General features: G+C 61.0%; 55 protein-coding genes, 2 pseudogenes and 1 riboswitch (1 of these 58 cut by a window edge). Of the genes and pseudogenes, 30 read left to right on the top strand and 27 right to left on the bottom strand.

What is annotated here, in order from left to right; translation table 11 throughout:
- The 4 genes from ABWQ00_RS03475 to ABWQ00_RS03460 all read right to left on the bottom strand — a co-directional run.
- Positions 1-139, bottom strand: the beginning of a protein-coding gene (locus tag ABWQ00_RS03475; RefSeq protein WP_353237276.1) for a hypothetical protein. Its footprint begins 140 nt before the window's first position; only the first 139 of its 279 coding nucleotides appear in the window; it begins with the start codon at positions 137-139; its stop codon lies beyond the left edge, outside the window.
- Between the two features lie 117 nt (positions 140-256).
- Entirely contained in the window at positions 257-526 is a 270-nt protein-coding gene (locus tag ABWQ00_RS03470; protein ID WP_353237275.1) for a type II toxin-antitoxin system RelE family toxin, read from the bottom strand.
- On the bottom strand, positions 510-722 hold the full coding sequence (gene relB, locus ABWQ00_RS03465; protein ID WP_019429236.1) for a type II toxin-antitoxin system RelB family antitoxin: 213 nt from the start codon (positions 720-722) through the stop codon (positions 510-512). The genes ABWQ00_RS03470 and relB overlap by 17 nt, the downstream gene beginning before the upstream one ends.
- A 305-nt stretch (positions 723-1,027) precedes the next feature.
- A complete protein-coding gene (locus ABWQ00_RS03460) occupies positions 1,028-2,038 on the bottom strand; it encodes a fumarylacetoacetate hydrolase family protein (RefSeq protein WP_353237274.1) in 1,011 nt (336 codons plus the stop codon).
- A gap of 136 nt (positions 2,039-2,174) precedes the next feature.
- On the opposite strand from ABWQ00_RS03460, the gene ABWQ00_RS03455 reads away from it, so the two are divergent.
- The 3 genes from ABWQ00_RS03455 to ABWQ00_RS03445 all read left to right on the top strand — a co-directional run bounded on the left by ABWQ00_RS03455 (position 2,175) and on the right by ABWQ00_RS03445 (position 4,618).
- Positions 2,175-3,002 carry an IclR family transcriptional regulator gene (locus ABWQ00_RS03455; protein ID WP_353237273.1) on the top strand — a complete coding sequence of 276 codons (828 nt, stop codon included), beginning with the start codon at positions 2,175-2,177 and terminating at the stop codon, positions 3,000-3,002.
- 41 nt (positions 3,003-3,043) lie between these two features.
- A complete protein-coding gene (locus tag ABWQ00_RS03450) occupies positions 3,044-4,249 on the top strand; it encodes a DUF3108 domain-containing protein (protein WP_353237272.1) in 1,206 nt (401 codons plus the stop codon).
- Between the two features lie 87 nt (positions 4,250-4,336).
- Entirely contained in the window at positions 4,337-4,618 is a 282-nt protein-coding gene (locus ABWQ00_RS03445) for a BTH_I0359 family protein (RefSeq protein ID WP_353237271.1), read from the top strand.
- 69 nt (positions 4,619-4,687) lie between these two features.
- Here ABWQ00_RS03445 and ABWQ00_RS03440 read toward each other — a convergent pair whose 3' ends face one another.
- Together ABWQ00_RS03440 and aptA are read right to left on the bottom strand one after the other, a co-directional pair.
- Positions 4,688-5,782, bottom strand: a complete 1,095-nt coding sequence (locus ABWQ00_RS03440) for an AbrB family transcriptional regulator (protein WP_353237270.1) — start codon at positions 5,780-5,782, stop codon at positions 4,688-4,690.
- Positions 5,775-7,109: an omega-aminotransferase AptA gene (gene aptA, locus ABWQ00_RS03435; RefSeq protein ID WP_353237269.1), complete on the bottom strand. Its 1,335-nt coding sequence runs from the start codon at positions 7,107-7,109 to the stop codon at positions 5,775-5,777. The genes ABWQ00_RS03440 and aptA overlap by 8 nt, the downstream gene beginning before the upstream one ends.
- A 183-nt stretch (positions 7,110-7,292) precedes the next feature.
- On the opposite strand from aptA, the gene purU reads away from it, so the two are divergent.
- From purU to ABWQ00_RS03405, 6 genes are all read left to right on the top strand, one after another.
- Positions 7,293-8,141, top strand: a complete 849-nt coding sequence (gene purU, locus ABWQ00_RS03430; RefSeq protein WP_353237268.1) for a formyltetrahydrofolate deformylase — start codon at positions 7,293-7,295, stop codon at positions 8,139-8,141.
- 47 nt (positions 8,142-8,188) lie between these two features.
- A complete protein-coding gene (locus tag ABWQ00_RS03425) occupies positions 8,189-9,064 on the top strand; it encodes a LysR substrate-binding domain-containing protein (RefSeq protein ID WP_353237267.1) in 876 nt (291 codons plus the stop codon).
- An 85-nt stretch (positions 9,065-9,149) separates the two neighbouring features.
- The gene (locus ABWQ00_RS03420) at positions 9,150-10,658 is read left to right on the top strand and encodes an FAD-linked oxidase C-terminal domain-containing protein (protein ID WP_353237266.1); all 1,509 of its coding nucleotides are present in this window, start codon (positions 9,150-9,152) and stop codon (positions 10,656-10,658) included.
- A gap of 106 nt (positions 10,659-10,764) precedes the next feature.
- Positions 10,765-11,313 (top strand): MarR family winged helix-turn-helix transcriptional regulator, encoded by a 549-nt coding sequence (locus ABWQ00_RS03415; RefSeq protein WP_353237265.1) that lies wholly within the window; start codon positions 10,765-10,767, stop codon positions 11,311-11,313.
- Between the two features lie 23 nt (positions 11,314-11,336).
- Positions 11,337-13,037: an FAD-dependent monooxygenase gene (locus tag ABWQ00_RS03410; RefSeq protein WP_353237264.1), complete on the top strand. Its 1,701-nt coding sequence runs from the start codon at positions 11,337-11,339 to the stop codon at positions 13,035-13,037.
- Between the two features lie 8 nt (positions 13,038-13,045).
- The gene (locus tag ABWQ00_RS03405; protein ID WP_353237263.1) at positions 13,046-13,234 is read left to right on the top strand and encodes a DUF2783 domain-containing protein; all 189 of its coding nucleotides are present in this window, start codon (positions 13,046-13,048) and stop codon (positions 13,232-13,234) included.
- A gap of 21 nt (positions 13,235-13,255) precedes the next feature.
- Here ABWQ00_RS03405 and ABWQ00_RS03400 read toward each other — a convergent pair.
- Positions 13,256-15,088 (bottom strand): annotated as a pseudogene (locus tag ABWQ00_RS03400) (carboxyl transferase domain-containing protein); the annotation flags it as partial.
- Positions 15,089-15,150: 62 nt separating this feature from the next.
- On the opposite strand from ABWQ00_RS03400, the gene ABWQ00_RS03395 reads away from it, so the two are divergent.
- Positions 15,151-16,158, top strand: a complete 1,008-nt coding sequence (locus ABWQ00_RS03395; protein WP_353237262.1) for an asparaginase — start codon at positions 15,151-15,153, stop codon at positions 16,156-16,158.
- A 26-nt stretch (positions 16,159-16,184) separates the two neighbouring features.
- On the opposite strand, the gene ABWQ00_RS03390 is transcribed toward ABWQ00_RS03395, so the two are convergent.
- Positions 16,185-16,868 carry a YggS family pyridoxal phosphate-dependent enzyme gene (locus ABWQ00_RS03390; protein ID WP_353237261.1) on the bottom strand — a complete coding sequence of 228 codons (684 nt, stop codon included), beginning with the start codon at positions 16,866-16,868 and terminating at the stop codon, positions 16,185-16,187.
- Positions 16,869-16,988: 120 nt separating this feature from the next.
- Here ABWQ00_RS03390 and ABWQ00_RS03385 point away from each other — a divergent pair, with 120 nt between their 5' ends.
- The gene (locus tag ABWQ00_RS03385; RefSeq protein WP_353237260.1) at positions 16,989-17,894 is read left to right on the top strand and encodes an NAD(P)-dependent oxidoreductase; all 906 of its coding nucleotides are present in this window, start codon (positions 16,989-16,991) and stop codon (positions 17,892-17,894) included.
- Between the two features lie 84 nt (positions 17,895-17,978).
- Here the strand turns inward: ABWQ00_RS03385 and ABWQ00_RS03380 are convergent, their stop codons facing one another.
- From ABWQ00_RS03380 to ABWQ00_RS03370, 3 genes are all read right to left on the bottom strand, one after another.
- Positions 17,979-18,605: a BON domain-containing protein gene (locus ABWQ00_RS03380; protein WP_353237259.1), complete on the bottom strand. Its 627-nt coding sequence runs from the start codon at positions 18,603-18,605 to the stop codon at positions 17,979-17,981.
- On the bottom strand, positions 18,606-19,190 hold the full coding sequence (locus tag ABWQ00_RS03375; RefSeq protein WP_353237258.1) for an SIS domain-containing protein: 585 nt from the start codon (positions 19,188-19,190) through the stop codon (positions 18,606-18,608). It lies immediately after the preceding gene.
- A 95-nt stretch (positions 19,191-19,285) separates the two neighbouring features.
- On the bottom strand, positions 19,286-19,672 hold the full coding sequence (locus tag ABWQ00_RS03370; protein WP_353237257.1) for a YraN family protein: 387 nt from the start codon (positions 19,670-19,672) through the stop codon (positions 19,286-19,288).
- Between the two features lie 14 nt (positions 19,673-19,686).
- On the opposite strand from ABWQ00_RS03370, the gene rsmI reads away from it, so the two are divergent.
- Positions 19,687-20,595, top strand: coding sequence for a 16S rRNA (cytidine(1402)-2'-O)-methyltransferase (rsmI, locus tag ABWQ00_RS03365; RefSeq protein WP_353237424.1), 909 nt, complete (start codon positions 19,687-19,689; stop codon positions 20,593-20,595).
- Positions 20,596-20,614: 19 nt separating this feature from the next.
- Here rsmI and ABWQ00_RS03360 read toward each other — a convergent pair whose 3' ends face one another.
- Positions 20,615-21,274, bottom strand: a complete 660-nt coding sequence (locus tag ABWQ00_RS03360) for a class II aldolase/adducin family protein (protein ID WP_353237256.1) — start codon at positions 21,272-21,274, stop codon at positions 20,615-20,617.
- Positions 21,271-22,032, bottom strand: a complete 762-nt coding sequence (locus ABWQ00_RS03355) for a tyrosine-protein phosphatase (RefSeq protein WP_502908062.1) — start codon at positions 22,030-22,032, stop codon at positions 21,271-21,273. Before ABWQ00_RS03355 ends, ABWQ00_RS03360 begins: the two co-directional genes overlap by 4 nt.
- Before the next feature lie 142 nt (positions 22,033-22,174).
- Between ABWQ00_RS03355 and ABWQ00_RS03350 the strand changes: the two genes are divergently transcribed.
- The 6 genes from ABWQ00_RS03350 (at position 22,175) to cynS (ending at position 27,987) form a co-directional block, all read left to right on the top strand.
- Entirely contained in the window at positions 22,175-23,428 is a 1,254-nt protein-coding gene (locus ABWQ00_RS03350; RefSeq protein WP_353237254.1) for a sensor histidine kinase, read from the top strand.
- A complete protein-coding gene (locus ABWQ00_RS03345) occupies positions 23,425-24,078 on the top strand; it encodes a response regulator (RefSeq protein ID WP_353237253.1) in 654 nt (217 codons plus the stop codon). The genes ABWQ00_RS03350 and ABWQ00_RS03345 overlap by 4 nt, the downstream gene beginning before the upstream one ends.
- 271 nt (positions 24,079-24,349) lie before the next feature.
- Positions 24,350-25,756: a CmpA/NrtA family ABC transporter substrate-binding protein gene (locus tag ABWQ00_RS03340; RefSeq protein WP_353237252.1), complete on the top strand. Its 1,407-nt coding sequence runs from the start codon at positions 24,350-24,352 to the stop codon at positions 25,754-25,756.
- Positions 25,757-25,762: 6 nt separating this feature from the next.
- The gene (gene ntrB, locus ABWQ00_RS03335; RefSeq protein WP_353237251.1) at positions 25,763-26,629 is read left to right on the top strand and encodes a nitrate ABC transporter permease; all 867 of its coding nucleotides are present in this window, start codon (positions 25,763-25,765) and stop codon (positions 26,627-26,629) included.
- Positions 26,619-27,494, top strand: coding sequence for an ABC transporter ATP-binding protein (locus ABWQ00_RS03330; protein ID WP_353237250.1), 876 nt, complete (start codon positions 26,619-26,621; stop codon positions 27,492-27,494). Before ntrB ends, ABWQ00_RS03330 begins: the two co-directional genes overlap by 11 nt.
- A 49-nt stretch (positions 27,495-27,543) precedes the next feature.
- Positions 27,544-27,987, top strand: a complete 444-nt coding sequence (gene cynS, locus ABWQ00_RS03325; RefSeq protein WP_353237249.1) for a cyanase — start codon at positions 27,544-27,546, stop codon at positions 27,985-27,987.
- 71 nt (positions 27,988-28,058) lie between these two features.
- On the opposite strand, the gene ABWQ00_RS03320 is transcribed toward cynS, so the two are convergent.
- From ABWQ00_RS03320 to ABWQ00_RS03305, 4 genes are all read right to left on the bottom strand, one after another.
- On the bottom strand, positions 28,059-29,363 hold the full coding sequence (locus tag ABWQ00_RS03320; RefSeq protein ID WP_353237248.1) for an FAD-dependent oxidoreductase: 1,305 nt from the start codon (positions 29,361-29,363) through the stop codon (positions 28,059-28,061).
- Complete coding sequence (locus tag ABWQ00_RS03315) at positions 29,360-30,502, bottom strand: acyl-CoA dehydrogenase family protein (protein ID WP_353237247.1); 1,143 nt, start codon at positions 30,500-30,502, stop codon at positions 29,360-29,362. Before ABWQ00_RS03315 ends, ABWQ00_RS03320 begins: the two co-directional genes overlap by 4 nt.
- 100 nt (positions 30,503-30,602) lie before the next feature.
- Positions 30,603-31,163 (bottom strand): OsmC family protein, encoded by a 561-nt coding sequence (locus ABWQ00_RS03310; protein ID WP_353237246.1) that lies wholly within the window; start codon positions 31,161-31,163, stop codon positions 30,603-30,605.
- 249 nt (positions 31,164-31,412) lie between these two features.
- The gene (locus tag ABWQ00_RS03305) at positions 31,413-33,077 is read right to left on the bottom strand and encodes a sigma-54-dependent Fis family transcriptional regulator (protein ID WP_353237245.1); all 1,665 of its coding nucleotides are present in this window, start codon (positions 33,075-33,077) and stop codon (positions 31,413-31,415) included.
- Between the two features lie 100 nt (positions 33,078-33,177).
- Positions 33,178-33,278: riboswitch (S-adenosyl-L-homocysteine riboswitch) on the top strand.
- Between the two features lie 55 nt (positions 33,279-33,333).
- Here ABWQ00_RS03305 and metH point away from each other — a divergent pair.
- The 4 genes from metH to ABWQ00_RS03285 are packed head-to-tail and all read left to right on the top strand — an operon-like array spanning position 33,334 to position 40,109.
- On the top strand, positions 33,334-36,039 hold the full coding sequence (metH, locus tag ABWQ00_RS03300) for a methionine synthase (RefSeq protein ID WP_353237244.1): 2,706 nt from the start codon (positions 33,334-33,336) through the stop codon (positions 36,037-36,039).
- 6 nt (positions 36,040-36,045) lie between these two features.
- On the top strand, positions 36,046-37,116 hold the full coding sequence (locus tag ABWQ00_RS03295; protein ID WP_353237243.1) for a DUF6352 family protein: 1,071 nt from the start codon (positions 36,046-36,048) through the stop codon (positions 37,114-37,116).
- A gap of 51 nt (positions 37,117-37,167) precedes the next feature.
- On the top strand, positions 37,168-39,354 hold the full coding sequence (locus ABWQ00_RS03290; RefSeq protein WP_353237242.1) for a dihydrolipoyl dehydrogenase family protein: 2,187 nt from the start codon (positions 37,168-37,170) through the stop codon (positions 39,352-39,354).
- The gene (locus ABWQ00_RS03285) at positions 39,351-40,109 is read left to right on the top strand and encodes a DUF3047 domain-containing protein (protein WP_353237241.1); all 759 of its coding nucleotides are present in this window, start codon (positions 39,351-39,353) and stop codon (positions 40,107-40,109) included. Before ABWQ00_RS03290 ends, ABWQ00_RS03285 begins: the two co-directional genes overlap by 4 nt.
- Positions 40,110-40,183: 74 nt before the next feature.
- Here ABWQ00_RS03285 and ABWQ00_RS03280 read toward each other — a convergent pair whose 3' ends face one another.
- Positions 40,184-41,218 (bottom strand): class I SAM-dependent methyltransferase, encoded by a 1,035-nt coding sequence (locus ABWQ00_RS03280; protein ID WP_353237240.1) that lies wholly within the window; start codon positions 41,216-41,218, stop codon positions 40,184-40,186.
- Positions 41,219-41,341: 123 nt separating this feature from the next.
- Here ABWQ00_RS03280 and ABWQ00_RS03270 point away from each other — a divergent pair.
- The 3 genes and pseudogenes from ABWQ00_RS03270 to ABWQ00_RS03260 form a co-directional block, all read left to right on the top strand.
- Positions 41,342-41,575, top strand: a pseudogene (locus tag ABWQ00_RS03270) (sodium-dependent bicarbonate transport family permease); the annotation flags it as partial.
- A 193-nt stretch (positions 41,576-41,768) separates the two neighbouring features.
- Positions 41,769-42,479 carry a 3-oxoacid CoA-transferase subunit A gene (locus ABWQ00_RS03265; RefSeq protein ID WP_353237239.1) on the top strand — a complete coding sequence of 237 codons (711 nt, stop codon included), beginning with the start codon at positions 41,769-41,771 and terminating at the stop codon, positions 42,477-42,479.
- On the top strand, positions 42,476-43,120 hold the full coding sequence (locus ABWQ00_RS03260; protein WP_353237238.1) for a 3-oxoacid CoA-transferase subunit B: 645 nt from the start codon (positions 42,476-42,478) through the stop codon (positions 43,118-43,120). The genes ABWQ00_RS03265 and ABWQ00_RS03260 overlap by 4 nt, the downstream gene beginning before the upstream one ends.
- 49 nt (positions 43,121-43,169) lie before the next feature.
- On the opposite strand, the gene ABWQ00_RS03255 is transcribed toward ABWQ00_RS03260, so the two are convergent.
- From ABWQ00_RS03255 to ABWQ00_RS03240, 4 genes are all read right to left on the bottom strand, one after another.
- Positions 43,170-43,679: a flavin reductase family protein gene (locus ABWQ00_RS03255; protein WP_353237237.1), complete on the bottom strand. Its 510-nt coding sequence runs from the start codon at positions 43,677-43,679 to the stop codon at positions 43,170-43,172.
- Entirely contained in the window at positions 43,676-44,818 is a 1,143-nt protein-coding gene (locus tag ABWQ00_RS03250; protein ID WP_353237236.1) for an LLM class flavin-dependent oxidoreductase, read from the bottom strand. Before ABWQ00_RS03250 ends, ABWQ00_RS03255 begins: the two co-directional genes overlap by 4 nt.
- A 34-nt stretch (positions 44,819-44,852) precedes the next feature.
- Positions 44,853-45,821 (bottom strand): Bug family tripartite tricarboxylate transporter substrate binding protein, encoded by a 969-nt coding sequence (locus ABWQ00_RS03245; RefSeq protein ID WP_353237235.1) that lies wholly within the window; start codon positions 45,819-45,821, stop codon positions 44,853-44,855.
- A gap of 147 nt (positions 45,822-45,968) precedes the next feature.
- Positions 45,969-46,811: an IclR family transcriptional regulator gene (locus tag ABWQ00_RS03240; protein WP_353237234.1), complete on the bottom strand. Its 843-nt coding sequence runs from the start codon at positions 46,809-46,811 to the stop codon at positions 45,969-45,971.
- A gap of 233 nt (positions 46,812-47,044) precedes the next feature.
- Here ABWQ00_RS03240 and ABWQ00_RS03235 point away from each other — a divergent pair, with 233 nt between their 5' ends.
- The 5 genes from ABWQ00_RS03235 to ABWQ00_RS03215 are packed head-to-tail and all read left to right on the top strand — an operon-like array spanning position 47,045 to position 51,734.
- Positions 47,045-48,028, top strand: coding sequence for a Bug family tripartite tricarboxylate transporter substrate binding protein (locus ABWQ00_RS03235; protein WP_353237233.1), 984 nt, complete (start codon positions 47,045-47,047; stop codon positions 48,026-48,028).
- Between the two features lie 2 nt (positions 48,029-48,030).
- Complete coding sequence (locus tag ABWQ00_RS03230; protein ID WP_353237232.1) at positions 48,031-48,924, top strand: polysaccharide deacetylase family protein; 894 nt, start codon at positions 48,031-48,033, stop codon at positions 48,922-48,924.
- Positions 48,925-48,927: 3 nt separating this feature from the next.
- Positions 48,928-50,364: an amidase gene (locus tag ABWQ00_RS03225; RefSeq protein ID WP_353237231.1), complete on the top strand. Its 1,437-nt coding sequence runs from the start codon at positions 48,928-48,930 to the stop codon at positions 50,362-50,364.
- A gap of 3 nt (positions 50,365-50,367) precedes the next feature.
- Positions 50,368-51,216 carry an alpha/beta fold hydrolase gene (locus tag ABWQ00_RS03220; protein WP_353237230.1) on the top strand — a complete coding sequence of 283 codons (849 nt, stop codon included), beginning with the start codon at positions 50,368-50,370 and terminating at the stop codon, positions 51,214-51,216.
- 23 nt (positions 51,217-51,239) lie between these two features.
- Positions 51,240-51,734 (top strand): cupin domain-containing protein, encoded by a 495-nt coding sequence (locus tag ABWQ00_RS03215; protein WP_353237229.1) that lies wholly within the window; start codon positions 51,240-51,242, stop codon positions 51,732-51,734.
- A 27-nt stretch (positions 51,735-51,761) separates the two neighbouring features.
- Here the strand turns inward: ABWQ00_RS03215 and ABWQ00_RS03210 are convergent, their stop codons facing one another.
- The 5 genes from ABWQ00_RS03210 to selD all read right to left on the bottom strand — a co-directional run.
- Positions 51,762-52,337 (bottom strand): carboxymuconolactone decarboxylase family protein, encoded by a 576-nt coding sequence (locus tag ABWQ00_RS03210; RefSeq protein ID WP_353237228.1) that lies wholly within the window; start codon positions 52,335-52,337, stop codon positions 51,762-51,764.
- 58 nt (positions 52,338-52,395) lie between these two features.
- Complete coding sequence (locus tag ABWQ00_RS03205; protein ID WP_502908068.1) at positions 52,396-53,142, bottom strand: ABC transporter substrate-binding protein; 747 nt, start codon at positions 53,140-53,142, stop codon at positions 52,396-52,398.
- 94 nt (positions 53,143-53,236) lie between these two features.
- Positions 53,237-53,941, bottom strand: a complete 705-nt coding sequence (locus ABWQ00_RS03200; protein WP_353237226.1) for a haloacid dehalogenase type II — start codon at positions 53,939-53,941, stop codon at positions 53,237-53,239.
- Positions 53,942-53,943: 2 nt separating this feature from the next.
- A complete protein-coding gene (locus tag ABWQ00_RS03195; RefSeq protein WP_353237225.1) occupies positions 53,944-54,636 on the bottom strand; it encodes a cupin domain-containing protein in 693 nt (230 codons plus the stop codon).
- Between the two features lie 14 nt (positions 54,637-54,650).
- On the bottom strand, positions 54,651-55,409 hold a 759-nt coding region (gene selD / locus ABWQ00_RS03190; protein ID WP_353237224.1), incomplete at its 5' end, for a selenide, water dikinase SelD.

Here is a 55,409-nt window from a genome sequence, read left to right as displayed (position 1 = left end):
CCAAGAGATCTAGCCGCAACTCCATCTGTGCAAAGTAAATAGCTTGCTGATTTTTGGCGCGTTGATATGCAATTTGTTTACTTGGCGAAAAAAGCAGTGGTCGACCATTCGCAGAGCCATTTTTAACCTGCTCGCGCACTTTTACGGGGCATTGGCCGCCACCTTGATGCTGTCGAGCAAGTGCTGGGGCAGTAGCAGCGAAATGGTTTTGGTCGGGGTCGCAAGTTGGGCGGCTTGACCTTTTGCGCTTGAGACCCTATCGGTAGACCTCACGCCGATTGCCGACCCGCAGCACGCGCACCAGAATTTTCTGATCCTGGATGTCGCAGATGATGCGCCAGTCGCCGACTCGGTACTTCCAATAACTGCCCAGGCGCTGACCCGAGAGGGCCTCACCGATGTCGCGTGGGTTGGTCAAACTGCTGACGCGTGTGCGCAAAAAACCCACCAGCCGGATCTGGATGGGCTTGTCGAGTTTGCGCAGGTCCTTAAGAGCATCCGGGTCAAACTCAATTTGCCAGGCCAAGCTCGCGCTCCACGTCTTCCAGCGAAATGGTGTTGCGGTTCTTTCGGGCGCGGGCCTCGGCGAGGAAATAGTCTTCGAGGTCGTCGATGTGCTCGAGTATGGCTTCGCGCACCAGCGCGGTCTTGGTCAACCCGGTCTCTTGGGCCAGTTGAGCCAAGCGGGTTTCGATGTTTTCGGGCAGGCGTATGGCGAGCATGGCTTCTTCCCTTTCAATGTTTGCTATACAAGTATAGCTGGCCCATCCATAGCAGCCAAATTTGACCGCATCAGTCGACTGAATGTCATTGAGGTCCGGGTCAATCTGCAACTTGGCCTGGTGTTGGCCCACGCGTCCCGACAGCCAGATGCGAATTAATATTTGTGCGCGCCTTCATGCACACGGAGATCGTCATGCCAGCCACCGATTCAGCCCCCGCCCCGCCTGGCCTGCGGGTTTTCAGCGCGTGTGCACGCCCTTCGAACCGGGGGCTCGCCCCCCACAGAGGCAAGGGCGTGCCGGTTTCAGCGCTTCAGCGGCACGATTTCCTGCTCAATCGCGCCAAACAAGCTCTCCCCGTTTTGGCCCTTCATCTCGATGCGGATCGTGTCGCCGTACTTCATGAACTCGGTCGAGGTCTTGCCGTCCAGGATGGTTTCGATGGCGCGCTTTTCAGCGATGCAGCTGTAGCCCTTGGGCCATTCAGGCTTGCCGTTGACGTCGACACTCTTGTTGCTCACGGTGCCACTGCCCACGATGGAGCCGGCTCGCACATTGCGGGTCTTGCAGACATGAGCGATCAACTGGCCGAAGTGGAAGGTCATCTCGGGGCCGGCTTCGCACATGCCCACCTTGCGCCCGTTCCAGGTGGACTGCAGCGTCAGGTGCACGCGCCCGCCTTGCCAGGCATCGCCCAGCTCGTCGGGCGTCACGGCCACGGGGCTGAAGGCGGTGGCGGGTTTGCTTTGGAAGAAGCCAAAGCCCTTGGCCAGTTCGTTGGGGATCAGGTTGCGCAGGCTGACGTCGTTGGCCAGCATGACCAGACGCACGCCTTCGATGGCATCGTCGGCGCTGGTCTGCATGGGCACATCGCCGGTGATGACAGCGATTTCGGCCTCGAAGTCGATGCCAAAGGCTTCGCTGGCACAGACCACCGGGTCGCAGGGGCCAATGAAGTCATCGCTGCCGCCTTGGTACATGAGCGGGTCGGTGTAAAAGCTGCTGGGCAATTCGGAGTTGCGCGCCGCACGGACCAGTTCCACATGGTTGATGTAGGCTGAACCATCGGCCCACTGGTAGGCGCGGGGCAGGGGTGCCATGCAGCGCTCTGGGTCAAATGGGAAGGCGTGCCGTGCTTTGCCTTGGTTGAGTGTGCTGTACAGGTCTTCGAGTTGGGGGGCCAGAAAGTTCCAGTCGTCCAGCACCTGTTGCAACTTGCTGGCGATGCCGGTCGCATAATGTGCAGTGCTCAGGTCACGCGAAACCACCACCAGTTGTCCGTCGCGTGAGCCGTCTTTGTAGGTCGCCAATTTCATGATGTGTGCCTGTTTTTACCGTGGTTCTATGCCGTGTGCATCAGGGCTGAACCACACGAGGAATGACGCATTCAATGCTGCGTAAATTACGCATTGTTAAACTCGTTTAACTAAACGAAACCTGATTCTAGAGCATATGGCCTATTCCAGCACCACCGAAATGAGCCCGGAAGGGGACAAAGAACGCGCAGGCATCCAGTCGGTAGAGGTGGGTTTTGCCCTGCTGGATGTGTTGGCCCAGGCATCTGGACCTTTGATGTTGCGCGACCTGGCCAGTGCGGCGGGCATGAGCGCGGCCAAGGCCCACCGTTACTTGGTGAGCTTTCAGCGCCTGAGTTTGGTGGTGCAGGATGCCAACACCCGCTACGAACTCGGTCCCGCCACTTTGCGCTTGGGCCTGGCCACGCTGTCCAGACTGGACGCGGTCAAACTGGCGCGTGAGCGCTTGCCCACATTGATGGACCAGACCGGCCACACCCTGGCTCTGGCGGTATGGGGCAACCGGGGACCGACCTTGGTGCACTGGCAAGAAGCCCCTTTGGCCATGCCCGTCAGCTTGCGCCTGGGCGATGTGATGCCTTTGTTGTCTTCGGCCACGGGTCGGTGTTTTGCAGCGTTCATGGGCCACGGCGGCGCGGCCGACAAGGCCCAGCCCATGATCGAGGCGGAGCTGGCCCTGGCCCGTAAGCTCGGGCGCAGCGATTTGCCCTCGACAGCAGCGCAAGTGCAGGCGATGAACACCGAAACCCGTGCCCAGGGTTTGGGCCGCGTGGTCAATGTTTTGCTGCCCGGTATTTCGGGCTTTTGTGCCCCCGTTTTTGATGCGGATGGACATTTGGCTATGGGCGTGGTGTCGCTGGGCTCGACCGCCACCTTGGACACCGATTGGGCGGGTCCTGTGGCGCAAGCGTTGAGGGGATTCGCGGCGCAGCTCTCATCCGATCTGGGCTGGACTTCGGTCTGAAGTGGGCCCAAGCCTGTCACGTCGCCAAAACCGCGCTTGACATGTCCATGCTTGCTGCCACACCTGCACAGCCTCCTCGCCCGGTCAGTGGCCCGGCTCCAGGGGCTTTGTGGTCTTGGATTTTGGTGGTTTTGGGCCTGCATCTGGCGGTGGGGATGGCGATGGTGGGCGCAAGGCTTTGGCAAATTCAAGGGCCTCAGTCCTTGCGGGTGGGCCCGGTGCAAACCCGGTGGTTGCCACCCGCGCCATCACCACCAGCCACTGTGCAACAGCCAAAGGCTAAGCAAGAGCGCCAAACGCGCTTGGCCACCGAGCCTTCGGTACCAACACCAAGGCCAGCGTCTGCGGCAGCACCTCCACCAGAGCCAGACGATGCCCGCGTGGCGACTGAACCCATGACAGAGCCCTCAAGCCCCCCGACATTATTGGGCGAGAGCGATCAGGCGGACAGGACACAAGCCGCAGCAGAGGCCAAGTTGGCAGCGACGAACGATGTGCACAGTGCGACCCTGGCATCAGCAGACAAGCCCGCTGCTTTGCCGGCAACACCCACAGGCTTGGCCGAGGTCAACATGGCTTTGCCGCAATTGGGTTTGGCTGCACTGCCGACATCAGCCCTGCTGAATTACCGGCTCAGCGGCCAAGAAAAGGGCATTCCCTACCAAGCCACAGGCGAGTTGCGTTGGCAGCGCAATGCGGGTGCCTACGCCATGGGTTTGTCGGTGCGGGCATTTTTGTTGGGAACCAGGGTATGGCGAAGTCAGGGCTTGATCACCGCACAAGGTCTGGCGCCGGTTCGATTTTCTGACAGCTGGCGCAGCGAAAGGGCCACGCATTTCGATGGAGAACAAAACCGCATCGTGTTCAGCAGCAACGCACCCTCTGTCCCATTGCAGCCCGGCGCACAAGATCAGATCAGCCTGTACCCACAGATGGCGGCCCTCATGGCGCAAGAGGGAGGACGTTTGCAGCCCGGTGCGCGCTTGCAGGTGCAAACCGCTACGGTGCGCGACGCTTTGCCATGGCTTTTGACCTTGGAACAAGAAGAGACGCTGCAGGTGGATGGGCAAAACCTGCAGGCGACCAAGTGGGTTTGCCAGCCGCGCAACCGTTTTGACGCCAAAGTGGAGTTCTGGGTCGCTGCCAAGCATGAATGGTTGCCTGTTCGCATCCGCATCACCCAAGTCAGCGGCAGCTTCATTGACTTGCTGTTGACGGGCCGAGCGGGCTTGCCCGACCTGCCTTGATCCTCGGCCCAGCGTAAAAACCACAGCCTCTTGAAGTCGTTGCAAACAGTCCCATGTGCAAACGACAAGATAAGGGAGAATGAGCGCATGAACCTGTTGTACGAATCCGATACTTTTGCTGTCATGCACGTCTTGGCCAATGCACCCAGCGAGGCGGCCCCCAACAGCAGTCAGCCTGTGCTGGAACGACATGGTTTTGAAATCGTGGACAAGCGTTCTGGCAAAGAGGTTTATCTGGATGGGTCTTGGGCAGAAATGTTCCAGCAACAGATCCAAGCTTGGCAGCAGCAGACCCCCACGCAAGAAGAAGTCGAAGACACGCTCGAGGGTTACACCGGCTTGGCCCAGCAGCCGGTGGTGGTGCACTGACGTGGTCAGTCCTCGTCGCCAGTCTGCCCAACGCTGACCATCAGCCGCCAGCACCTGTGGGGGCGTTTTTTAGGTGGCCTTTTTGTCTCTGCCGACCCACTTGAAAATCGGCCCAACCAAGATCAGCACGGCCACCAAGCGGCAAACCTGAAATGCCGTAACGACGGGCACGCCCAGCTGCAGCACTTTGGCCGTGATGGCCATTTCGGTGATGCCGCCAGGCGCCGTTCCCAAGATGAGGGTGGCCGGGTGCAATCCCGTGCCCCAGGCCAGCGCCAAGCCAAACAACACCGAGGCCCCCATCATCCACAAAGACCCCCAGGCCACCGAACCCAGCCAAAGGGGCGCCGTTTGGATGAACTCGCGCCTGAACCGGATGCCCAGGCTCACGCCGATCACCAGTTGGGCGGCGTTTGTCAGCACCGTGGGAACAGCCGAGCCTTCCCAGCCCGCCAAGGTCAAAGCCATGGCCACCAACAAAGAGCCCATGAACCACGGGTTGGTGCGGCCCAGCAGGGTCATCAAGACACTGCCTGCCGCAGTGGCCAGGCCCAACCAAAGCAAGCCCGGCCATTGCGCTTCGCGAGGCCCGGGCAACAAGGAGGCATCGACCGTCAAGCCCCATTGGTGTTGTGCCCACTGCATGCCAAAGGGCACAGCGATGACCACCAGCACCAAGCGCATGCTGTGCGCTGCGGCCACCAAGTCGGTGCGGGCGCCATAGCGTTCGGCCAACAAGGTCATTTCGGAAGCCCCGCCGATGGCGCCAGAAAAATACGTGGTGGCCAGCAAAGCTCGGGGCGACAAATGGGCCAATTCGGCCCCGTGCCTGCGTTGCAGCCAAAGGCCAAACAAGCCTCCCAATGCCAGCGCCCAAACCACGGCCAAGGCAATGGCCCACCATTGGGCCAGCACCAAGGCACTGACCTGGGGCGTGAAATACAACCCCAGTGCCGAACCAATCACCCACTGACCGCTGTTTCTCAAGAGGTTGGCGCTGTGTGTGGGGGCGCCCGCCATCGAGGCCAATGCCGTCACCATCAGGGGCCCCAGCATCCAGGGAATGGGCGTTCCTAGCCAAACGCACAACTCGGCGGCTGCCAGAGCCGCCAGCAAGGTGAGTGCAGTTCGGCTGCTTTGACCGGCAAGCTTCAGCTTAGGCATGCCGACGGATGCTGTCGGCCACCGTCTGCACGATCTGGTCAATGTGGGCGTCTTCCACGATGTAGGGTGGGCAAATGACGATGTTCTCGCCCGCCGGGCGCACCCAAACTCCGTGGTGGAAGCAGTCCATGAAGATGTCGTAAGCCCGCTTACCGGGTGTGCCCGGGATGCTGGCCAGCTCCACCGCCCCGGCCAAGCCCAGCGTGCGGATGCCGATCACATTGGGTAAGCCTTTGAGTGCACTGTGCATGGCGTCGCCCAGCACGCGGCCCTTTAGACCTGCACGGGCAAACAGGTTTTCTTCCTTCATCAAATCGAGCGTGGCAATGGCGGCGGCGCAAGCGACCGGATGGCCCGAATAGGTGTAGCCGTGGAAGAACTCGATCGCATGCTGCGGCGAGTTGGCGTTCATCATCGCGTCGTAGATGAAATCGCGGCAGATCACGCCACCCAGCGGAATCACACCATTGGTCACCGCCTTGGCAAAGTTCAGCATGTCGGGCACCACGCCATAAAAATCAGCGCCAAAGTTCACGCCCAGGCGGCCAAAGCCGGTGATGACCTCGTCAAAAATCAGCAAGATGCCGTGCTTGTCGCAAATTTCGCGCAGGCGCTTGACATAGCCTTTGGGCGGGAGGTACCAACCCGCGCTGCCCGAAATGGGCTCGACGATCACCGCCGCCACGTTGCTCGGGTCGTGCAGCACCAGGATGCGGTTTTCCAGCTCCAGCAGCGGGTCTTCGGCCCACACGGGTTCTTCGTGGTGGATGTAAGCGTGGTTCACCGGGTCGTGGATGAAGCGCATGTGGTCCACACGCGGCAGCAGCTGTGAGCCATACACCTTGCGGTTGGCCGGCAGGCCACCCACGCTCATGCCGCCGAAGTTGACGCCGTGGTAAGCCTTTTCGCGGCCAATGAACACATTGCGGTGGCCTTCGCCCCGGGCGCGGTGGTAGGCCAGCGCCACTTTCAGGGCCGTGTCGGCGGCTTCAGAACCGGAGTTGCAAAATAGCACCTTGTTCAGGTCGCCAGGTGCCATCTCGGCAATCATCTGCGCGGCCTTGAAGGCCTTGTCATTGCTGGCCTGAAAAGCCGTGGCGTAGTCCAGCGTGTCCAGTTGGTTTTTGATGGCTTCGTTGATCGGGCGGCGGTTGTGGCCTGCGCCCACACACCAGAGGCTGGAGATGCCATCGATGACTTTTTTGCCGTCGTGGGTGGTGAAGTGCATGCCTTCTGCGCCCACGAACACCCGGGGGTCTTGCTTGAATGCGCGGTTAGGCGTGAAGGGCAACCATTGGTTGTCCATGTTGAAGTCGGTGTGGGCCACGGTTCTTGCTCCTTTGTATCGGTGAACACAATCAGTTTAATGGGCAAATTCACTTGCACACGCACGGCTGTGACAGCTTGTCTGTGGCAAAAAAAGGGGTCTTTACAATAGACATGTGAACTACAACCCAGCGCGAGATGCTTGGTGCGCAGGCTGCAGACCTTGTTTTTCTGCTTTTTCTCCATGACCACCACCTACATCCTGACCCTTTCCTGCCCCGACCGCACCGGCATCGTGCATGCGGTGTCGGGCTTTTTGCTGGAGCGTGGGGGCAATATTGAAGAAGCGGCGCAATACAACGACCACGACACGGGTTTGTTTTTCATGCGGGTTCAGTTTGCGTGTGATCAGCTGGATGGCGAGACTTTGAACATTCAATGGGCTGCGTTTGCACAGAAATTTGACATGCAATGGGACCTGCACGCCACGTCCCAGCCCATGCGCACCGTCATCATGGTCAGCAAGGAGGGCCACTGCCTGAACGACCTGCTGTTTCGCTGGAAGAGCGGTTTGCTGCCTTTGGATATTCGCGCCATCGTCAGCAACCACCGCGAGTTCTACCAACTGGCGGCCAGTTACAACGTGCCGTTTCACCACATCCCGGTGACCAAGGACAACAAGGCACAAGCTGAAACCAAGCAGTACGAGATCATTCAGGCCGAAGGGGCCGAACTGGTCGTGTTGGCTCGCTACATGCAGATCCTCTCTGACGACCTGTGCCGCAAGCTGGCTGGTCGTGCCATCAACATCCACCACAGCTTTTTGCCCAGCTTCAAGGGGGCTAAGCCCTACTACCAGGCGCACGACCGGGGCGTGAAACTGATTGGTGCGACTGCACACTATGTGACCGCCGATCTGGACGAAGGCCCGATCATCGAGCAAGACGTGGCCCGCGTGGACCACAGCAAGACAGTCGATGACCTGACGGCCCAAGGCCGCGACACCGAAAGCCAAGTGCTGGCCCGCGCTGTCAAGTGGCACAGCGAACACCGCGTGCTGATCAACGGCCATAAGACGGTGATTTTTAAATGAACCTCTTTGCGGGACAGATCTTCAGCGCTGCTCCCAACTGATCCACCATGTCAGCCAACTCCCGCATCCCGCCCATCCAGTGTCTCTTGACCTTTGAGGCCTTGGCGCGCTTGCGCAGCGTGACGCAGGCGGCCGAAGAGCTGTGCGTGACGCCCAGCGCCGTGAGCCACCGGGTCAAGCAGTTGGAGCAAATCATTGGCACCAAACTGTTTGGGCGGGCTGATTTTTCGCTGACCACCGAAGGCAACGAATACCTGGCTCATGTGCGCGAGGGCTTGGTGTCCTTGCAGCGCTTTCCCAGCGCCAGCAACACCCCTGGCCGTCGCAAACTGCGCTTGGCGGTCACGCCCACTTTTGCGCGCTCGGTCTTGATGCCCAGGCTCAAGCACTTTTTGGACGCCTACCCCGAAATCGACATCACTTTGCAAGTGAGCATTCCTCTGCTGGACGTGGTGGCCGAGGACGCCGACTTGACCGTGCGCTTTGGCACTGGCCGTTATTCAGACGTGGAGCATGTGTGCCTGGCCAAGGACGATGTGACCCCCTTGGCATCGCCCGCTTGGTTGCGCGAGAACGGCCCCTTTGCCAGCGCCGAAGATCTGCAAGGGGTGGCACTGCTTCGCAGCCCCTTGGAGCCTTGGCGCACTTGGTTTGCGGCGCATGACCTGGATTGGCCCGAGCCCACCGATGGCTCGTCTTTCAACGACATAGGCCTCATGTGCGACGCTGCCGCCCAAGGCTTGGGCGTGGGCCTGATCCGCACCAAACTCGGTGCACCTTGGCTCGAGAGCGGCCAATTGGTGCGCCTGTTTGAACGCAGCGTGCCCAGCCCGCACGCCCATTACCTGTGCTGGCGTACCGGCACCATGGAGCGCTGGGAATGCGCCACCTTTGCCGACTGGCTCAAAAAAGCCTTGGCTTGATTTCACAAGCCTGTCAAAGATTCTTCAGCCCCACGGCTTGGGCTTGCGCTTACAGTTAAGGCCTAACTTGAAGGTTTTGAATGCCATGAGCGCCAACACCCCTGCCGAAACACAGCAACTGACCGCCACCGAACGTGCCGAGCGCCAACGCGCTGTGGTCCAAGCCTTGGGCCGCGTGCTGCCAGCCGACGCCATCCTCTTCACGCCCGAAGACACCACGCCTTACGAGTGCGACGGCCTGACCGCCTACCGCGAGCGGCCCTTGGTGGTGGCCTTGCCCGAGACCGAAGCGCAGGTGCAAGCTGTGCTCAAAGTCTGCCACGCCTTGGCGGTGCCGGTGGTGGCGCGAGGCGCGGGCACGGGCCTGTCGGGCGGCGCCATGCCGCACCGCATGGGCGTCACGCTGTCGATGGCGCGTTTTAACCAGATCAAAACCGTCGATCCGGTCAGCCGCACGGCGGTCGTGCAATGCGGCGTGCGCAACTTGGCCATCAGTGAGGCGGCTGCGCCCTACGGTCTGTATTACGCGCCCGATCCGTCCAGCCAGATCGCCTGCACGATTGGCGGCAACGTGGCCGAAAACTCAGGCGGGGTGCACTGTCTCAAATACGGCCTGACGGTGCACAACGTGCTCAAGGTCAAAGGCTTCACCATCGAGGGTGAACCCATCGAATTTGGCAGCGACGCGCTCGACACCTCGGGTTACGACCTGTTGGCCGTGCTGGTGGGCAGCGAAGGCATGCTGGCCGTGACCACCGAAGTCACCGTCAAGTTGGTGCCCAAGCCGCAGCTGGCGCGCTGCATCATGGCCAGCTTTGACGATGTGCGCAAAGCCGGTGACGCGGTCGCCGCCGTGATTGCGGCGGGCATCATCCCTGCGGGTCTGGAAATGATGGACGGTCCCATGACCATTGCTGTGGAAGATTTTGTGCATGCGGGCTACGACCTGAGTGCCGCGGCGATTTTGCTGTGCGAGAGCGACGGCACCCCTGAAGAGGTGGAAGAAGAAATTGGCCGCATGAGCGAGGTGCTGCGCGGCTGCGGCGCGACCGCCATCACGGTGAGCCGAGACGAAGCCCAGCGCCTCAAATTCTGGAGCGGCCGCAAAAATGCCTTCCCGGCATCGGGCCGCATTAGCCCCGACTACATGTGCATGGACTCGACCATCCCGCGCAAGCGCCTGGCCGACATCCTGCAAGCCATCTCGGAGATGGAGGAAAAGTACGCCCTGCGCTGCCTGAACGTGTTCCATGCGGGCGACGGCAACTTGCACCCGCTGATCCTGTTCGATGCGAACGACCCCGACCAGCTGCGCCGCTGCGAGCTGTTCGGTGCCGACATCCTGGAAACCAGTGTGGCCATGGGTGGCACCGTCACAGGCGAACACGGTGTGGGCATCGAGAAGGTCAACAGCATGTGCGTGCAATTCAGTCCAGAAGAAAACGAGCAGATGTTCGCCGTCAAACGGGCTTTTGACCCGCAAGGGCTGCTCAACCCCGGCAAGGTGATTCCGACGCTCAACCGCTGCGCCGAATACGGCCGCATGCTGGTGCGGGCAGGGGCGATTCAGCACCCGGATTTGCCACGGTTCTGAGCCCCACCACCCCCAAAAGCCTGAGCAAGCCTCAGGCTTTTTTATGTTTATTTGGTTGCGAGCGCAACCAGTTTTACCTACAATTCAGTCAAATCCCGTTTGACTCATGACCACATCACCCTCACCCACATCGCTAAAGGTGGGCAAATCTGTCGTGCCACTCGACCGCACGCTGACTTACCGCTTGCACCAGCTGCACAAGCTGACTGACATGGACAGCCAGTCGGTCTATCCGGAGCGTACGGGCTTGTCCATGAGCGACGGGCGGTGCCTGACAACCATTGGCACGTTTGAGCCCTTGTCGGTGAAAGAGCTGGCCGACAAGGCCAACCTGAACAAAGGCCAAGCCAGCCGCGCCGCCCAAGCGCTGGTCGATCAAGGGCTGGTGCTCAAAGCTGACCACCCCGGTGATGGCCGCGGCGTGGTGCTGACGCTGACGCCCGCCGGACGGGAAGTCTTTGGGCGCGCCATGGCCATGATCCACCAACGCAACCAAGAGATTTTTGGCTGCCTGACGGACCAGGACCAAAGCGCTTTGAGCACCCTCTTTGACCGCTTGATTGCCCATGCCAGACCGGGCGTTGTTACGGCCCCTTGCCCTGCCGATGCCATGGACGTCCGTGCAGCCCGCAAATTAAACAAGCGGCCCCGCTAAAGCCCATTCAAGGACATCACACCATGCATACCCCTACCCGCGAAGCCCGGCCCTCGATCTATTACCAGTACGAGGTTTTTAAACCTTGGCTGGCCTCTGTACACCCTTCGCAAGACCGAAAAAAAGTCGTGATCGTTGGCGCAGGGCCTGCCGGCATGGTCACGGCGCTGGAGCTGGCGCGCCATGGCGTGCCCAGCGTGGTGCTGTCGTCTGAACTGCAGTTTTCGCAGGGTAGCCGCGCGATCTGCTTCACGCGCCGCTCGATGGAAATCCTGCAACAAGTGGGCGTGGCCGACCGCATGACGGCAGGCGGTCTGCCCTGGCGTTTTGGCAACTCGTTTTACCGGGGCCAGCGCGTGTTTCGCATGGAAGCGCCGCACGACCCGGATGACCGGTTTTTTCCGATCATCAACGTGCAACAGCAGTTCATGGAGGAGTACCTGCACGACGCCTGCAAAGCCAACCCGCTGATCGATTTTCGCTGGGGTAACAAGCTGGATGGCATCGACCAGAAGGACGGCTACGCCGTGCTGGAAGTCGACACGCCTGAAGGGCCCTATGCGCTGGAGAGCGACTGGGTGGTGGCCGCTGACGGGGGACGCTCAGGTCTGCGCAGTGCCATGAACCTGCAGATGGAAGGCGCGTCTTACGAAGGTTTTTTCGTGATCGCTGACATCAAGATCGACTTGCCTTTCCCCACCGAGCGCCTGGCTTTTTTTGACCCTGAGTGGAACCCCGGCAACACCATCTTGATGCACCGCGAGCCTCATGGCATTTGGCGTGTGGATTACCAATTGCCTCCGGGAGAAACACCCGAAGAGGCGCTGCGCCCCGAATCGCTCAAGGCCCGCATCGACGCACAACTGGCCATGATCGGCCACGCGGGTCTGAAGTGGGAGATGGACTGGTCATCGGTCTATTCGGCCCGCACACTCACGCTGCCTGACTTTGTGCACGGCAGCGTGATCTTCACCGGTGACGCGGCGCACCTGCTGCCCATCTTTGGTGTGCGCGGGGCCAATACGGCTTTTCAAGATGCGCAGTCGCTGGGCTGGCACTTGGCCTTTGTGGTCAAAGGACTGGCGGGCCCACAGCTGCTGGCCAATCACAGTACCGAGCGGGTGGGCGCGGCGCGCGAGATCATCACCGAGGCGGGCAAAAGCACCCGTTTCATGGCCCCGCCCAGCCCCGGCTTTCGGTTGTTGCGCGACGCGGTGCTGTCGCTTTCCCTCACGCAAGAGTTCGTGCGACCGCTCTACCACTGGCGCACTTCGCGGCCCCATGAATACACCCACTCCATGCTCAACTGCAGGGACGACGACAACGCCCTGTTCAATAATGGCCCGGCGCACGGCGCGCCGCCGCAAAACGTGCGCTTGGGTGCCAGCGTTGGCGAGGGAGACTTCTTGCTCGACCACCTGGGGGGTGGTTTTGACCTGCTGTATTTCACCGCCAACGACCTGCCAGAAGCACTGCAAGAGGTGATTGGCGCTGCGCGCGCCAAAGGCATGCCCTTGAAAGTGATCGCGGTCGGTGCGGCCCAGCTTGTGGCGGGAGCAGACAAACACTTGCCTGACGTCGACGGTCACCTGCGTGCGCGCTACGGCGTTCCGGCCCATGGTGGCGCGTATTTGCTGCGCCCCGACCAGCACGTTTGTGCGCGTTGGCTGACGCTCGACGCCACGCGTCTGCAAGCCGCGCTTGTCACCGCGCTACCGCAATAAGGAACACCATGAGCGACCAGCAACTCACCATCGGCGGGCTTGAAACCGTCTACGACGCACTGGCCACCGCCATTGACCAAGCAGGCGCAGACAAGGCCCAGTTGTTCCTTGTCAAACTTGCGCTGCTCAATGCCAAAGCCTTGGCTGACGAGAACCTGTTTCAGCAACAGATCAGTGTGGCTCTGCAAGACCTCTGAGTGTGGCGGGGCAGAGCCCCTTCACCAGGTGTCAATCGCCAACGCGCCATCAGCAGGTCGCACCCGCCCCGCCGCCAAGCCCGCCACCAGCCAGTCGCGGGTGCTGGCCGGATCGATCACCGCATCAATCTCCAGCGTGGCCGCCATGTTCATGGCGCTGCCGTTGTCGTATTGCTGCGCCAGCAACTGCTCAAACAAGGCTTCCCGCTCGGGGCCTTCGGGCAAGGCTTCCAGTTCTTTGCGGTAACCCAAGCGCACCGCGCCTTCAAGGCCCATGCCGCCAAACTCGCCGGTGGGCCAGGCCACCATGCTCAAGGTCTCGTGAAAGCCGCCGCCGGTCATGGCCATCGCGCCCAGGCCATAGCCCTTGCGCAGCACCACGCTGAGCAGTGGCACCCGCAGGTGCGCGGCCGCCACAAACATGCGCGAGACGTGGCGCACCTGCGCCGTGGCTTCGGTGTCGGGGCCGACCATGAAGCCGGGCGTGTCCACCAAGCTCACGATGGGCAACCCATGCGCGTTACACAGTTGCATGAAACGCGCCGCTTTGTCCGCGGCATCGGCGTCGATCGCGCCACCCAGGTGCAGCGGGTTGTTGGCCAGCACGCCTACCGGTCGACCCGCAATGCGGGCGAGTGCCGTGTGAATGCCCAAACCAAAGCCGGTGCGCAAAGGCAACAGACTGCCCTCGTCGGCGATGCCCTGCATGGCCGTGCGGGTGTCGTACACGCGCAAACGGTTTTCGGGCACCACATGGCGCAGGGCCTCGGCTGGAGGCGCTTGCCAGGTCTGGGTGAGCCCCTGGAAAAACGACAGGTATTGCCGCGCCGCAGCGACGGCCTGCGCTTCGTCATCGACCAAAACGTCGATCACGCCGTTGCCGTGCTGGACGTCGCTTGGGCCAATCTGCTCGGGCTTGAACACGCCCAAGCCCCCACCTTCGACCATGGCCGGTCCGCCCATGCCGATGTTGCTGCCGACAGTGGCGATGATGACGTCACAGCAGCCCAGCAAAGCGGCATTGCCTGCAAAGCAGCGCCCCGCCACCACGCCCACCACCGGTACCTGCCCATTGAGGCGGGCAAACGTGGCAAAGGTGGCCAGGTTCAGGCCCGCGACGATGGCGACATCGACATCTCCAGGGCGGCCGCCGCCGCCTTCGGCGAACAGCACCACGGGCAGCTTGTTTTGCAAGGCCACGCCCAGCATGCGGTCGGTCTTTTGGTGGTTGCGCATGCCTTGTGTGCCCGCCAGCACCGTGAAGTCATAGGCCATGACCACCACGCGTTGGCCATTCACGCAGCCAATACCGGTGACCATGCCGTCGGCCGGTGTGTTGCGCATGAGGTCGTCGGCACTGCGGCGGCGGCTTTGCGCCGCCACGGCCAAAGCGCCGTACTCGGCAAATGATCCCGCATCGCACAGGTCGGCAATGTTTTCGCGGGCGGTTCTCAACCCCAAGGCGTGGCGCTTGGCCACGGCTTCGGGGCGTGCCGCGTCGTGGGTGAAGGCCAGACGAGTCTGTAGTTTTTTCAGGTCAGCGCGGTCCTTAGAAAGGGGGGCAGTAGCCGAGCTGGCGGCAAAGGCCTCGGTCTGGGGGGCAGCCTCGGCCAAGGGCATGAGCACACCCAGCACCTCGCCTTCTGCCACTGCCTCGCCTGCCTGAAAGTAAAGCTCGCCCACACGCCCGGCCTGGTTGGCGCGGATTTCGTGTTCCATCTTCATGGCTTCCAGAATCACCAACACGTCGCCAGCGGCCACGTCTGCACCGGGGGCCACCAACCATTGAACCAGTTGCGCCTGTAAAGGAGAAAGGATGTTTTGCATCCATTCATTGTGCGGGGCTGCCCGTGCGACAGGGGGTCAAGTTCGGGACAATTTAGACTGGGCCATTTTGAACTTCTGAAACCCCCGCCATGAACTTTGAACCCCTGATCGAGCTGACCCGCAACGGTATCCAGGAATGCGTGCACATGGGCGCACTGGCCGTGACCGACACCGAAGGTCGCGTGCTGGCTCAGGCGGGCAACCCGCACTGGCTGTGCTTCACCCGCTCCACCCTCAAGGCCATGCAAGCCTTGCCGCTGGTGCATTCGGGCGGCGTGGTGCATTTTGGTTTTACAACGCAGGAGCTGGCCATGATGTGTGCCAGCCACAACGGCGAAGAGATGCACGTTGAGCAGGTCACCTCCATCCTGCGCAAAAGTGGCAGCAGCACGCGGCAGATGCACTGCGGTTGCCATGTGCCTTACCGGTTCACCTTTTTCGACCGCCCCGTGCCCGAAGGCCTGGCCTACGACGAGCGGCACCACAACTGCAGCGGCAAGCACAGCGGTTTTCTGGCCTATTGCGTCCAACACGGACTGCCCACCGACAGCTACACCGAGATGGACCACCCCTTGCAGCAAAGCATCCGTCAGGCCGTGGCGCATCTGGCCGGTTTGAGGGAAGAGGAACTGGCACTGGGCATCGATGGCTGCTCGGCCCCCAACTACGCCATGCCTTTGTCACGCTTGGCACGCAGTTATGCCCGGCTGGCGAAGCCTGAGTCGGACAGCTTGTATGGCGAGAGCCTGCAACAGCTGGGCCAAGCCATGAGCGCACACCCTGAGCTGGTCTCGGGCACCGGGCGCAACGATGCCGATTTCATGCGGGCTGGCCGTGGCGATTGGGTGACCAAGGTGGGCGCGGACGGCGTGCAGGTGGTGGGCAGCCGTTCGCGTGGTCAGGCCCTGGCCATCAAAATCATGGACGGCAATAAGGCGGCTCTGTTTGCCGCCACCGTGGAGGCGCTGGACCAGTTGGGTTGGCTGGACGATGCGCAGCGCCAAGCACTGGCACCCTGGCGTGCGCAGGTGCTGCTGAATGTGGCGGGTGTGCCGGTAGGTGAGCGCCGCAGCGTGTTCCGCTTGCACATGAGCTAAGGGGCCTGAAAACCGGTCTCGCGTGGTCAGCGTTGGCCAAAAATTGCCGTGCCCACCCGCACCAGGGTGCTGCCTTCGGCAATGGCCGCCGCCATGTCGGCGCTCATGCCCATCGACAAGGTGTCCAGCGGCAGGCCTTGAGCGCGCAACTGTTCGAACAGGTCTTTGGCCTGGCGGTGCACGGTGCGCATCTGCGCCTCGGTCTCGGCAGGTTCAGGGATGGTCATGAGGCCGCGCAACTGCAAGCGCGGCAAGGTGGCCACGGCCTGCGCCAGCGCGGGCAGGTCTGGTGGGCTCACGCCCGACTTGGTCTCGCCCCCGTCCACATTCACCTGAATGCACACCTGCAAAGGCGGCAGGTGCTCGGGGCGTTGTTCGGACAGGCGCTGGGCGATTTTGAGGCGGTCGATGCTGTGCACCCAGTCAAAGTGCTCGGCCACCAAGCGCGTCTTGTTGCTCTGGATCGGGCCGATGCAATGCCAAACCAGTGGCAAATCCCGCAAGGTGGTGATCTTGTCCACCGCTTCCTGGATGTAGTTTTCGCCAAAAGCGGTTTGCCCTGCCGCATGGGCCTGGCGCACCGCATCGGCGCTCCAGGTCTTGGACACGGCCAACAGCTGCACACTGCCCGGGTCGCGGCCGTTGGATTGGCAAGCGGCAGCCATTTGTGCCCGGACCCGTGAGATGTTGTCGGCAATCGAAGTGTTCATGGCCTCGAGCGTACCAAACCCCCCGTGTCGCCCATCGGTCAGCCTAAAGCACCCGTTGCGCGCCAGAACACCGACACACTGCTAAATTAGCCGTTTTATTCACTTCCAAAAGAGACCACCATGAGCCAGATTGCCGCCAAAACCTACGAAGCCAGCCCCGCCCGAAAAGTGGCCTTTTTGGGCTTGGGCGTGATGGGCTACCCCATGGCGGGCCATTTGGCCCGTGCTGGCCACCATGTCACCGTGTACAACCGCAGCGCCGCCAAAGCAGCCGCCTGGGCTGCCGAGTGCCCTGGCAACGCCACAGCGCCAACTCCGCGCGAAGCCGCTGCGGGTGCCGACATCGTGTTCGCCTGCGTGGGCAACGACGCCGACCTGCGCAGCGTGGTGTTGGGCCCAGACGGTGCTTTTGCCGGCATGAAGCCTGGCGCGATTTTTGTGGACCACACCACCGCCTCTGCCGAAGTGGCCCGCGAGCTGTATGCCCAGGCCCAAAAGCTGGGCTTGCACTTTGTCGACGCCCCGGTCTCTGGCGGCCAAGCGGGCGCGCAAAACGGCATGCTCACCGTGATGTGCGGTGGCGATGCTGCGGCGTTTGACCAAGTCAAGCCTGCGGCCATGGCGTTTTCGAGGGCCTTCACCCTGCTCGGTGCTTCGGGTGCGGGTCAGTTGGCCAAGATGGTCAACCAGATCTGCATCGCGGGCTTGGTGCAAGGCTTGTCCGAAGCCATTGCCTTCGGCCAGCAAGCGGGTCTGGACATGCACCAGGTGCTGGACGTGATCGGCAAAGGTGCTGCTCAAAGCTGGCAACTCGACAACCGGGGCAAGACCATGGCCGACGATAAATTTGAGTTTGGTTTCGCGGTGGACTGGATGCGCAAAGATCTGGGTTTGGTGCTGGACGAAGCCAAGCGCAATGGTGCCCGTTTGCCCGTCACCGCATTGGTCGATCAGTTCTACGCCGATGTACAAAAAATGGGTGGCGGCCGCTGGGACACCTCCAGCTTGATCCGCCGTTTGCGCTGAGCGGTTTTGGCACCCATACCGATCCTGTCGGTCTGGGCACAAAAAAACGACCCGAGGGTCGTTTTTTTGATGGGATTCAGCGCCTCAGCGCGAGGTGGTGGGCTGGCTCAAACGCTTGAGTTCTTCTTCCGAGATTTCGTCAAACACCCGCACCACTTTCACCACCCCACCCATGCCCCGCACAATGTCGGTGGCCCGTTTGGCTTCGCGGCTGGTGACACGGCCCATCAGGTACACGATGCCGCGCTCGGTGACCACTTTGACGGCATTGGCCTGCAGGTCTTTGGCATCAATGAAGGCAGCCTTGACCCTGCTGGTCATCACCGTGTCTTTGGAGCGTTGGGTCAAGGAGCTGGCTGGCATCTGTGCCAAATCGTTGACCACCGACAGCACGTTCTCCTGGCTCTGTGCAATTTTTTCGATGCGCTCTTTTTCGGCCGCAGTGGTGACCTCGCCGGTCAGCAGCACTTTGCGGTTGAAACTGGTCACGTTCAAATGGACGCGATCGCCCAACTCTTGGCGCACGGCGGAGGCAATTTTGATCTCAATCGCCTGATCTTCTACCTGTGCACCCGAGGTGCGGCGGTCGGTGACCATGATGCCCGTGGCGACTGCCCCGCCCAAGAGCAAGGGTGCACAGCCTGACAAGCCCGTCACAGCCACAGCCAAAACGGCACCCGAAAACACCAGAGATTGAAGATTGCGTTTCATTTAAAGAGGCTCCTGTTCGCCCAACAATTGGGTATCGATTCCATCACACAGACAGTGCAGCACCAAGTGCTGCACTTCACAAATTCGTGCCGCCCGCTCATGGGGCACACACACATGCACATCGGTTTCGCGCAGTTGGCGCCCCAAAGCGCCGCCTTGGTGACCGGTCAAGGCCAGCACGCTCATCTCTCGCTCATGGGCCGCTTGCACGGCTTGGACCAGTGCTGCTTCGCTGCCGTCGATGCTGATCAGCACCAACACGTCGCCCGTCTGGCCCAGCGCCAAGATTTGTTTGGCCAAGGCTTGACCATCGCTCCAGCGGGTGGCCATCAGGGCGTCAGAAGACAAGCACACAGCGGCCAGACCTGGACGGTCCCGTTCAAAACCACCCACCAACAGGTTCACCAGGTATTGGGCCAAGGCGCTGGACGATCCCATACCGCCCACCAAGACCTTGCCGCCACCGGTGACCGATGCCAAAACCGCTTGCACGGCCGCATCCACCGGTTTGGCCAAAGTTTCGGCCACCTGGTAGTGCAAATCTGCGCTGTCAATGAAGTGTTGTTGGATTCGAAGGTCGAGCATGCGCTGGCGATGATAACCCCGAGACCCAGGCCGTTTCTCGCGAGAGCGGTCAAATCCCATTACAAGTAGGTGTGTTGGCGGCCAAGAGAGGTGCTTCAGCTGGCGTCAAAAGCCGCCTTGAGCCACAGCGGGCCTGCCGTCTCAATGGCGACCACATCAAATCGGACCGCAGGCAAGCGACGCCAGCGCAGCAGGTAATGCTGGGCCGCCAAAATAATGCGCCGCTGCTTCACGTGGCCAATGCTCGCGGCCGCGCCGCCGTGGTCATTGCGGCTCCTCTTGCGCACCTCGACAAACACCACGGTGCCGTCGCTTGCCTGCATGATCAGGTCGATTTCACCGCCGCCTCGGCCGGGCGTCCGATAATTGCGCTGCAGTAAGCGCAAGCCGTGCCCCTGCAAATAGGCCAGCGCCTCGTCTTCGCCCGCATCGCCTCGGGCTTTGGTGGTCTGTCCCACCGCGTCTTTTTTGAGGAATTGCATTGACTCCGTCTCCCTTGTCTGCTTCGTTCGCCAAAGCCCTGGAGGCTGCGCACGACGCTGCCGGATCGCAAAATCACCCGGCCAGCACACTGTATGTCGTGGCCACCCCCATTGGCAACCTGGCTGACATCAGCCTGCGCGCGCTCCATGTGTTGGCCAAAGTCGATGTGGTGGCCTGCGAAGACACCCGTCACACCCAGCAGCTGCTGCGTGCCTATGGCCTGGACCGCCCGGGCTCACAGCTCTTGGCGGTGCACCAGCACAACGAAGCCGAGGCCGCGCAAAATGTCCTGCTTCGCCTGGCCCAGGGCGAGCGGGTGGCCTATGTGAGCGATGCGGGTACACCCGCCATCAGCGATCCCGGTGCCCGCTTGGTGGCGGCGGTGCGGCAAGCGGGATACCGGGTGCTGCCCTTGCCGGGTGCCAGCAGCGTGACCGCAGCCCTCAGTGCTTCGGGCATGACAGGGGATGAAGGTTTTGTCTTCAGGGGCTTTTTGTCCAGCAAATCGACCGAGCGGCAGCAGGCGGTGCAAGCTTTGGCGCAAGAAAGCCGCGCGGTGGTGCTGCTGGAGGCACCGCACCGAATCGAAGCCTTGGCCCAAGCCCTGTCGGTGCTGGGCGAACGCCGCATCACCGTGGGGCGCGAATTGACCAAGCAGTTCGAGCAAATCGACACCTTGGCCGCGCAAGACTTACCCGCTTGGTTGGCCGAAAAACCCGACCGTCAGCGCGGTGAGTTTGTCTTGGTGTTGCACGACGCGCCCGTGGCGGCAACACAGGGTGAAGGACTTCGGGTTTTGCAGGTGCTGTTGGCCGAGCTGCCTTTGAAAACCGCCGTCAAACTGGCGGCAGAGATCACGGGCGAATCGAAAAACCAGCTTTACGACTTGGCTTTGAGTCTGAAAAAGAACGAAGCGCCCTGAGCTGGCCTTGTGGGCAGGTTTACCAATGCGCCCCGAAGGTATCCCGCAATTTTTGCAGTTCGTGTTCAGCCAGCGCGGGGGTTTGGGGCTGCAACACCATCAAACGCGCCGTTTCTTCCAGTTCTTCCAGCGTGGCCATGGCCGCCCCAGGCGTGTCGTGCCACACATTGGGCCCCAGACGCGGCAGCATCACGGCCCGAATCGGCGTTCCTTGTGCCTCGTAATGGGCAATCAGGTTGGCCACTTCTTGCGCCGCCGCAGGGCTGCCGGGGTGGTGATAGGCGGTAAGTGGCACATGACCGACCTTCATCACGAAATAAGGGGTGATGGGCGGCAGCAATTCAGGTCCGGTGGCATTCAGGCTGAGCGCCACGCCATGCGTGCTGTGGGTGTGGATGACGCAGCGCGTGGAGGGTGCATGCAGACAGGCTGCAGCGTAAATCTGACGGTGCAAGGTCATGGTTTTGCTGGCCTTGTCACCGCTGATCTGCTGGCCTTGAAGGTCCAGCTTGGCCAACCGGGCCGGGTCCAACCAACCCAAGCAGGCGTCGGTGGGCGTGATCAAAAAGCCATCGTCCAGCCGCACGCTGATGTTGCCGGCGGTGGCGTGCACATAGCCTCGGGCAAACAGGCTTTGCCCGACGCGGCATATTTCTTCACGGGCTTGGGATTCGTTCATGCGGTGGCTCCGGCGTGTCCATCTTCCAGCATCAACTGCTGCAAGGCTTTGGTTTCTTGGGGGCTCAGACCGACGGCCCCGTGCAGGTAGTCGCGCATGCCGCCGTGCTGCGCATCGACCGCATCAAAAGCCGCCTGCAAAAACTCGGGCTGCACCTGCCACAGCACCTTCATCACATGCGGGTGGCCTTGGCCTTCCATGCGAGCGTCGCGTTTGTAGAGCTGGTTGGTGAGCAGGTAGTCGTGTTCGATGGTGGCGCGGTCCACGCCCAAAGCGGACAACAGCAGCGCCGCTGCAAAACCCGTGCGGTCCTTGCCTGCGGTGCAGTGAAACACCTGCGGTGTGGGCTGCTCCAGCAGGTGCTTCAAAAACCGGCCAAAGGTGGTGGCGTTGTGGTTCACAAAATCGCGGTAGGTCTCGCGCATCAGGTCCACGGTTTCCTCGGTGGTGGGCACGATGCCTTGCGCCACCAGGGACTGCATGCGGGCGATCACGGTGGGCTCGATGGTCAGCGCCACGCGCTGCACACCCGGTATGGCATAGGGCGTGGCTGTGTACTCGGCCGCTCCTCGAAAATCCAGACTGTGCCCGATGCCCAGCGATTGCAGGCGCACCAGGTCTTCGTCCGTCAATCCCGCCAGATGGTCTGAGCGGAACACGTGGCCACGCCGCACGCGGCGGCCATCGGCATTGCGGTAGCCACCGACATCGCGGAAGTTCGAGGCGCCTTGCAGCAGGGCAATGGGTACGGGGGTCATGCGCATCCGATCAACAATCCATTCACAGCCATAAAGCGCTATTGTCGTGTGCCGGCAAAAGGGCACCCGTTGCCTTAGGCGACAAGACCCCAGGCGCCTTGAGCGATCGCTGTCAGGGCTGAGCCAAGCCAAAGACCCACAGATGGCACACGGCTTGCTTGTCATGGCCATGCACCTTGAATTGACGCCTGCCTTGACCGCCACACCCAGCAACCCCGCTCACATGCCCGTCACCGACGCTTGGCGCGACCCTTTGGGCCTGATGCTCGAATCCACAGGCGAAGGGGTTTTTGGGGTGGATTTGGAGGGGCTGTGCGTCTTCATCAACCCCGCTGGCGCCCGTCTGCTGGGTTGGACGCAGCAGCAGGTGTTGGGGCAGAACATGCATGTGCTGACGCACCACGCCCATGCCGATGGCACGCATTACCCCTTGGACGATTGCCCGATTTACAACGCGTTTCGCAAGGGCGAGCCTTGCCGCATCGACACCGAAGTGTTTTGGCGCGCAGACGGCAGCAGCTTTCCGGTGGCCTATTCCAGCTACCCGGTGTTTGACCAGGGCCAAGTCCGTGGCGCTGTGGTGACTTTTGCAGACATCACCGAGCGCAAGCGGGCGGAAGCTGCTTTGCACCAAGCCAAAAACGAGTTGGAGCAGCGCGTGGCCGAGCGCACACAAGCGCTGGAAACCGCTTTGCAGCAAGTGCGCGAGCTGGCGGCTTGGTCGGACGCGGTGCGCGAAGAAGAGCGCACCCGCATTGCCCGCGAGGTGCACGATGAACTGGGCAGCTTGCTGGTGGCCTTGAAGATGGATGTGGGTTGGCTGGACAAGCGTTTGTCCGAACAAGAGCAGCGCTCAGCCCTTGAGGCGCAAAGCATGCGCGAAAAGATGCGGGGCAAGTGTCAGAACATGGGCCGCTTGATCGAAAACGCGGTGGTCAATGTGGGCCGCATCATCACCGACCTGCGCCCCAGCATCTTGGATCACCAAGGGCTTTGGGGTGCGCTGGAGTGGCAAGCGCAAGAGTTTGTACAGTCGGCCGAGCAAGAACTCAAATGGTGCATGGAGGTGAACGAGCAACGCGTGTTGCCCGAACCCATGGCCATGGCGGTGTTCCGTATTTTTCAGGAGATGCTGAGCAACGTGGGCCGACACGCGCAGGCCCGGACGGTGGACGTGGACATCGTCGAGCGCGAGGACTGGCTGCACCTGTCGGTCGAAGACGACGGTTGCGGCGCCGAGGCGCGGGCGTTTGAATCGGCGCAGGCGTATGGCGTCATGGGCATGCGTGAGCGGGCGCGCCATTTCGGTGGGGCGATCGACATCGACAGCCAGCTTGGGCGGGGCACCCGCATGCGGCTGTCCATGCCCTTGCCAAGTTGGGAGGGCGCGCCATGAGTGCCGCCGTGCGCGTGCTGCTGGGCGACGACCACAAGATCGTGCGCGAGGGACTGAAGATGGTGCTGGCCGATGACGCGGGTCTGCAGGTGGTGGCTGAGGCCGACACGGGCCCCGGTGTGCTGGACGCGGTGCAAGCCTTGCAAGGCCCGCAAGGGCTGGACGTGGTGCTGCTGGACATTGCCATGCCCGGCATGGACGGGCTGGATGTGTTGCAAATCTTGCGGCGCGACTGGCCAGGGCTGCCCGTGCTCATGCTCAGCACCTACCCCGAAAAACAATACGCGGTGCGCTGCATTCAGCTGGGGGCATCGGGTTATTTGAACAAAAGCACCGACCCGGACGACTTGATCGCTGCTTTGCGCCGCGTTGCAGCGGGGGGCATGCACGTTTCGCCAGCCACCGCCGAGGCCTTGGCCAGTCTGGTCAGCAAGGGCCGCACCAAAAGCGGGATTGAGTTGCTCTCGCACCGCGAGCACCAGGTCTATCTTTTGTTGACGCAAGGCTACAGCGTGAGCGAAATTGGTGCACAACTGAGCCTGGCCCCCAATACCGTGAGCACTTACCGTGCACGCATCCTGGAAAAGACCGGCACCAAGAACGATGTGGAGCTGGCTTTGTATGCGCAAAGCTTGAGCGGGGCTTGTTGATCGATCCAGTGAGCGCTTGCACCACTGTTGGCGTCTTTTTGTAGGTCGGAGCTTCAGCTCCGACGCGGTTGAGCAGGCATGGGTTCATGTCGGGGCTGAAGCCGCCGACCTACTACAAGGCAATTGCGCCGTGGCATTTGTAGGGGCCGCCCTACAAGGCTTCGACAAGCCCCTCACGAAATGAAGCCGTGCCCCACCGATGGCACGCATTCAACGATTTCTGGCCCGCAGCTTGCATAGACCTGAGCATCTTCAACAAAGCGAGGTTGCCATGTCTGAATTCTTTGATCCGTACAACGCCGACCGCCCCCTGATGCTCAAGTGCAGCTGCGGTCGGGACCATTCGCCTGCCGACCACCATGCAGCAGTGGCTGCTGATGCCGCTGCCGCCCAGTTGCGTGCGCGCTCGGAAACGGCCGGGTTCGAGGCTTACAGCCAGGAGTTCATCGAAGCGACCTTGGTCAAGGCCTTGTTTCCGCAAGACGAGGAGCGTCGCATGTTCTTGCGCGCTGTGGGCAAAAAGACCGCCATGGCCGCCATTGCCAGTGTGCTGCCCATGGCCAGCCTGCAAGCCATGGCACAGGAAAAAGGCCCGCTGGAAAAAACCAATTTGAAGATTGGCTTCATCCCGATCACCTGTGCCACTCCGCTGATCATGGCGCATCCCTTGGGCTTTTACAGCAAGCAAGGCCTGAATGTTGAAGTCACCAAGACCGCAGGTTGGGCCCTCGTGCGTGACAAGATGATCAACAAGGAATACGACGCTTCGCATTTCCTCTCGCCCATGCCCCTGGCCATCAGCATGGGGCTGGGCGCCAACGCCACGCCCATGAACGTGGCCACCATCCAGAATATCAACGGGCAGGCCATCACCATGAGCCTGCGCCACAAGGACAACCGCGATCCCAAGAACTGGAAGGGCTTCAAGTTCGGCGTGCCCTTTGACTACTCGATGCACAACTTCCTGTTGCGCTACTACTTGGCTGAAAGCGGCCTGAACCCCGACACCGATGTGCAGATCCGCGTGATCCCGCCCGCCGAGATGGTGGCCAATTTGCGTGCCGGCAACATCGACGGTTTCCTTGGACCTGATCCTTTTAATCAACGTGCGGTGTTCGACGAAGTCGGCTTCATCCATGTGCTGACCAAGGACTTGTGGAACGGTCACCCTTGCTGCGCTTTTGGCACCAGCACCGAGTTCATCCAGAAGAACCCCAACACCTTTGCTGCGCTTTACCGTGCCGTGCTCACCGCTGCAGCCATGGCGCGACAGCCGGGCAACCGCGAGCTGATCGCCAAAGTCATCTCGCCTGCCCAGTACCTGAACCAGCCTGAAGCCGTGCTCAGCCAGGTGCTGACCGGCAAATTTGCCGACGGCCTGGGCAAGGTCGTGAACGTGCCCGACCGCGCTGACTTTGACCCCATGCCTTGGCAAAGCATGGCCGTGTGGATGCTCACGCAGATGAAGCGCTGGGGCTACATCAAGGGCCAAGTGGACTACAAACAGATCGCCGAAAAGGTGTTCCTGATCACCGATGCACGCAAGCACATGAAAGAGCTGGGTCAGAGTTTTGCGGCGACCACGCCCTACCCCAAGCACAAGATCATGGGCAAAGAGTTTGACTCGGCCAAACCCGAGGAATACCTCAAGACCTTTGCGATTCACAAGATGGGTTGAAGCACCATGAAAACCACGCACCTCAATTTGCGGGCCGCCATGGTCTCGCTGCTCATGTTCTTGGTGTTTCTGGGGGCGTGGCAGCTGTCGGCCACCGCGCCAACCGTGGCCGGTGCCGCCAAGTCAGGCATGACGGCCGAAGAGATCGAGTACCAGAAGATGATGGGCAAGGACCCTGGCGCTGTCAAAAGCACCGGCTTTCCGCCACCTCTGGAAGTGGGCAAGGCCATGCTGGGCCACCTGGCCGATCCTTTTTATGACAAAGGCCCCAACGACAAAGGCATCGGCATCCAGCTGGCGCATTCTTTGGGTCGGGTAGCGCTGGGCTTTTTCTTGGCCGTACTGGTGGCGCTGCCGGTGGGCTTCATGATCGGCATGTCGCCCCTCATGCGCAAGGCGTTTGACCCCTTCATCCAGGTGCTCAAGCCCATCAGCCCGCTGGCTTGGATGCCGCTGGCGCTGTACACGCTGAAAGACTCGGATGTGAGCGGCATCTTCGTCATCTTCATCTGCTCGGTCTGGCCCATGTTGATCAACACCGCCTTTGGCGTGGCCTCCGTCAAGCGTGAATGGCTCAACGTCGCCAGTACGCTGGAAGTCACACCGTTGCGCAAAGCCTTCAGGGTCATCTTGCCTGCCGCAGCGCCCACCATCGTCACCGGCATGCGCATCAGCATGGGCATTGCCTGGCTGGTGATTGTGGCCGCCGAGATGCTGGTCGGTGGCACAGGTGTGGGTTATTTCGTATGGAACGAGTGGAACAACCTCTCGCTGGTGAACGTGATCTTTGCAGTCTTGGTGATCGGCCTGGTGGGCATGCTGCTGGACCTGGCGTTTGCGCAATTGCAAAAGGCGGTGACCTATGTGGAGTGACACCAGCGACCGCGAGCTGATCGCGCCTTTGCCCGCAGAAATTTTTGCACCTCAACCCAAGGCCCAAGCCATGAACGCTTTCCTCAAGATCGAAAAACTGGGCAAGGCCTATCAAAGCGACAAGCCGGTGTTTTCCGACGTGTCCTTCAACATCGACAAGGGCGAGTTTGTCTGCATCATCGGCCATTCGGGCTGCGGCAAGACCACCATCTTGAACGTGCTCGCTGGCTTGGACACTGCCACAGAAGGCCATGCCTTCATGGACGGCCGCGAGATCGCGGGCCCCAGCCTGGAGCGCGGCGTGGTGTTCCAAAGCCATGCGCTCATGCCCTGGCTCACCGTGCGGCAAAACATCGCGTTTGCTGTTCGGTCAAAGTGGCCCGATTGGAAAACGCCTCAGGTCAATCTGCATGTGGAAAAGCACGTCGGCATGGTCGGCTTGTTGCACGCCATCGACAAAAAACCCAGCCAGCTCTCGGGCGGCATGAAGCAGCGCGTGGGCATTGCCCGTGCCTTTGCCATTCAGCCCAAGATGCTCTTGCTCGACGAGCCCTTTGGCGCGCTCGATGCGCTCACGCGCGGGACCATTCAGGACGAACTGATGACCATCGTGCGCCAGACGCAGCAAACCGTTTTCATGATCACACACGACGTGGACGAGGCCATTTTGTTGTCCGACCGCATCTTGCTCATGAGCAATGGCAACGAGTCGGGTGGCAGCTATGTGCCCGGCGGCTTGGCCGAAGTGGTGGTCAACCCGTTGCCGCGCGAACGCACCCGCGCCCAGCTGCACCACCTGCCTGGCTACTACGACATGCGCAACCACATCGTCGACTTTTTGGTGTCCCGCGCCAAAGCCCATTGATTCTTTCTTTTGTCCAGATTTATCTTCAACTCCCCTCAAGAGGTCTTTCATGAACCGTTTAGAAGTCACCGAAAAAATCATCTCCACCAAAGTGGCCAAAGGCATCAAGTGGAGCGACGTCGCCGACAAAGTCGGCCTGTCCAAAGAATGGGTCACCGCCGGGTGCCTGGGCCAAATGACGTTTGACGCCAAGCAAGCCAAAATCATCGGCAAGATCTTTGGCTTGAGCGCCGACGAGATCAAGTGGCTGCAAGTGGTGCCCTACAAAGGCTCCTTGCCCAGCCAGGTACCGACCGACCCGCTGATCTACCGCTGGTACGAAATCGTGAGCGTCTACGGCACCACCATCAAAGAACTGATCCACGAAGAGTTTGGCGACGGCATCATGAGCGCCATCGACTTCAGCATGGACATCGTGCGTCAACCCGACCCCAAGGGTGACCGGGTGAATGTGGTGTTGTCGGGCAAGTTTCTGCCTTACAAACAGTACTGAGCTGCTGTGCCCTGCGGGGCATCCCAAAGCCGTGGTGAACGCTGTCACCACGGCTTTTTGTTGTGGACCGATCAGTGCAAGGACAAAGGCAGTGAAGTGGTTTTGACCCGGACTACCGCATCGCGCACAACGTAAGGCTGGACGCAGGGCTGCACGGTGCTGTCGCGCATATCCGCCTGGCGCTGGACAGCGCAGACCAGGGCTGCGGTCAGCGTCTGGGCCTGACGCAAGATGGGTTCAATGAAGCGGCTGGACTGGCCGTTCACACTGATGCAGTCGCCCAGGGCGTAGATCTGCGGCACGCTGGTTTGCAGGGTTTGTGCATCCACGGCGATGCCGTTTTGCCAAACCAAGTCCGCGCTGCGCGCCAGGCGTGTGGGCGTGACCAGGCCGGTGGCGGCAACCACCTGATCGGCCATCACGGTTTGTCCATCGCTGGTGGTCAGCCGGTACTGGTCGCCCTGACGCTGCATATCTTGCAGTTGCACCGTGCCCATGAAGTGGATGGGCAAACCAGACCATGCGGCCAGCAAAGGTTCTCCTGCCTGGTCAGCTGTCCAGCGCGCCAAGGGCCGCGCTTGGGTGTCGATGAGTGTCACGCGGTGTCCGCCCAGGGCCAGGTCATTGGCCAGTTCGCTGCCAATCAATCCAGCTCCCACGATGGCCACATGCCGGGGCGTGTGGCCCAGCGCAGCCTGAAAGCGCTGGTAGGCCTGTAGGTGGTTGATGCGCCAGCACAGGTCGGCGCGCAAGGGCGCAGGCAAAGCAGCCTCGGCACCGTGAGCCAGCACCAGATGGGCGTAGCGCAGGGGCCCTTGGGTGGTGCGCAGTGTGCGGCTTTCGGGGCAGATGTGCAGCGCTTGGGTGTGCGCCAACAGGCGCACTTGCCAGCGCGCTGCGGCTTCGCTGCCGGTTTCCTTGACCAGCGCCTGGGGTTGGATCTGGCGGGCCATGGCGACCGACAGCAGGGGTTTGTCGTAGACATCGCCAGCGCAAGCAGTGACCAGCGTGATCGGTGTGTCGGGCAATTGGCTGCGCAGGTTTTGCACCAGTTGCCAGCCCGCTTTGCCCGCCCCCACCACCACGATGCCGGGCGCCGAGCGTTGGGTAGCCAAGTGGGCGCCCGCCATGCTGGCCGAACTGTTTTGAAGGGCGCTCAGGTTTGGCGCAACATACAGCTCGAAGTCCGACTTGGTCACGCCGCACAAAGGGCATGCCCAGTCTTCGGGGATATCGGCAAAGCGCGTGCCCGCCAACAGGCCGCTGTCGGGGTCGCCATCTTGCTCGTTGTAAATGTAGCCGCAGGCGTGGCAAATGTAGAGCTGCCAGGCGCCATCGGCTGGTGCGAGGCTGGCGCTTGGGGTGGTGACACTCATGCGGGCATCTCCTGGGCACTCAGGCGGGCCATTTCCTTGCGCAGGTGCTTGATGGCGGGCGTGACGATCGCGACAAACTGCGCTTCGCGCACGCGGCGCTGTACGTCCGATTGCATCAGGTAGCCGCGTGCGCCTTGGTGCATGAGGGCCGAGTTGGCGGCGCGCAGGGACAGCTCGGCACAGTGGCTGCGGGCGTCCAGCACGTTGATGAAGTAGTCGGTCGAGGCGTCGAACGGGGTTTCGGCCAGCTTCATGATGCGGGCAAGCAGCGCATCGAATTCGGCTTGCAGATCGGCAGGCCGGTCTTCGAGATACTGGTTGACATGGCCGAGCTGGCCTTCGACGGCCCACATGCTGGCGATGGCACCCTGGATGATGCCGGCCGCCATGCCACACTGCAGCAGCACAAAGCCGCCGCGAATGCGCGCTATGAAGGGCTTGGCCGGGTCGGCAACCAGATCGTCTTTGCCGACAAACAGGTCTTTGCAATGCACACTGAAGGTGCCAGTGCCTTCCATCCCTGAAAATTCCGGGCAGGCTTTGAGCGTCACGCCTGGCGCATCGCAGCGCAGCATGAACATGATCTCGCGGCTGGCGCTTTCGTCTGCCGTGCTGACCGCAGCAATCGCACCAAAGTAGTGGTCTGCCGCCAGGTTGCTGACCCAGGGCAAAGTGCCGTTGATGCGGTAACCGCCCTCCACCGGCGTGGCCTTGAGCAGCAAGGCTTCGATTTTCGCGAAGCTTTTCATCGGGTTGGACAGGCCGGTGCCGCCCAGTGACTCGCCGCGCACATGGCGAGCCAGCCGTTCGCCAGCCAGTGCCGGATTGCCCGAAGCCTGCATGTAAAGCCCGGCCACGGATTGGCACCACATCATGAAGCCGGTGGCCCCGCACACTCTGGACGCTTCGGCCATGGCCGCAATGGCCAGACCAAAGTCGCCGGGGGTGCCGTCGGCTTGGGGCAAATGCGCACCCATTGCGCCTGCCGCCGCCAACTGTTTCAGGACAGCTTCTGGGTAAGCACCGCGATCGATCGCGTGTGCCTGCTGGGCCAATGGGCCTTGGGCAATGGCGCGCACGGCCTCAATGAGCGGCTTGGGCCGGGCGGCAAGTTCGGGGGGCAGGTCGGCGGGGTTCATGAAAGCTCCAGAATGAAGGTGAGCCCTGCACAGGCCGCAGGGTTAAAGACAAGAATCAACGGGCGGGTGCGACAGAGCCGGACCTGCCGTTGTGGACGCCTCAGGCCATCGAGATCTCAAAGGGGATCGGGTTGCGCATGCTGTTGGCCACGGGTGAGTAAAAGTTGGCGTGTTGCACGATCTCGTCCAGCACTTCGCGCGGGGCATCACCTTCCACCAACACCTTCACGCGGATGGCCTGAAAGCCCATTTGGGGTGGCGTCATCTCCAAAGCGCCGCCTGCACCCCAGGCGGCAGGGTTGCCAATGTCGCCCTCCAGAAAGACTTCGAGCTTGCTGAGCTTGACGCGTTTCCAGGTGGCCACGGCGGTGACGCCCACGGCGATGCAGCCGCCCAGACCCGAGAGCACGATCTCGCCGGGTGCCGGTGCGGTGTCTTCGCCAAACAGGTGCAGTGGCTCGTCGACCACCACGGTGTGCTTGTCGCCCACCGAAGACAAGGAGCGGTATTGGCCCTCCATGACGGTGTGGACCTTGTTGGTGCCGCGCCGCGCTGGGTTGGCTTTGCCGCCGGCGGCAAATGTGGCCAGGCCCTGGGCGTCGATGGGGCGCAAATAGGCTTTGACGGTGGTGGGGTTGTCGAGGGTGGCGGCGTCGGTCATGTCAAATCCTTGGGCATTGAGGGTTGTAAAACAGGGCATGCAGCGATGCCTGTGACCTTGATTTTGCAAAGGCCGTGCCAGGGCTGCGTGCCAGCGGCCCTGGTGCAGCCTTGAAGCACGCAAGTGCTTCATTGACAAGGGATTTTGGCTTTCAAGAGGCTTGCAGCTTGGTGCAGCGGTGGCAGCACCGGGCTGGCATGGGCCGAGGGCTTGAACATTGTGTTGACAATGTGTCAACACAATGTCCGATCAGCGCAAACCGGCTTTGCGCAGCCGGTAGGCAAACTGGCGCAAAGTCAGCCCCAGGCTTTGGGCGGCGCGGGATTGGTTGCCCTGATGCTGGTCCAGGGCTTGCTGCAACACCTGCACCGTGTGCGATTGCGCGCTTTCGTAAGGCCGCACGCCCAGCCCCGCCGAGCCAGGTCGCTCAGGTGCCGGAGGCTGAGTCGTGGTGGGCCCTAGAGCGTCTGCCATGGCAACTGCGGACTTTGCAACAGTGCTCGTGAGGACTGGCGTGGCCGAAGCTTGAGGCAAAAAAGGCTTCAACTGCCCGGGGGTGAGCAAAGTTTGATCGGCCAGCAACACCACGCGTTCGATGCAATTGCCCAGCTCGCGGATGTTGCCGGGCCAGGGCTGCTGCGTCAGGGTGTCCAGTGCCTCGGGGCTGAGGTAGACGTTTTTCTGGTGCGTCTGGTTGGCCCGGTTGACAAAGTGCAGGGCCAGTTCGCGGATGTCGCCGAGGCGCTCGGCCAGTGACGGCAGCCGGATCGGGATCACGTTCAGGCGGTAATACAGGTCTTGCCGAAATAGCCCGACCTGCACCTGGGTGGCCAAGTCGCGGTTGGTGGCGGCCACCAGGCGCACATTCACCTTGACTTCGCGCTGGCTGCCCAGCCGAACCACCGCGCCCTCTTGCAAGGTGCGCAGAAGTTTTGACTGCAGGGGCAAAGGCAGCTCGCCGATTTCATCCAGAAAGATGGTGCCGCCATGCGCCTGCTCGAACCAGCCGGGTCGCGCCTGGTGCGCCCCGGTGAAAGCGCCACGTTCGTGGCCAAACAGCTCTGACTCGAACAGCGTGTCAGGAATCGCTGAGCAGTTCACCTTGATGAAGGGCTGGGTCGAGCGCGGGCTGGCCAGGTGCACCGCTCTGGCAAACAGCTCCTTGCCCGTGCCGGATTCGCCCAGCAAGAGCACGGTGGCTTGCGACTGCGACACCCGTTCCAGCTCGGACAAGGCCTGCAACAAAGCGGGAGAGCTGCCGATCAGCCCATAGCGTGCTGCGTGTGTGCTCAGCGCCTGCGACAAGGCCGCATTGCGGGCCCGCAGATGGCGGGTTTGCTCGTTGACCAGTTGCTCCATGTGCAGCACTTGCCCTGCCAAGGTGGCCAGCACCTTGAGCACGGCCAGGTCGTCGTTCAAATGGCGCTGGCGGCTGCGAATGCGGTGGCAGCCCAGCACACCCACGGTGGTATTGCCCAGGGTGATGGGCAAGGCCAGGTAGGCCACCGTCTCGGCAGGAAACTGCTCTGCGGCCACGGAGCGGAACAAAAACAAGGGCTCGTGGGCAATGTCCTGAACAATCGCGGGCAAACCGCTTTGCAGCGCCCGCCCCGTGATGCCTTCGCCCTCGGCATACACCCCCCGGCGCATCTCCATGCCCGTCAGGCCATAGGCGTGGCGGATCGAAGCGGTGGCTGGGCCTTGGGTGGCGCCCACAGCCGGTGTGTCGCGCAGCACAATGCGCCCCCGGTTCAGGCCCAGCAACTCGCTCATCAAATGCAGCATCTCCCGCAACACCTCGTCCGAGGCCAGGCTGCGGCCCACCCATTTCATGACCTCGCGCATGAGCAAGAGTTCTTGCTCGCGCCAATGGGCCTCGGAAGGTGTGGGGTCTGGAATGGTGGTGGTGCGCATGCTTTTGGGACAAGCAAGCTTTGGACCATGCTGATGGCGGTCTGGCCATTTGACGACCTGATGGTTGGGATGGAGACCTCACCCGGTTAAAATCCAGCCAACCCCCAAGGAGCGTTGCAGCCCGCCACCGTCTAGGTGCAGCAGGTCAGGCTTGGGGCCGTTCAATGTCTGAATGATTTTGCACAACGACGCTCACCTGAATGCCTAAGGTGAGCCCGTGTCCGTTGTCGCGTCTGAAACCGTTTCTGTTCCCCCCATGAAGCTGTCCGGTCTGGAGCCTGTCTCCATCGGCACCGCTTCGCTGTTTGTCAACGTCGGTGAGCGCACCAACGTGACCGGCTCCAAGGCTTTTGCCCGCATGATCTTGAACGGCGAGTACGAGCAGGCCTTGGCCGTGGCGCGTCAGCAGGTCGAAAACGGCGCGCAGGTGATCGACGTGAACATGGACGAAGCCATGCTCGACAGCCAGGCGGCCATGGTGCTTTTCTTGAACCTGATGGCCGGAGAGCCCGACATCGCCCGTGTGCCGGTGATGGTGGACTCGTCCAAATGGTCGGTGATCGAAGCTGGGCTGCGATGTATTCAGGGCAAGGGCATCGTCAACTCGATCAGCATGAAAGAGGGCTTGGACGAGTTCAAACGTCAAGCCAAGTTGGTCAAGCGCTATGGCGCAGCGGCCGTGGTCATGGCGTTTGACGAAAAAGGCCAAGCCGACACCTACGCACGCAAGATCGAGATTTGCGAACGCGCTTACCGCGTGCTGGTCGATGAGGTGGGCTTCCCGCCCGAAGACATCATTTTTGACCCGAACATTTTTGCCATCGCCACCGGCATCGAAGAGCACGACAACTACGCCGTGGACTTCATCGAAGCCACGCGCTGGATCAAGGCCAATCTGCCCGGCGCCAAGGTCAGCGGCGGCGTGTCCAACGTGTCTTTCAGCTTCCGCGGCAACGACCCGGTGCGCGAAGCCATCCACACCGTGTTCCTGTACCACGCCATCCAAGCGGGCATGGACATGGGCATCGTCAACGCGGGCATGGTCGGTGTGTACGACGACCTCGAGCCGGTGCTGCGCGAACGCGTGGAAGACGTGGTGCTGAATCGCAGGCCCGATGCGGGCGAGCGTTTGATCGAAGTGGCCGACAGTGCCAAAGGCGCAGCCAAAGACGAGACCACCAAGCTGGCCTGGCGTGGCACGCCCGATGCACCCGTGCGTGTGGCGCAGCGCTTGAGTCACTCGCTGGTGCATGGCATCACCGACTTCATCAGCGACGACACCGAAGAGGCCTACCAAGAAATTCTGGCCAAGGGCGGTCGCCCGCTGCATGTGATCGAAGGCCCGCTCATGGACGGCATGAACGTGGTGGGCGATTTGTTCGGTCAAGGCAAGATGTTCTTGCCGCAAGTGGTGAAAAGCGCCCGCGTGATGAAGCAGGCCGTGGCGCATTTGCTGCCCTACATCGAAGCCGAAAAACTTGCTAAGGAAGCTGCCGGCGAAGACGTCAAAGCCAAGGGCAAGATCGTGATCGCCACCGTCAAGGGCGATGTTCACGACATCGGCAAGAACATCGTTACCGTGGTTTTGCAGTGCAACAACTTCGAAGTGGTGAACATGGGCGTGATGGTGCCCTGCCACGAAATATTGGCCAAGGCCAAGGAAGAAAACGCCGACATCATTGGCTTGTCTGGCCTGATCACGCCCAGCCTCGAAGAGATGCAGTACGTGGCTGCAGAGATGGAAAAAGACCCCTACTTCCGCGAACGTCAAATGCCGCTGCTCATTGGCGGCGCGACCTGCAGCCGTGTGCACACCGCCGTCAAGATCGCACCCCACTACTCTGGCCCCGTGGTCTACGTGCCCGACGCTTCGCGCAGCGTGGGTGTGGCACAGGGCTTGTTGTCTGAGCAAGCGGCCAAATTCATCGCCGAATTGAACGCAGACTACGACAAGGTGCGCGAGCAGCACGCCAACAAAAAACAAACCCCGATGTGGACGCTGGCGCAGGCCCGCGCCAACAAGACGCCGATCGATTGGTCACAAGGCGTGCCCGCTGCGCCCAAGTTCATTGGCCGCCGTGTGTTCAAGAACTACGACTTGGCCGAAATCGCGCAGTACATCGACTGGGGCCCGTTCTTTCAGACTTGGGACTTGGCCGGCCCATTCCCCGCCATCCTCGACGATGAAGTGGTGGGCGAGCAGGCGCGCAAGGTGTATGCCGATGGCCAGGCCATGCTGAAGAAAATCATCGAAGGCCGCTGGGTCACGGCGAATGCTGTGCTGGGCTTGTACCCCGCCAACAGCGTGAATGACGACGACATCGCGCTCTACACCGACGCCTCGCGCAGCCAAGTGGCCATGACCTGGCGCGGCTTGCGTCAACAAACCGAGAAACAAGCCATTGATGGCGTGGTGCGTCCGAGCCGCTGCTTGGCCGACTTCGTCGCGCCCACAGGTCAAGACCATGTGGGCGTGTTCGCCGTCACCGCGGGCATCGGCGCCGACAAGCGCGCCGAGGCCTTTGAAGCCGCGCACGACGACTACAGCGCCATCCTACTCAAGTCACTGGCCGACCGTTTGGCTGAAGCCTTGGCCGAGTGCCTGCACAAAAAGGTGCGCACCGACCTGTGGGGCTACGCCGCTGGCGAGACGCTGAGCAACGACGATCTGATTGCCGAAAAATACCAAGGCATCCGCCCTGCACCAGGTTACCCTGCCTGCCCCGACCACAGCGCCAAACAAGCCATGTTCGAGCTGCTGCAATGCGAAGACATCGGCATGGGCCTGACCGAGAGCTTGGCCATGACACCGGCAGCCAGTGTGAGCGGCTTCTACATTGCCCACCCCGATGCGCAGTACTTCAACGTGGGCAAAGTGGGCGACGACCAGGTGCAGGATCTTGCTCAGCGCAGTGGCGTGCAGGTCAAAGACCTGCAGCGCTTGTTGGCCCCCAACCTTTAAAGCCCCATGCAAAATTTCTGGACAGCCTGTGGTCACCAGCACCTGACGCGCAACGAGCGTGGCTGGATGAGCGCCACGCCCGACTATTGGCGTTTGTGGTTGGAGCGCCCAGAGTTGGCTTTGGTGGAGGAGTCTTGTAAAGCCGAAAAGCGCTTGCACCAGGCGCTGTTGGACGCGCCTTTGATGGCGGTGACACCCGCGCAACTCAAGGCCTTCAAGGACGACGATGCGCGCGAAAACTATGAGCTGTTTTTGCGTTTTCGAGACGAGGTGGAGAGTGCTGGTTCGCTCGAAGCGGCCTATATGGTTTGGCAAAAATCCGGTAACATCCAAATGCCGCCGCTCTTCATTGACGTGGTGGTCCAGGCCATTGTGTGCAACGTGCTGGCCGATGTGCAAGACGCGTGGGTTTGGCGGGCGGCCGAGTTGCTGTTTCGCCGCCAACGCATCACCATCGAAGGTGGCCGTGTGCTGTCGGGCGACAGTGACACCCTAGACAGCCTCAAAGCCACTGGCGGTTTGGGTGAGATGGGCCGCTTGTTGATGGAAGGTGGTGCCACGCTCAAGGCGGTGGACGTCAAGGTGCTGCACCCGGACAACACGGATCGTTACTTTGCTCAGCGCGAAGGCTTGGGCCGTTATGCGTTTTTGCTCGACATGACGCACGAGCTCCAAAACGAATTGCCGCACGGATTGATCTTGAGCATGGTCAACGCCCGCTCAGGGCTGAAGGCCTTGTCGGTGGTGTTGGCCCGCTGGGTGCAGCACTTTTTGGGGGTTGCCGTCAGCATCGAGCCGGTGCAAAAGGTGGACGATCCCGCCTGGCGTTGGCATGTGGGGCTGGACGTGACCGCCACGGCTTTGCTCAATGACCTTTACCAAGGCGTCGAGCTGGATGCCAAACGTCAGCAACAACTCATCAGCTTGTTCAAGCTGCGTTTTGCCAACCCGGATGACATGCGCGCCGATGTGCGCGGCAAAACGGTTTATTTGGGCCTGGCCATGAACGAGCAGGGCTTGCTCAAGCTCAAGCCGCAAAACCTCTTGCTGAATTTGCCGCTGGTGCAAGAAGTTTGACCTGACCCTGGTGGGCGACATTTTTCAACCGAAGGTACCTGGGGTCCATCCATGCGTTTCCGCCAAAACCTTGTCTGGCTGTTGTTGGTGCTGGCCCTCGGTGCTTTTGTGGCCCTGGATCTGGGGCGTTACCTCAGCTTTGAACAACTCAAAGCCAGTCAGGCCATTTTTTCGCAGCTGCACGCCGAGCAGCCGTTCACGGTGGCCGCGGTGTATTTTGGGGTGTACGTGCTGGCCACGGCTTTGTCGATTCCGGGCGCGGTCATCATCACTTTGGCGGGTGGCGCGGTGTTTGGCCTGTGGCAAGGCTTGCTGCTGGTGTCGTTTGCTTCTACGCTCGGTGCCACTTTGGCTTTTCTGGCTTCACGCTTTCTGCTTCGCGAGTGGGTCGAAGCGCGCTTTGGTCAGCGCTTGGCCGACATCAACGCTGGCGTAGACAAAGAGGGCGCGTTTTACCTTTTCACCTTGCGCCTGATCCCGGTCGTGCCGTTTTTCCTGATCAACCTGCTCATGGGCCTGACGCGCATGAAGACATGGACTTTTTACTGGGTGAGCCAGTTGGGCATGCTCGCGGGCACAGCGGTGTATGTGAATGCGGGCACGCAGCTGGCGCAACTCGAATCCCTGCAGGGCATCTTGAGCCCCGCGCTCTTGGGCAGCTTTGTGTTGTTGGGTGTGTTCCCTCTGATCGCGCGTCGCATCGTGGCCGCGATTCAAAAGCGCAAGGTCTACGCCCGCTGGGCCGATCAGCACCCCAAGTCCTTTGACCGCAACCTGATCGTGATTGGCGGCGGCGCGGGTGGTTTGGTCAGCGCTTACATCGCCGCTGCTGTCAAAGCCAAGGTCACGCTGATCGAGGCGCACAAGATGGGCGGCGACTGCTTGAATTACGGCTGTGTGCCGAGCAAGGCCTTGATCAAGAGTGCCAAGCTGGCCCACCAGATGCGCCATGCTTCCAAGTACGGCCTGAGCGATGCGACCCCAAGTTTCAGCTTCAAGGCGGTGATGCAGCGCGTGCACGATGTGATCAAAGCCATCGAGCCGCACGACAGCATCGAGCGGTACACCGGTTTGGGTGTGGAGGTGCTGCAGGGTTACGGCAGATTGGTGAACCCGTGGACGGTGGAGGTGGCGTTGAACGACGGCACCACCGGGCAGGATGGCACGCCCAAGGTCGTGAGACTCACTGCCCGCAGCATCGTGATCGCCGCTGGTGCGCGCCCCTTTATACCGTCACTGCCCGGTTTGGACGATGTGGGTTATGTGACCAGCGACACGCTGTGGGACGCATTTGCCCTGCTCGACGAAGTGCCCCAACGTCTGGTGGTGCTGGGCGGCGGGTCGATTGGTTGCGAGTTGGCGCAAAGCTTTGCCCGACTGGGCTCGCACGTCACCCAAGTGGAAATGGGCGAGCGCCTCATGGTGCGCGAAGACGTAGAGGTGAGTGAATTGGCCAAGGCATCACTCGAAGCTGACGGCGTGCAAGTGCTCACCGGCCACCAAGCGCTGCGCTGCGAGTTGGTTGACGGCGAAAAGACCTTGGTGGTGGAACACAACGGCGCTGAAAAGCGCATTGTGTTTGACCAACTGCTGTGTGCCGTGGGCCGCGTGGCGCGTTTGCAGGGTTATGGCTTGGAAGACTTGGGTATCCCCACGCACTGCACTGTGGACACCAACGAGTACCTGCAAACCATTTACCCGAACATCTACGCTGCGGGCGATGTGGCGGGTCCGTTCCAGTTCACCCACACTGCGGCGCACCAAGCCTGGTACGCCGCCGTCAACGCTTTGTTTGGCGAGTGGAAGCTGTTCAAGGCCGACTATTCGGTCATCCCTTGGGCCACCTTCATCGACCCCGAGGTGGCGCGTGTGGGCTTGAACGAGCAAGAGGCCCAAGAGAAAAACATTGCCTTTGAAGTCACGAAGTACGGCATCGACGATCTGGACCGCGCCATTGCAGACAGCGAAGCGCACGGCTTTGTGAAGGTGCTCACCGTGCCGGGCAAAGACAAAATTTTGGGCGTGACCATCGTGGGCGCACACGCGGCAGACTTGCTGGCCGAATACGTGCTGGCCATGAAACATGGTTTGGGCCTGAACAAAATCCTGGGCACCATCCACACCTACCCCACGATGTCGGAAGCCAACAAGTACGCCGCCGGTGAGTGGAAGCGGGCACACGCGCCGCAACGCTTGCTCGCCTGGGTGAAGAAGTACCACGATTGGCGACGCGGATGACCCCGGCTTGGAAACCGGCCTCGGTGCTGTTGGCCATGGCCTGCGCCACATCACCCGCCCTTGCGCAAAGCCTCTCGCCTTTGGTGCCGCCCGAAGGCACTCCGGTCAGCAATTGGCGTTTTGTGGGCTTTCCCAAGTCCAAGGCCGATATTCCCGCCACCCGCTTCGAACTGGCTGAGGTGCAAGGTGAGCGGGCCCTGAAGGTCAGTACCCGCGCGTCCTATGGCACCTGGGTGCACGACCTGCCCAAAACCGATCCGGGCCGCCTGCAATGGCGCTGGCGTCTGGACCAGCCGCTGACCGCTGACAAGGACGGCAAAGTCGTCGCCGACATCCTGACCAAAGCCGGTGACGACGCGGCGCTCAAAGTGTGTGTGATGTTCGACCACCCGCTGGACCGCGTGCCCTTTGCCCAGCGCACGCTGCTGCACATTGCCCGCAGCATCAGTGGTGAAGACTTGCCCTCTGCCACGCTGTGCTACGTGTGGGACAGCGTGTACCCCGCTGGCCTGCAAGGTGCCAATCCCTACACCCCGCGCGTGCGCTTCATCACGCTGCAAGGCAAGGGGGCAACCTTGGCCCAATGGCAAACCGAAACCCGCGACGTGTCGGCCGACTTTGCGAAGTTGTTTGCCGATGAGCTGCCTGCAGGGGCCGCCGTGCCCAAAGTGCGTGCGGTGCTGGTGGGGGCTGACAGCGACAACACGGGTGCTGAAAGTGTGGGCTGGGTGAAGGCCCTCAACTGGACACGTTAAAGGTTGGGTTCTTTTGAAAGGATCGAGGGTTTTGCCGGGTTGATGGGTCTGCATCCGAAAGGATGCGTCCAGTCTCAGGCGGCTTTTTTGCCGTACAGGTCATCCAGCAGCGCCAAGCCGTTCGCGTATTGGGCTGCACTGCGCTTTTCCTCTTGGCGGGTTCGCCATTTGCGCATCGGTTGGCCATCTTGCAATTGCTGAACCAAATAGGGCAGCCAGCGGCGCGCCTGATGGGCCTTCACCAAGCTGTGGCTCGTGTCTGTGCTTGCCTTGGCGGCTGATTCAGCACGGTCAACGCCGACAAATTGCGCCACCACACTCAAGTTGTCCGAACTGTCAGGGCTTTGAGCCATCAACTTGAAGCCTGCGGTCTCCAACAATTTGCGCAAGGTGGGCCCCGTGAAATAAAGCGTGTGTGCCCTGAAAAACATGTAGTCCGGCGAGCACAAGCGTGTGGCGTTGGGCACTTCGATGTACAACAAACCACCGGGCTTGAGTTTTTCACCCATGGTGCGCAAGGCCGCGACGGGTTCGGCCAAATGCTCCAGCACGTGGAACATCGAAATCAAATCCAATGAACCCGCGGCTTCGCTGGCCAAGCCTTGTTGCAAGGTGCTGTTGTTGACGTGAATGCCCAACATGTTTTGGGCATAGGTGGCATAGCCCGCGTGCGGCTCGATGCCCTTGGCCATAAACCCAAGTGTTTGCAAAAGATAAACAAACTCACCACTGCTCGAACCGATGTCCAGGCTGCGTTGGGATGTGAGGTCGGTGTTGGACCAGCGTGCATCCGTGTTTTGACACAACCACTGCCAGCGCCACTGCGCATTGCGTCCAGCACGCAAAACATGCCGCAAGGCTGGCTGAACAGCTGATTTGTAGGCCTGTCGGTATTGGGTGGCGTACCAGTCGGCCAGTTCCTGATCGCTGGGCAGAGGGTCAATCCGGCCCAAGCCGCAACCGTTGCAAGACACGGTGAGCAAGGCACCGCCTGTTTTGCCATCCTTGTTGGCAATGACTTGTGCTGAACGCTCACCGCAGCAAGGGCAGACTGTGTGCGCGTTCAAAGGGGTGCCTGTGGCGGTGCTTGCTGGGGCAGAAGTGTTCATTGAGACATTTTAAATTTCATCAATGCCCCTCTTTTTAAGGGTATTCATCAGGTCGATGGCCGATGTTTGCGAAGGGGCTGAACCATTCGACAAAAACCATGATCACCCCCCAAAAAATCACGGTCGATTGCCAAATTTTTGTCTTTGTAGCTGCTGATGGCTCTGGGCTTGAAGGGTGGCTTTGCATTGGCCATGGCATTTGTGGTGCCAAGGCTGGGCTACGCCTTGTTGAAAAATCGGATCGCGCGGTTTGATGCAGCGGCTGTGGCGGCGGCTTACGGCTCGGTGAGTGCAGTGACGTTTGTGACAGCGACCCAAATCCTGGAAGCCAGTGGCTTGAGTTTCGGAGGGCATATGACGGTGGATACCGGTGTACATTGACTTCGCCAAGCGGGTGCTGGGGTGACACTTGTGGGTCTGGCCACAGCAGCAACATAGAACACGCTTGGCGCAGGCTTTAGTCACGCAGGTGTCTTACAAGGCGCTTGTTGGCTTTCAATCCCGGCTCAGGAAGGCTAAGCTCGATTGGCTGAAATGAGGCACACAAGACATGATCAACAAGTTCGTTTCGTCGGTCGCCGAGGCCTTGGCCGACACCCCCGATGGGGCCACCGTCATGATCGGGGGCTTTGGCACGGCCGGCATTCCGGACGAGCTGATTGAAGGTTTGCTGGCGCAAGGTGCACGCGACCTCACCTTGGTGAACAACAACGCGGGCAATGCCGAGCAGGGCTTGGCCGCTTTGCTCAAGGCGGGCCGGGTGCGCAAGATCATTTGCAGCTTTCCCCGGCAAGCTGACTCGTATGTTTTTGATGGTCTGTACCTATCGGGCCAGCTCGAGCTGGAGTTGGTACCGCAGGGCAATTTGGCCGAGCGCATCCGGGCGGCTGGCGCGGGCATTGGCGGGTTTTTCACGCCCACGGGTTATGGCACCGATTTGGCCAAGCATGCCGATGGCTCGCCCAAAGAGACCCGCGAAATCGATGGCCGCATGTACGTGTACGAAACGCCCATCCACGCCGACTTGGCGCTCATCAAAGCCGAGCGCGGCGACCGCTGGGGCAACCTGACCTACCGCAAGGCGGCGCGCAACTTTGGCCCCATCATGGCCATGGCGGCGCGCAAAACCGTGGCCACGGTGCACGAGCAAGTGGCTTTGGGCGAGCTGGACCCCGAGACCGTGGTCACGCCCGGCATTTTTGTTCAAGCGGTGGTCAAGATCGACCGTGTGGCCACGCAGGCCGGAGGCATCAAGGCATGAGCTACACCCGACGCAGCAAAGACGAATTGGCCGCCCGCGTGGCGCAAGACATCCCCGAGGGCGCCACGGTGAACTTAGGGATTGGCCAGCCCACCCTGGTGGCCAACCACATCCCTGCCAGCCGCGAAGTGCTCTTGCACAGCGAAAACGGCATCTTGGGCATGGGCCCGGCACCGGTCAAAGGCCAAGAAGACTACGACCTGATCAACGCAGGTAAACAGCCGGTGACTTTGTTGCCTGGAGGCGCGTATTTTCACCATGCCGACAGCTTTGCCATGATGCGCGGCGGGCATTTGGACATCTGCGTGTTGGGGGCGTTTCAAGTCAGCGCCACAGGCGACCTGGCCAACTGGCACACGGGCGAGCCAGACGCCATTCCGGCCGTGGGTGGTGCCATGGACTTGGCCATCGGGGCCAAGCAAACCTGGGTCATGATGGACCTGCTGACCAAGCAAGGCCAAAGCAAATTGGTGCAAGCTTGCAGCTACCCTTTGACCGGCATTGGCTGTGTCAAACGCGTCTACACCGACTTGGCCACGCTGGCTTGCACGCCACAAGGGCTTGTGGTCATTGACATGGTCGAGGGCTTGGGGCTGGATGAGTTGTCAGCGCTGATCGGCTTGCCGCTTAAAGCGGCTTGATGGCCGGGGCCAAAAAGCCCGACGCGTGCTTTGAGCCAGGGGTGGTGCTTCAACGCTCCAGTGGCACCATCAGCAGGTCATCGCTGGTGGTGACCCATTGGCCATCGCGGTACAACAAGGGTAAGGCGGCGTCCTTGTAACGGCCAGAGATGACTTCGCCCACCATGAGGCAATGTGTGCTCTCTTGCACCTGCCGAATCAGACGGCACTCCAGACTCATGACGGCACCGTGCAGGCAAGGTGAACCTGAATCAAATCCCCCCCATTGCTGAGCATCAAAGCGCTCATCGCCAAACAATGGGACTTGGCCGGCAAACAGTTTGGCCAGCTCGATGTGCTCGACCGCCAGCGTGTTGACACTGAACACCTGGTTATCCGTCATGTGGGTGTAGGTAAAGGCGTTGCGGTTGATGGCGCACACCACGGTGGGCGGCTCCACGCCCAATGACATGAAGGCCGAGACCGTCATGCCTGTGCGGTGAGGTGCTTGGCCCGTGGCGATGATGTTCACCGCCGCCGGGTGCAAGCGCATCAACTGTCTGAAAGCTTGAGGGGTCATGCCGTGGCAGTTTCCAGGGGTGCGTCCACGTTGATTGCCGAGCCCAGGCCCAGCGCTTGGTTGACACGAGGCATGACTTCGTTGGCCATCAGTTCCATTGAGCGGCGTCCCAACTGGGGGTCGACCAAGTCCATGCCCGCGTAAACGATTTCGCCAAAGGGGCCCGCCTTTTCACGCAAAGCCAGAATTTTGTCGGTCACCTCATTGACGGTGCCGGTGATCACCAACTCATCGAGCAGGCGGTCCAGGGTGACATGGCTGTCATCCTCGTCGGCGTGCTTTTTGAAGATGACGTGCCGCTTGGACATCATCATCTTGGTCAGCATCTGGCGGTAGTAATAACGGTAAGGGCTGTTGGCATCCGCGCGGCCATATCGGTTGGCTGTTGCGGCATCGTCGCTCACGAAAATGGTGCGAGCCACGCGCCAGTCGGCTGGGTTGGCCACTTCATTGACGGAGGTTTTACCTTCGCAGTAATTGTCCCAATGGCTGGCCAGCCAATGGTCCATCAAGAAGTTGGCCGACATGGGGTGGAAGTTGCGCTTGCCCATGGCGATCACGCCTTTGGAATGGGGAGCCACCACCGTGCCGACAATTTCTGGTCGGGGACCTTGAAAAGGCTTCATCAAGTAGCCCCGACCGATCGAGGGAACAGAGGTGACCTGTGTGCTGACTTTGAAGCGGTTGTCCGGAAAGTCGATGTTGTAAGGCGGCTCGCGTTCCCAGATGGCCAAGATCACATCGATGGCCTCGGCAAACATTTTGTTGCGGTCCTGATCCAAGATGCCCAATGCTTCGGCGTCCGATGCCAATGCGCCGGGGCTGATGCCGAAGATGAAACGGCCCTTGGCCAGATGGTCGAACATGGCCGCCTGTGAGGCCAGCAGTGTGGGGTGCGAGTGCGACAAGTTGGAGGTCCCGCTGCCCAGTTTGATGGTCTTGGTTTCAGGTATCAAGGTGGCCAAGAACAACAAGCTGTTGGTCACGTTTTCGGCTTTGTCAGTGAGGTGCTCGCCCACGAACGCATCGTAAAAACCCAGCTTGTCGGCCAGGATGATGGTCTGCCGGTCCTCATGCAAGGTCTCAGTGGTGTCCCGCTCGAAGGGATGCAGGGGCATGGTGAAGTAGCCTAGGCGCATGATGGATCCTGTTTGATTTTTAGAAAATTTTGACTCACTCGGGCTTGATGCCAGCGTCTTTGATGACCTGTGACCAACGGGTGATTTCACTTTGAATGAAGCGAGGGTAATCGGCCTTGGATACCCGAGAAGGCTCCAGACCCAATTGCGCCAAACGCGCCAGAAATGCCTCATCTTTCAGTGCAGAGCTGATGGCCCCGTCCAGTCTGCGCACCACGTCGGGCGGGGTGCCGGCGGGTGCCGCAAGCCCCAAGAAGAAGCCCAATTCATACCCAGGGTAGGTTTCGCCAATGGCCGGGACGTTGGGCCATGGCTTGAAACGGGTGGCACCGGTCACGCCAATGGCGGTGGCTTTGGGGTTGTCAATGTGGGCCATGGCCGGCAGGTATTCCAGAAACAGCACCTGCAGTTGGCCACCGTAAAAGTCTTGCAGGGCCGAGCCGATGCTTTTGTAGGGGATGCCGGTCATCGGTGCACCGGTTTTGACCCTGAACATTTCAGCGGTCATTTGCGAGGCCGAGTTGTAGTGGCCAAAAAACACCTTGCCGGGGTTGGCTTTGGCGTAAGCCGTCAGATCGGCTGCTGTGCGGATGCCCGAGTCTTTGCTGACCATGGCTACCGATGCGGCTGTGCCGAACTGACCTAGGTGTTCAAAGTCTTTCAGGGGGTCATAGGGGACTTTTTTGTACAGGCTCAGGTTCGCTGCCAGCGTGGTGTTGGTGGTCAACAAAAGTGTGTAGCCGTCGGCAGGCGCATTCTTGACAGCCTCAGTGCCCAAGATGCCGTTGGCGCCCGCCCTGTTCTCGATCACGACGCCCTGTTTGAACTGCGCTTCCAGGTATTGGCCAAAGGCGCGAGCGGTGATGTCGCCCGAACCGCCGGGCCCGAAGGGCACCACGATCTTGATCGGCTTGTTGGGAAAGCCCTGCGCGCTGGCTATGCCTGCGCACAGGCTCAAAGGGGCCAGCACACTCCACTTGAGGAATCGGACAAACTTTTGCATACACAGGTCTCCATCGTTGGTTATCGTGGGCGAATTCTAGGAGGGGGGGAGTGAATTGACCAAGCCCTAAATTCCGACATGCGGAATTGCGGACATGTGCTGGGGATGCTTGGGCTGTCTTGCCGCCCAAGGTAAAGCCGCATGTACTCAAAAGGCGATGCGCAGGCTTTGCGGGTCCTTGATGGCCGTACGCCAAGTTTCGGCCTGAGTGGGGTTCATGCGGGCCAACTCATATTGTGCCGACATGATGTCGGCCTCATGGGCCAGGGTGGCGGCCAGGTCGCTGAGGTAGCTGCCCGTCATGCGCTCGAGCGTGGACACGGCGCACAAGGAGGCAATCGGGTAACGACGACGGTCAAAAACGGGCACGGCAATGCCCGATATGCCACGTCCGGAACGGGTTTTGGTCAAGGCGTAGCCGTTTTTGCGTGTCTTTTGAATGCCGCTGGCCAATTTGCTGAAGGCCTTGTCCTGGCCGCTGCGCAGGCGGTTAAAGGCCAGGATGTCGACGGTCTCATCCTCGGGCAAAAACGACAGAATGGCCAGACTGAAAGAGCCGATACCCATGGGCCAGCGGTTGTGCACCTGCAGGATTTCGGCGTTTTGCGGCAGGTGGCCTTGACGCTTGTCGAGGCATACGGCATCGTAGCCACAGCGTATGCCCAGGTACACGGTTTCACCCGTGGATTGCGCCAAACGTTCAAACGATGGCTGGGCAATGCTTTTGATGTCGTGCACATCCAGTACAGACATGCCCAAGGCATAAACCTCCGGACCGAGCCGGTAATTGCGAGTGCCCCAGGGGCGCTCGACCAGGTGCTCATCGAGCATGGCAGACAGGATGCGGTGCACAGTGGCTTTGGGCAATTGGGTCAAGGTGCTGATTTGCATGAGGGCCGCGCCTTGCGAGCCAAAAGTGGACAAGGTTCGCAGCAGCAAGGCGGCTCGTGCGATGCTTTGAGCGCCATCGTTTTTCAGGGAAGGATTCATGGCATGAAGGGTGTCAAGCGCTGAGCGCCGAGGTGTCGCCAGCAGGTCAATCAACTGCAGTATTCCATGATTCGGAATATTGCAGCAAGAAACCCTGTTGCGGACGTCAAAGAGGGATCCCCCGATTGCCAAGCTAAAAAACGGTACGCATACTGATTTTTGTTGTGCAACACGGGGTCGCCAAAACCTCAAAAAATTCAACCTACCACGAGAAAACTGAAGGGGTCATTCCAATGACGACAACCAAGCGCAAAATTCTGGCCTGGCTGGGCTGTGGCCTTTTGTTCAGCGCCGGCTTGGCATCTGCTCAGGCGCAAACCTACCCGCAGCGTCCCATCAAAGCCATCGTGCCTTACGCGGCGGGTGGTTTTTCAGACCAGGCCAGCCGCATCATTGCCGAGGCCATGTCGCGCAATTTGGGCCAAAACATCGTCATCGAAAACCGTGCGGGTGGCGGTGGCCGAATTGGCAGTGAGGCGGTGACCAAAATGGCCCCCGACGGCTACCAGTTGCTCATGACCACCAACGGCACCAAGACCTACATGGCCGTGGTGGAAAAGTCTTTGTCGTATGACCCGGTGAATGACTTCACGCCGATTTCATTGGTGGGCAAATATGGTTTGTTGATGGTGGTCAACCCCTCAGTGCCCGCCAAAACCTTGCCGGAATTTTTGACCTATGCCCGCGACCCTAGAAACAAGGGCAAGATCAATTACGCCACCTCGGGCATGGGCAGCGGTTTGCATTTTGCGGGCGAGTTGTTCAACGCCATGGCCAAGATTGACATGGTGCATGTGCCCTACAAAGGTTCTGGCCCTGGCATGCAGGATGTCCTAGCGGGGGTGTGCCAGGTGATTTTTGACGGCGCAGCCAAGCCGCACATCGATGCAGGCAAGGTGAATTTCCTAGGCACCACCAGCTCGGTGCGAGACCCGCGTTATCCGGATGTGCCCACCTTGAGTGAAGCGGGATTGACGGGTTACGACCTGACCTATTGGGTGGGCATTTTTGCCCCAAAAGGCCTGCCTGCCGACATCCAGGCGCGTTTGAATGCTTCGGTCAAAACCGCATTGGCCGATCCGGATGTGCAACGCAGACTCAACAACATGGGCATGAGCCTGGTCGGCAGCACCCCAGAGCAAATGGTGCAAGAAATCCGCAGCGAAACCGCCAAGCTGCGCCAGATTGCCGCGTCAATTCCAGGTGGGGTGAACTGAACATGAGCGAAGCTCTGCGCCCCCAAGACCGCCTGCCCTTTTCCTCCATCATTGACCGTCCTCCTTTGCCTCTGCCTGAGGGCGTTCGGCTGGTGGTCTGGCCGGTGGTCAATATCGAAGAATGGGACATTGCGCGCCCCATGCCGCGCATGGTTTCGCCGCCGCCAGGCGGGCAAGCGCCGGTGCCCGATGTGCCCAACTGGACTTGGCATGAGTACGGCATGCGGGTAGGGGTGTGGCGCCTCATGGACGCCTTTAAAAATGTCGGCGTTCGCCCGACGCTGTCGATCAATGCGAAGGTGTGTGAAACCCGGCCACGCGTGACACAGGCCGCGCTCGACGCGGGTTGGGAATTCATGGCGCATTGCTACGAACAAATTCCAATTCAAAAAATTCCTGACGAACGGGCCATGATGCAGCAGACGCTGGACGTGCTGACGCGCTTCACCGGCCAGCGCCCGCAAGGCTGGTTGGGTCCGGGTCGCAGCCAGACGCTGGAGACGCCTGACCTCATCAAGGAGCTGGGCATGTCCTGGTTTGGCGACTGGGTGCTCGATGACCAGCCGCAATATGTGCACACAAAACATGGGCCGTTGGTGTCGGTGCCCTACACCATCGAGCTCAATGACATCAACATCATGCTCACCTCGCACGAGCGTTCGGACGCGATGCTGCTGCGCACCCAAGATGCGTTTGAACGGCTGTATGCCGAATCGGCGCACAGCGCACGCATCATGGCGTTTGGGGTGCATCCATACATCTCGGGCGCTGCGCACCGCATTCGCTATTTTGAAATGATGTTGGAGTTTTTGGCCAAGCAGCCCGGTGTGGTGTTCTGGAACGGCTCGGAAATCAGCCAATGGTTTCAGCAAGCGAGCCCACTGCCAGCGCCTTGAGGCATGAGCCGTCAGACACCATTGAATCCGTCCGCTGAAACGCTTGCCGACACGCCGCTGCATGCGCTGTCTCTGGCGCAAGCCAGTGCCCTGATTCGTCAGCAGACGATCACGCCGGTGCACTTGGTGCAGGCCTACATCGACCGCATTGAGCGACTCGATGGACAACTGAATGCCTTCGTCACGCCCACGCTTGAGACCGCCTTGCAAGCAGCGCACCAGGCCACCCGTGAGATCGCACAAGGCAAATACCGGGGGGCTTTGCATGGCATCCCGATGGCGCACAAGGATGTGTACCTCACGCAAGGCGTGCGCACCACCGCGCATTCGCGGCATTTGCACGACTGGGTGCCCACGGTCAGCGCCACGCTGGTGACAGGTTTGGAACGTTTGGGTGTGATCAGTTTGGGCAAAACGGCTTGCCATGAATTTGCCTTTGGCTCGCCCTCAGAAGATGACTTGTTTCCGCCTGCGCAAAACCCCTGGCATCTGGCACACATGCCGGGCAGCTCGAGCAGCGGCTCGGGGGCGGCGGTGGCAGCAGGTTTGTGCATGGCGGCCACGGGCACCGACACCGGTGGCTCGATCCGTCACCCGGCGGCGGCCTGCGGTGTGGTGGGCCTCAAACCCACGCGCCATGCTTACCCTGTGTCGGGCGTGATCGCTTTGGCCCCCAGCCTAGACGTGGCCGGATTTTTGACGCGCACCGCGCTGGACCAGGCACTGATCTGGGATGCCTGGCACGGCAGCGATGTGACCACTGCATGCACTGCCGATGTGCAGCGTTCGGTGCTTCAGGGGTTGCGTATCGGGGTGCCAGCAGGTCTTTGGCACAACGCCGAAAACGGCCAGCCCACGCACGACCCGCAAATCCAAGCCTGCTTTGATCAGACACTGCAAACACTGCAGGCGGAAGGCGCCCTCGTGGTGACGGTGGAGACGGTGGATTGGCCGCCGCAGCCCGCTGTGGTGCAGGTGGCCAACACCCTGATTGCTTACGAAGCATTTCAACAGCTGCAGCACATTTGGAGCAACCACCCGGACCAGCTGGGACAGGGCTTGCGCCAAAAACTGGTGGGTGCAGCACAGCTGAGTTTGAACAGCTACCACGCCGCCCGCGTGCAGGCCGATGTGTGGCAACAGCAGGTCAGCGCTTTGCTAGCCAACCGGGTCGATGTGCTGATGTGGCCAGGCCGCGAAGCTTTGCCCGAAACCTTGCAAGCCCTGATGGCCAACCCCACCGGGCAGCGCAGTGCCTGCAACCGATTGTTCAGCCTGACCGGTCATCCCGCCTTGACATGCCCCATGGGCGTCTCGACCCAAGGCTTGCCCATGGCTTTGCAAATGGGCGCTGCCATGCACGGAGAGCGCCATTTGCTGCAGGTGGCCCATGCCGTGGAATCGGCCATCGGCTGGCGTTTGCCCGTTTTGATGGATTGAGCCATGTACTTTGTGAACACCGAAGGCGTGCGCCTGCATTACGACCTTGTTGGCGACCAAGGCCCTTGGTTGGCGCTGGTCTCGGGCGGACGGCGCAGCGGGGCAGAATTTCTGCCCTTGGCGCGCCGCATCGCGGCCCGGGGATTTCGGGTGTTGCTGCACGATCGTCGCAACACCGGGGCTTCGCAGGTCTTGATCGCAGGCGATCGCGGTGAAGAAGACATCTGGGCCGACGACTGGGTGCAGCTGATGCAGCACCTGAACGCGGTGCCTGCGTTTTTGGGTGGTGGCTCTTCAGGGGCGCGGCTGGCCTTGCTGACCAGCTTGCGCCACCCCGAGGTGGTGCGTGGCTTGCTGCTGCTGCGCATCACGGGCGGCGCTTTCACAGCAGGCCGCTTGCCAGAGAACTATTACGGCCAGTTCATCCGTGCCGCAGAGCAAGGTGGCATGGCCGCCGTGTGTGCCACGCCCTATTACCAGGAATTGATCGCCGCCGACCCCAGCAACCACGGCCGCCTGATGGACATGGACCCCCAGCAATACACCGCCGTCATGCGCCACTGGCTTCAGATTTTTTTGCAAGGCCCGCGGGAACCGGTGCTGGGCATGACGACCGAGGCCCTGCAGGCCATTCGTGTGCCCACTTGGGTGGTGCCCGGCAACGACAAAACCCATGTGTCCCGCCACGGCCGCGAAGCGGCCGCCCTGATCCCCGCTTGCGAACTGTTCGAGCTGCCGGTATCGGACGAAGACGTGCCCGCTTTGCCGCTGTCGGCCTGGGCCCCGCACGAAGAAACCCTGGCGACAGCCATGGCCGATTTCATGCGCCGCGTGGGCCATGATGACCACTGAATCGATTCCCAAGGAGCCCATAAATGTCCACCCCGATCAACCCGTCCATTCGCCGCGTCGTCACCGGTCACGACGACCAAGGCAAAGCCATCGTTGAAATCGACGAAGTCTGCAGCCACTACCGACAAGGTCGTCCCAATGGCTTTGTATGCAATGTGTGGACCACCGACACCCACCCTGCTGACAACAATGGCCATGTAGACGCAGGCAGGCGTGAGGGCAAATTTTCAGTGATCGAGAACGGTACCGTGTTCCGCATTCTCGACTTTCATCCGGGTGTGCAGCAGCGCGTGCACCGCACCGATTCGGTGGATTACATCGTGGTCATGTCGGGTGAAATCGACATGGAGCTGGAGTCCGGCGAGGAAGTCCACCTGAAGGCTGGCGACGTCATGGTTCAGCGCGGCACGGTGCACAACTGGATCAACCGGGGAACTGAAACTTGCGTCATGGCCGTGGTGCTGGTGCATGCGCATCCGGTGCAGGTGGGTGGGCAAACGCTCAACGCTTTTGGCTGAGCGGGCCCCGAAGCCTCGTCCAAGCCTTCAGTAAGGAAACGGTGCAATGCCCGGTGCGGCGTTGTCTGGCAAGCTGCGGCGCGTGGTGTTCATCACCATGGCCAGCAAGCTGTAGTAACCGCAGTGCGCCGTCATGTCGATGACGCCTTGATCGCCAAACATCTTTTGCGCAGCCGCCCAGGTCACGTTGCTCACCGATTGGTTGTGCAGCAGCTCCTGAAGGAAGTCATAAACCACGGTCTCTTGGGCCGTCATGTTGGGCGGGCGGCGGCCTTCGGCAATCGCGTCGCAGGTTTCTTCGCTCACACCGGCTTTCATGGCGATGGGCTTGTGGATGTGCCATTCCACCGGCTGTGACCAGTGGCGCGCCACCACCAACACGGCAAATTCCGAATTGTGCAAACCCACGGTGTTGTCGTAACGCAGATACTCCCCCACTTTTTGCAAGCGGCGCATCAGCTCGGGGCTGCGCATCAAAGGCACAAAGGGGCCGGAGAGTTTGCCGCGTGGTCCGCTGACGAGTTCGTCCACCGCTGCACGCTGGGCCTCGGTCATTTGTTCGCGGGGAATTTCGGGCAGGCGGTCTGTTTTCTGGGAAGTCATCGGTATGTCTCTGAGGTTGAAAAATCCAACCCCAATTTATCACCGGACCTGACGGCTCTCAGTCGTGTGCGGGATAGCCCGGCGGTGCCACAGCTGCACCCTGGATCTGGTGCCGAACAAAGGCCTCGGCCACCCAACCAGATCGCTTGGCTTCTTCGACAAACGCATTCAGGTGCTCGCGGGCCTGTGTGTTACGTGCTGCTGGAATGCCCATGGCTTGGTGGATGACCATGAAGCGCCCAGGCAGCAGACGCACGCCTGGCAGGCGCAGGGCGTCGGCCTGGAGCTGCTGCTTGACGCCTGCGGCCACTTCGAGTTGCTGCGCCATGAACACATCAACCACGGCGGGTGAACTCGGTGCGCGCACGATGGGGGCGTGTTTCAGGTGCCGCGTGAGAAACAAATCGTACGCACTGCCCGCGCCTACAGTGACGCGATGGCCAGCTTGGTCCACTTCATCGTTGCTTTGCAGCGGCGAGTCGTTGCGTACCATGTAGGCCCCTTCAATTTGTACATAGGGCGGTGAAAAATGCAGGCCCTCACCGCGCACCGGGTCAATGGCAAAAAAGCCAATGTCGGCCTCGTCAGAGCGAACGCACTGTACCGACTCATCGGCCTTTTTGAAGACCCGCCATTCGATGCTCAAGCCCAGCTGTTTGGCCAAGCTGCGCGATAGATCGGCTGAAATGCCGGAGGGTTCGCCCGTCGCATCAAGCCCTGCCAGCACCGGGTTGCCCAGGTTGATGGCTACGCGCAAAACGCCGTGGGGCGCTAAAAGGTGGGTGAGTGAAGCTTGGGTCGGCATGTTCATGGATATTTGTGAGGTGGGCAGTGAAACACACGGCATCTTAAAAATCAAAGCCGTGCAAGCGGCTTACAGCATCTGTTTGGCCTAGGCTTTAGCCCAAGACCTTCAGCACTTCGCTCAAATCGCGTCCAGTGTGGTGCGGTGCAGGGCCAATGGCCTCAGGCGGCAGGCCTTGGCGGTTGACCCACAGCGTGGTGAAGCCAAACCAAGTGGCCCCCAATGCATCCCAAGCGTTGCTCGAGACAAACAGCACCTCGGCTGGTGCAAACCCAAAGTGGTCAGTCACCAGTTGGTAGCTTGTGGGCGTGGTCTTGAACTGGCGCACGCTGTCCACCGACAGCACGGCGTCCAGCACCGCGCTCATGCCCGCACTGTGCACAGCCGATTGCAGCATCTCGGGGCTGCCGTTGGACAAAATCGCCGTGGCCACGCCTCGCTGACGCAGCGCCTGCAGCACACCCAAGTTTTCCGGGAAGGCCGTGAGCTCGGCGTATTGCGCCATCAGCGCGTCTTCATTGGCCACGCTGTGTACCAAGCCCAAACGCGCCAGTGCGTAGCGCAGCGACGCGCGTGTGATGTCCCAAAACGATTGGTAATGCCGACTGCCTTTTGGGTTGGGGTCGCTCAGCGAAATCAGCCGTGTGTACTCGATTTGTTTGTCGCGCCACAGCACCGACAGCGCCGCGCCCTGGCCGGGGTACAGCTTTTCGGCCAAAGCGCCGATCGAGTACACATCGAACAAGGTGCCGTAGGCGTCAAATACAACGGCGCGAATGGGGCGGGTGTTTAGGTTCATGTTCAGACCAGGTGACCAGTTTTCACCAAGATCAGACAACCCTCGCGGCTGAAGGGCTGGTGCTGGCTCATGTGTGGGCTGCGCAGCCAACTGCCTGTGGGGTAGTCGCCGTGTTCGTCCGAGAACACGCCATCGATCACCAAAATTTCTTCGCCACCCCAATGCCGGTGTGGACTGAAATAGGTCCCAGGTGCCCAGCGTACCAGCGCGGTGTTTTGTGTCTCAAAGGTGTTCAGGGGCAAAACCTTCAGGCCCTCCACCAAGCCCTGACGCCATTCACCGCGGTGTGTGTCAATGACCACGCGTTCGCCGTCGCGTGCGTCCAGGTGGCGCAGCTTCACAAACAGGGTGCAGCCCTCGGGAGAGGACGGGGCGTGCGAGCTGCCCACCGGGTTCTTGATGTAGGTGCCGGGGCCGTAGATACCGTGCTCGTCATATAGAGTACCTTCGAGCACCAAAATTTCTTCACCGCCGCCATGCGTGTGGCTGGCAAAGGCCGAGCCGGGCGCGTAGCGCACGATGGACGTGGCGCGGGCCACTTCGCCGCCATTGCGCTCAAGCATGCGGCGCGATACGCCTGAGGCGGGTGAGTCCACCCAGTCGAGCGAGGGGCTGTACACGCTGCAGCGCTGGTTCAGGTCGGCGTTCAGTGTGGTGTGCTGCGTGAGGTGGTGTGTGAGGTGTTCGGTGTGCATGAAGTTTTTGGTGTTCAGGTTTTCAGCAGAACCGGCTCGATGGCCTCGCCTTGCGCGGTGATGCGCCCAATGACGGCGGTGTGCGCGTAGCCTGCGGCCTTGAGTGCTTGCACACAAGCCGCAGCTTGCGCTGCAGGCACGCTAGCCAGCAGGCCGCCTGCGGTTTGAGGGTCAAACAACAGAGGGTAGCGGGGGTCATTGATGAACTCGTCAGCGTTGCGCAGGGCGCGGCGCAGGCGCACATTGGCCGGCTGCAAGGAGCTGACGATGCCCGCTTGCACGCAATCCACTGCACCGTCGAGCAGGGGCAGAGTGCTCATGTTCAATTCGGCGTCCACGCCGGATGGACGCGTCATTTCCACCAGGTGGCCCAGCAGGCCAAAGCCGGTCAGGTCGGTGCAGGCGGTGGCGCCGTGCGCGCGCAAAATGGCGGCACCCGATTGGTTGGACAACACCATCGACTTGAGCGCCGCATCGATCCAGCGGCCCTTGGCGGCGTAGCGTGCGTGCGCGGCAAACAAGGTGCCGGTGCCAATCGGTTTGGTCAGCAGCAGCACATCGCCCGGCTGCATGCCGCCCTTGCGCATCACGCTGTCCATTTTTTCGTCGATCAGGCCGTTGATGGCAAAACCCAGGGCCAGTTCGGCACCCTCGCCCGTGTGCCCGCCCACCAAGGCGCAGCCTGCGGCGTTCAGCACTTCGATCGCGCCGCCCATCATTTGGGTCAGCAGGTCTTCCACCTTGCTTTCCAGGCCCGGCGGCACGGTGACCAC

Origin of the sequence: Limnohabitans sp., assembly GCF_040400975.1 — a bacterium.
Taxonomy (GTDB): Bacteria; Pseudomonadota; Gammaproteobacteria; order Burkholderiales; family Burkholderiaceae_C; genus Limnohabitans_A.
This window is presented reverse-complemented; position numbering and strand designations above follow the sequence as displayed.

Bases quoted from the DNA above. Each gene is read 5' to 3' on its own strand.
- ABWQ00_RS03280 (WP_353237240.1), bottom strand. From the start codon at position 41,218: ATGAACACTTCTGCCCCAGCAAGCACCGCCACAGGCACCCCTTTGAAC.
- ABWQ00_RS03255 (WP_353237237.1), bottom strand. From the start codon at position 43,679: ATGACCCCTCAAGCTTTCAGACAGTTGATGCGCTTGCACCCGGCGGCG.
- ABWQ00_RS03330 (WP_353237250.1), top strand. From the start codon at position 26,619: ATGTGGAGTGACACCAGCGACCGCGAGCTGATCGCGCCTTTGCCCGCA.
- ABWQ00_RS03395 (WP_353237262.1), top strand. From the start codon at position 15,151: ATGAACTTTGAACCCCTGATCGAGCTGACCCGCAACGGTATCCAGGAA.
- ABWQ00_RS03310 (WP_353237246.1), bottom strand. From the start codon at position 31,163: ATGACCGACGCCGCCACCCTCGACAACCCCACCACCGTCAAAGCCTAT.
- ABWQ00_RS03410 (WP_353237264.1), top strand. From the start codon at position 11,337: ATGCATACCCCTACCCGCGAAGCCCGGCCCTCGATCTATTACCAGTAC.
- ABWQ00_RS03200 (WP_353237226.1), bottom strand. From the start codon at position 53,941: ATGAACCTAAACACCCGCCCCATTCGCGCCGTTGTATTTGACGCCTAC.
- ABWQ00_RS03215 (WP_353237229.1), top strand. From the start codon at position 51,240: ATGTCCACCCCGATCAACCCGTCCATTCGCCGCGTCGTCACCGGTCAC.
- ABWQ00_RS03380 (WP_353237259.1), bottom strand. From the start codon at position 18,605: ATGAAACGCAATCTTCAATCTCTGGTGTTTTCGGGTGCCGTTTTGGCT.
- ABWQ00_RS03220 (WP_353237230.1), top strand. From the start codon at position 50,368: ATGTACTTTGTGAACACCGAAGGCGTGCGCCTGCATTACGACCTTGTT.
- ABWQ00_RS03340 (WP_353237252.1), top strand. From the start codon at position 24,350: ATGTCTGAATTCTTTGATCCGTACAACGCCGACCGCCCCCTGATGCTC.
- ABWQ00_RS03260 (WP_353237238.1), top strand. From the start codon at position 42,476: ATGAGCTACACCCGACGCAGCAAAGACGAATTGGCCGCCCGCGTGGCG.
- ABWQ00_RS03420 (WP_353237266.1), top strand. From the start codon at position 9,150: ATGAGCGCCAACACCCCTGCCGAAACACAGCAACTGACCGCCACCGAA.
- ABWQ00_RS03460 (WP_353237274.1), bottom strand. From the start codon at position 2,038: ATGAAATTGGCGACCTACAAAGACGGCTCACGCGACGGACAACTGGTG.
- ABWQ00_RS03370 (WP_353237257.1), bottom strand. From the start codon at position 19,672: ATGCAATTCCTCAAAAAAGACGCGGTGGGACAGACCACCAAAGCCCGA.
- ABWQ00_RS03295 (WP_353237243.1), top strand. From the start codon at position 36,046: ATGCAAAATTTCTGGACAGCCTGTGGTCACCAGCACCTGACGCGCAAC.
- ABWQ00_RS03440 (WP_353237270.1), bottom strand. From the start codon at position 5,782: ATGCCTAAGCTGAAGCTTGCCGGTCAAAGCAGCCGAACTGCACTCACC.
- ABWQ00_RS03320 (WP_353237248.1), bottom strand. From the start codon at position 29,363: ATGAGTGTCACCACCCCAAGCGCCAGCCTCGCACCAGCCGATGGCGCC.
- ABWQ00_RS03245 (WP_353237235.1), bottom strand. From the start codon at position 45,821: ATGCAAAAGTTTGTCCGATTCCTCAAGTGGAGTGTGCTGGCCCCTTTG.
- ABWQ00_RS03375 (WP_353237258.1), bottom strand. From the start codon at position 19,190: ATGCTCGACCTTCGAATCCAACAACACTTCATTGACAGCGCAGATTTG.
- ABWQ00_RS03230 (WP_353237232.1), top strand. From the start codon at position 48,031: ATGAGCGAAGCTCTGCGCCCCCAAGACCGCCTGCCCTTTTCCTCCATC.
- ABWQ00_RS03205 (WP_502908068.1), bottom strand. From the start codon at position 53,142: ATGCCGACCCAAGCTTCACTCACCCACCTTTTAGCGCCCCACGGCGTT.
- ABWQ00_RS03210 (WP_353237228.1), bottom strand. From the start codon at position 52,337: ATGACTTCCCAGAAAACAGACCGCCTGCCCGAAATTCCCCGCGAACAA.
- ABWQ00_RS03315 (WP_353237247.1), bottom strand. From the start codon at position 30,502: ATGAACCCCGCCGACCTGCCCCCCGAACTTGCCGCCCGGCCCAAGCCG.
- ABWQ00_RS03355 (WP_502908062.1), bottom strand. From the start codon at position 22,032: ATGACCCCCGTACCCATTGCCCTGCTGCAAGGCGCCTCGAACTTCCGC.
- ABWQ00_RS03285 (WP_353237241.1), top strand. From the start codon at position 39,351: ATGACCCCGGCTTGGAAACCGGCCTCGGTGCTGTTGGCCATGGCCTGC.
- ABWQ00_RS03445 (WP_353237271.1), top strand. From the start codon at position 4,337: ATGAACCTGTTGTACGAATCCGATACTTTTGCTGTCATGCACGTCTTG.
- ABWQ00_RS03405 (WP_353237263.1), top strand. From the start codon at position 13,046: ATGAGCGACCAGCAACTCACCATCGGCGGGCTTGAAACCGTCTACGAC.
- relB (WP_019429236.1), bottom strand. From the start codon at position 722: ATGCTCGCCATACGCCTGCCCGAAAACATCGAAACCCGCTTGGCTCAA.
- ntrB (WP_353237251.1), top strand. From the start codon at position 25,763: ATGAAAACCACGCACCTCAATTTGCGGGCCGCCATGGTCTCGCTGCTC.
- ABWQ00_RS03455 (WP_353237273.1), top strand. From the start codon at position 2,175: ATGGCCTATTCCAGCACCACCGAAATGAGCCCGGAAGGGGACAAAGAA.
- ABWQ00_RS03385 (WP_353237260.1), top strand. From the start codon at position 16,989: ATGAGCCAGATTGCCGCCAAAACCTACGAAGCCAGCCCCGCCCGAAAA.
- ABWQ00_RS03425 (WP_353237267.1), top strand. From the start codon at position 8,189: ATGTCAGCCAACTCCCGCATCCCGCCCATCCAGTGTCTCTTGACCTTT.
- ABWQ00_RS03195 (WP_353237225.1), bottom strand. From the start codon at position 54,636: ATGCACACCGAACACCTCACACACCACCTCACGCAGCACACCACACTG.
- ABWQ00_RS03235 (WP_353237233.1), top strand. From the start codon at position 47,045: ATGACGACAACCAAGCGCAAAATTCTGGCCTGGCTGGGCTGTGGCCTT.
- metH (WP_353237244.1), top strand. From the start codon at position 33,334: ATGAAGCTGTCCGGTCTGGAGCCTGTCTCCATCGGCACCGCTTCGCTG.
- ABWQ00_RS03240 (WP_353237234.1), bottom strand. From the start codon at position 46,811: ATGAATCCTTCCCTGAAAAACGATGGCGCTCAAAGCATCGCACGAGCC.
- ABWQ00_RS03305 (WP_353237245.1), bottom strand. From the start codon at position 33,077: ATGCGCACCACCACCATTCCAGACCCCACACCTTCCGAGGCCCATTGG.
- purU (WP_353237268.1), top strand. From the start codon at position 7,293: ATGACCACCACCTACATCCTGACCCTTTCCTGCCCCGACCGCACCGGC.
- ABWQ00_RS03360 (WP_353237256.1), bottom strand. From the start codon at position 21,274: ATGAACGAATCCCAAGCCCGTGAAGAAATATGCCGCGTCGGGCAAAGC.
- ABWQ00_RS03390 (WP_353237261.1), bottom strand. From the start codon at position 16,868: ATGAACACTTCGATTGCCGACAACATCTCACGGGTCCGGGCACAAATG.
- ABWQ00_RS03450 (WP_353237272.1), top strand. From the start codon at position 3,044: ATGTCCATGCTTGCTGCCACACCTGCACAGCCTCCTCGCCCGGTCAGT.
- ABWQ00_RS03415 (WP_353237265.1), top strand. From the start codon at position 10,765: ATGACCACATCACCCTCACCCACATCGCTAAAGGTGGGCAAATCTGTC.
- ABWQ00_RS03350 (WP_353237254.1), top strand. From the start codon at position 22,175: ATGGCACACGGCTTGCTTGTCATGGCCATGCACCTTGAATTGACGCCT.
- ABWQ00_RS03225 (WP_353237231.1), top strand. From the start codon at position 48,928: ATGAGCCGTCAGACACCATTGAATCCGTCCGCTGAAACGCTTGCCGAC.
- ABWQ00_RS03265 (WP_353237239.1), top strand. From the start codon at position 41,769: ATGATCAACAAGTTCGTTTCGTCGGTCGCCGAGGCCTTGGCCGACACC.
- ABWQ00_RS03250 (WP_353237236.1), bottom strand. From the start codon at position 44,818: ATGCGCCTAGGCTACTTCACCATGCCCCTGCATCCCTTCGAGCGGGAC.
- ABWQ00_RS03290 (WP_353237242.1), top strand. From the start codon at position 37,168: ATGCGTTTCCGCCAAAACCTTGTCTGGCTGTTGTTGGTGCTGGCCCTC.
- ABWQ00_RS03345 (WP_353237253.1), top strand. From the start codon at position 23,425: ATGAGTGCCGCCGTGCGCGTGCTGCTGGGCGACGACCACAAGATCGTG.
- cynS (WP_353237249.1), top strand. From the start codon at position 27,544: ATGAACCGTTTAGAAGTCACCGAAAAAATCATCTCCACCAAAGTGGCC.